We start from the raw sequence: 57,031 nt of genomic DNA on the forward strand, positions 1-57,031 counted from the left end.
ATCGTCGGCAAGACCACCCATGTCGAACATGGCCGCTGGCGGCTGCGTGGGGACGCGGGCTGAGCGATTGCGTCCATCCCCTTTCGAAAATCCGCCCTGCCGCGCAGCGATGGCGGACACGCCGTCACCCGAAGTAGCGACGAAACCAGCCCCGCTTTCGGGGAACGACCGGCGACTGGCCGGAAATGCGCAGCAGATATTGGCCCAGGATCGCCGCTTGCTGTTTGGTCATCAATATCCGGAACAGGTCGGGATCGTGCGCCTTTGCCGCTTCCGAAGATTGCACGCTTTCCAGCCGGAGCATGATGCGGTCGCCCGCGTCATGATGGTCCCAGCCGACCAGTGCCCCGAAACTCTCCATCATCCCGCCTCTCCCCCCACCCTCTTCGCGCGGCCGGTGCCGCCGGCGCGATAGGGGCTTTTACCAGAGCGGCGGCAAAATGTCGTGCAATGGCCGAAAAAGCCGCCAGTCCGCGGCCCCCGCAAAAACCCCTTTCCTACATTGCCCCGCCATGGTTCATCCTGTTCGATGACCCAATCCAAACCCCATGCTCGCCCCGCGCCGCCGCGTGATCCGGCCTTGCAAGGCCCGGCGCCGCAAAGCCTGATCGCCGCGTTGTCCGCCTTCACCCCCGCGCAGCTTCAGCGCCGGCGCAGCAGCGGCTGGACCCCCGACCGCCAGCGCAAGTTTATCGAGTCGCTCGCCGCAACGGCCTGCGTGACCGAAGCGGCGGCGAGCGTCGGGCTATCGGCGACGTCGGCCTATAACCTCCGCCGCCGCCCCGATGCCCATGCGTTCCGCCATGCGTGGGATGCCGCGATCGATTGCGGGATGCGGCGGCTGGTCGACGCCGCGCTGGCGCGCGCGGTCCACGGCGTGCCCGTCCCCATATTCTACCAGGGCGAACAGGTGGGCGAGCGGCGCGAATATCCCGAACGGCTCGCGATGTTCCTGATGCGCGCGCACGACCCCCGTCGTTTTGCCGCCGCCGGTTCGGGCGACGCGGGCCGCGGCGCCGCGCCCGCCGATGGCGATCCCGCCGAAGCCCGGCTGACCGATGCGCTCGCGCGGATCGGCGCGCCCACCGACGGCCCGCCGCCCGCCCCGCCGCTGCGCCTGCCCGGCCCCGCTGCCGACGATGGCGATGGCGATGGCGATGGCGATGTCGATGGCGACGGCGACGGCGCGGAACCAAGTGACTGATTTCATGGGCCCAGAGGTGACAAGTTTGACAAGTTAAGGCAAAGCGAGACAGATGACTGACACCGCTCCCACCGGCCCCGAACCCACAGGCCCCGATGCCGGTGCCACCTTCTATCACGGCACCCGCGCCGACCTGGCCGTCGGCGACCTGCTCGCCGCGGGTTGGACCAGCAATTACGACACCGACAAACCGCTCTCGTGGATCTATTTCTCCGCCGCGCTCGAATCGGCGATCTGGGGGTGCGAGCTTGCCGCGGGTGACGGGCGCGAGCGCATCTATATCGTCGCGCCGACCGGCGACTGGTTCGACGATCCCAATCTCACCGACAAGAAATTTCCCGGCAACCCGACGCGCAGCTACCGCAGCCGCGCGCCGCTGCGCATCGTCGGCGAAGTCGATAGCTGGACCCCGCACCCGCCCGAAGTGCTCGCCGCGATGAAGGACGGCCTCGCCCGGCTGAAGGCCGAGGGGAAGGATGTGATCATCGACTGACCTGGCGGGCGGGGCCGCGGCGCCGCCGGGATCAGCTGCCCTGGCGCTCGTCCTTGTAGAAGGGCCGGTCGCCGGCGATCGTCACCCGCTCCATCCGGCGCACCGCGGGGAAATAGTCGGACGCCGCATAATGCTGGCCGGCGCGATTGTCCCAAAAGGCGATCGATCCCGCCTCCCAGCGAAAGCGGCACTGATATTCGGGGATGGCCGCCTGCGCATAGAGATGCGCCAGCAGCCAATCGCTCTCCTTCTCGCTCAGCCCCTCGATATGGCTGGTGAAGGCGGTGTTGACATAGAGCGCCTGCTCGCCGGTTTCGGGGTGGGTGCGCACGACCGGGTGGCGCTGCGGCGGATATTGGTCGTGCAGTTCCTCCGGTCGCTTGCCCAGCCGGCGGGCAAAGACGCGCGCGATGTCGTGGACCGCGGTCAGGCCGCGGCACCATTCCTGCATCGCCGGCGACAGGCCGCGAAAGGCGGCGCCCATGTCGGCGAACAGCGTGTCGCCGCCGACCGGGGGAACCTCGACCGCGCGCAGGATCGACCCCAGCGACGGTTCGGCGCGCCAGGTGACGTCCGAATGCCACGCATTCTCCTGCCCCTTCGAATCGGGGCCGTGGGCGATGTGCAGCACTTCGGGATCGGGCTGGTCCTTCGGCGTCGCAGGGTGGATTTCCAGCGTCCCGAAGCGGCGGGCAAAGGCGATATGCTGCCGGACGGTGATGAACTGGTCGCGAAAGAAGATCACCTTGTGCGCCAGCAGCGCGGCGCGGATTTCGGCGATCGTCTCGTCATCCTGCTCGGCCGACAGGTCGATCCCGCCGATCTCGGCCCCGATCGACGGGGTCATCGGCATGACTTTCAGGCGGGCAAAACTGCGCGGCGACGCGGCGACGTTCATGGCATCTCTCTCCAACCGTTCCTGTTTTCGGCGGCGAATAGGCGCCTTCGCCGCCGCCGAGTCAAGGCAGGCGCTCCGGCCCGCGACGGAACCACAGGCGGCGTTCGCGGGTCTTGTAGGGCGGAAGACCTGCACTCCACCCGGCCGCTCCCCCGGCCTTTCCCCCCGACAGGTCAGGAGAGACGATATGAAAAAAGCAACGATGCTCACCCTCGCCCCCATCGCCGCGGCGACCGCGCTTGCGGGCTGCGCCTCGACCGGCAGCTATGGCTATGACGACGGCGGCTACGGCTATTACGACAACAGCTATCACGACCGCTACGGCCGCTACGACTGGAACAATCCCGATCCGCGCTACGGCGGCTACTACGCCGACAATTATTACCGCAACGACCGCCGCTACCGCGAACGCCGCATGTCCGACGGCGATCGCATCTATCGCGGCCGCGACGGCAAATATTATTGCCGCCGCTCCGACGGCACCACCGGGCTGATCGTCGGCGGCATCGCGGGCGGTGTCCTCGGCAACGTCATCGCGCCGGGCGATTCGAAGACGTTGGGCACGGTGATCGGTGCCATCGGCGGCGCGGTCGCGGGCAATGCGATCGACCGCGGCAGCAAGAAGGACGACGTGCGCTGCCGCTAAGCGTCTCCGCCGGGCCGGCCTGTGCCGGCCCGGCGCACCGCCTCAATTCTCGAGCGTGTGTTCGAGCGTGATCTCGCAGTTCAAAACTTTAGAGATCGGGCAATTGGCCTTGGCATCGGCGGCGATAGCCGCAAAACGGTCCGCCTCGATCCCCGGCACCCGCGCCGTCAGCGTCAGTGCCGATTTGGTCACCGTGAAGCCGTCACCATCCTTGTCGAGCGTCACATCGGCCTTGGTATCGATCTGTCCATCGCTGAACCCTGCCCGTGCCAGTGCGAAGGACAGCGCCATGGTAAAGCAGGACGCATGCGCCGCCGCGATCAGCTCTTCGGGATTGGTGCCGGGTCCGTCCTCGAAACGCGATGCAAAGCCATAGGGCTGTGCATCAAGCGCGCCGCGCGCCGTCCAGATATGCCCCTTGCCGTCCTTGCCGAACCCTTCGTACCGCGCCGAACCGCTGTTGACCGTCATCGCTTTGCTCCTTCTGATGGCTCTCTCTTTGCAGGAAGCCCGCAGCGCCGCGATGGTTCCGGATCAGCGGGCAACACCGGCCTTGTCGAGTTCGCTGCCCAGTCGGCCGGTCAGCCACAGCGCCCACATGCGAAAATCGGCGGCGAGGCTCCACAAGGGGTAGGTAAAGGTTGCCGGTCGATTCTTCTCGACCCCGAAATGCGCCGCCCAGGCAAAGGCATAACCCGCAACGGGAAGCGCGGCGCACAGCCACCAGCGCCCGGTCGCAAGCGCGGCTACCGCCAGCAGCACGACGAGCGACGTACCCACATAGTGGAGCGCCCGCGTGTGCGGCTTGCTATGCTCGCGCAGGTAGAAGGGCCAGAATTCGGCAAAACTGCGGTAGGTGTGCGCCATCGCAGCAGGATGCGCACGGTCGCGGCGCGGGTCAAGCCCGGCATCGCCTCTACCCCGTGCGGCTCAACCGGACGAGTGCAGCGTCGAGCGCCTGCAGAAATTGCGACCGGTCGGCCTTTGAAAAGGGCGGCGGCCCGCCGATCCCCGCGCCCATGCCGGCGCGGAGGTCGGCCATGATCGCGCGTGTCGCGATGGCCGGTCCGATCGAGGCTGTAGTGAAGGGCTTGCCATTCGGCGCCAACACGGTCGCCCCCGCCTTGAGTGCGCGGTCGGCGAGCAAGATATCGGCCGTGACGACGATGCTGCGCGCATCGGCCGCCGCCGCGATCCAGTCGTCGGCAGCATCGAAACCGTCGGACACGGTTATCCGCTCGATCAGCGGGTGGTCGGGGACACGCAGACGGCTGTTGCTGACGACCTTCACCGGGACCTCGTGGCGCCAGGCGACGCGGTAGATTTCGTCCTTCACCGGGCAGGCGTCGGCGTCGACCAGGATCGTCGGCATCCCGCTCATCCGGCAATCCCGTCCCACAACAGCTTCGCGCCCAGCAAGACCATCAACCCGTAGATGATCACATAGAAGCGCGCGCCGTCGATCCGCTTCAGCCAGCGCACCGTCAGCAGCGTCGCGACGATCGCCAGCGGCATCAGGAGCAGGGCCGCAACGATCACCTCGTGCGGGAAGGCGCCGAGCGCCAGATAGGCGGGAACCTTCATCCAGTTGACGATCGCGAACAGGATGGCGCTGGTCCCGATGAAGCTGAGGTGCGGCAGCTTGCGCGGCGTCACCCACATCTGGAACGGCGGACCTCCGGCATGTGCGATCTGGCTGGTGAACCCCATCAGCCCGCCGAACAGCGTCCCCACCCAGCCCGGCGAGCGCGACGCCGCGACGATGCGTCCGCCGCGCTCCACCCACAGGCGATAGAGACCGAAGGCGAGCGTGATCGCACCGAGCGCCGCCATCAACTGCGCCTCATCGACGCGGTCGGCATAATAATATCCGGCCGCAACGCCCGCCGCCGCACCGGGGAGCATCCAGCCGATGACCCAGCCGTCCCACGTCTTGCGAAACGACCACACGCTGATGACGTCCTGCACGATCAGGATCGGCAGCAACAAAGCCGCCGCGGTGGCCGGCGGCAGCACCAGTGCCGCCAGCGGCGTCGCGAGCGCGCCGACCCCGGCCAGCCCGCCCTTCGCCATGCCGAGCAGGATGACCGCGACGATCAGCACCGCGAGCGTCAGCGGATCGGCGAGGATGCTCATGCGGCCGACGGGTCGACCGGGTCGGGCAGCCGCCAGTCGATCGCCCCGCGCCCGTGCGCCTCCAGAAAGGCATTCGCCTGGCTGAACGGCCGCGACCCGAAAAAGCCGTTATGCGCCGACAAGGGCGACGGGTGCGGCGCGCGCAGGATCAGGTGCGGGCCGTCGGCGCCCAGTCCCGGCACGTTCGCCGCCTTGCGCTGCGCATGGCTGCCCCACAGGATGAAGACCTTGGGCGCGGGGTCGGCAGCGACCGCAGCGACTGCGGCGTCGGTGAACTTCTCCCACCCCTTGCCCTGATGCGATGCCGCCTGCCCGCTTTCGACCGTCAGCACATTGTTGAGCAGCAACACGCCTTGTTCGGCCCAATGCTTCAGATATCCGTGCCGCGCCGGCGGGATGCCGAGGTCGCTCGCCATTTCCTTGTAGATGTTGACGAGGCTGGGCGGCGTGCGAACGCCCGGCTGGACCGAAAAGCACAGCCCGTGCGCCTGTCCCGGCCCATGATAGGGATCCTGCCCAAGGATGACGACGCGGACGTCCTGCGGCGGCGTCGCATCAAGCGCGGCGAACCAGTCGCGGGGGCGGGGAAAGATTGTCTTCCCCTTCGCCCGCTGTTCGCCCAGAAAGGCCCTGAGCTGCGCCATATAGGGCTGGTCGAACTCGCCGCCGATGCGCGCGAGCCAGTCGGGATGCAATTTGACATCGGCCATGCGGGCGCTTGACCAGAGCCGCGCCGCCTTGTCCAGCGCCCATTCCGTCGCTAGGCGGTCTGCAACGGGCAAGGCGCCGGAGGAGTGGGCGAATGACGCAGGAACAGGATGGCGCGATCGGCGATGCCTTGACATTGCTCGAGGCCGTGGTGCGCTCCCGCCTCGCCGCGGGCGACGCCGGAACCTCCTACGTCGCCAGCCTCGCCGCCAAGGGGCGCGGAAAGATTGCGCAGAAGCTTGGCGAAGAAGCGACCGAAACGGTGATCGCGGCACTGACCGAAGATGATGCGGCGCTGACCGGCGAGGCCGCCGACCTCGTCTTTCACCTGACCGTCCTGCTGGCCGAGCGCGGCATCGGCTGGGATGCGGTTGCCGCCGAACTCGCCCGCCGCCACGGCATTTCGGGCCACGCCGAAAAGGCCGCGCGCGCGCCATAGCTGTAAGCCCCAAACGGTACGAGCCCAGGAGTCCCCATGCCCATCGACGCCACCCTGCCCTATGACGAGAATAATATCTTCGCGCGCATCCTGCGCGGCGACCTGCCGTCGAAACCCGTCTATGAAGACGAATTCGCCTTCGCCTTTCACGACATCAATCCGCAGGCGCCGCTCCACATCCTCGTGATCCCCAAGGGCGCCTATGTCAGTTGGGACGATTTCTCGGCGCGCGCCAGCGACACCGAAATCGCGGGCTTCATCCGCGCCGTCGGCAAAGTTGCGCGCGACCAGCAGCTCGTCGAACCCGGCTACCGCCTGCTCGCCAACATCGGCGGCCATGGCGGGCAGGAAGTGCCGCATCTCCACGTCCATATTTTCGGCGGCCAGTGGCTCGGCCCGATGCTCGCGCGCTGAGTTTTCCCATGCTGCTGTGACCCATGTCACAGCGGCGCGCCGCCCTCCGGCTAGGCGGGACCGGTACGCGGGGCATGCTGGACAGTTGCACCTGTTTCCAGCAGGATAATGACGGGTCCAGACGGGGAGACGACTCGATGATGACGGGATGGCGTGGGCCGGCGAACCGGCTGGCCGGCAAGATGCGATTCGCGCTCATCGTGCCCGTCGCGGTCGCGCTTGCGGCCGCTGGCGGCGACACCGTCCCGCAGGTCACGCTCGCTACGCCGGGCAGCGCCGGAAACGGCGACGGCACGATCAGCCGCTTCACCCTGCGCTTTTCCGAAGATATGGTCCCGCTGGGCGATCCGCGCGCCAAGGCACCCGCGACGAACGACTGCAAAGTGCCGTCGACCGGACGCTGGGTCGATACGCGCACCTGGGTTCTGGAATTTGCCAAATCGCTTCCCGGCGGCGTTAGCTGCCATGTCGAACTGCGGTCCGACCTGCGCACCGCGCGCGGCGTCAGCGTCGTCGGCAACGACCGGTTCGAGATCGACACCGGCGGTCCGTCGGCGCGCGCCGTCCTGTCGGGCGACCGCTATGACGGGATCGAGGAAGACCAGATATTCCTCGTCGCCACCAACGTCGCGGCCGATCGCGCCTCGGTGGGCCGCTATGGCTATTGCGCCGTCGATGGCATCGGAGAGAAGATTCCGCTCGACGTGTTGCCGCGCGAAACGACCACCGAAATCCTGACCGGCGTCGGCGACGGCGACTGGCGGCGACAGCAGTTCAGCTACGATGCCGGCCTGCCGCTGCGGCTGCCCGCAGCAGGCGCCGATCGCGAAGCGATGCTCGACCGGATCGTCCCGGTCAAATGCCGCCGTCCGCTGCCGCCCGGCCGCGAAATGGCGCTCGTCTGGGACGCCCGCATCACGCAGCTTGGTGCGCCGAGCCGAACCGCCGGCCGCGATCAGCGCTTCGACTATGATGTGCGCCCCGCCTTCACCGCCAAGATGGCATGCAGCCGCGTCAATCCGCAAGCCGGCTGCAACCCGATCAAGGATGTCGTGCTGAGCTTCGCCGCCCCGGTCGCACGCGCGGCCGCGCTCGCCGCGACGCTGAAGACCTCTGACTGCAAACAGCTGACGCCCAAAGCGAGCGACGACGACAAGAACGATGCCTGGCTGACGCAGGTGCGCTTTGCGGGGCCGCTGCCACAGAATGTCGACGCGACGATCGTGCTGCCCGCCGACATTCGCGATCAGAGCGGCCGTGCGCTGCAGAATCAGTCGAACTTTCCTCTGAAATTCCACATCGACCGCGCCCCGCCGCTGGTCAAGTTCGCGGCCGATTTCGGCATATTGGAGGCGAGCGAAGGCGGCGTCCTGTCGGTTACCGTGCGCGGCGTGGAAGCCTCGCTGGTCCAGCGCGGGCTCAAGATGCCCGCCGCGACCCTGCGCGTCGGCGATGACGACGCCGCGGTCGCGCGCTGGCTGAAGCGGGTCGAGGATGCCGGCAAGACCGACTTTCGTGATGAGAAGAACGCGAAGGGCGAGGATATCAGCGTCAATTATACCGGCACGACGTCGGTATTCGATGGCGCGCCCGCAGCCGGCGAGCGGCGCGACCTGCAACTGACCCCGCCGGGTGGTGGCAAGGAGTTCGAGGTCGTCGGTATCCCGCTCGCCGAAAAGGGCTTTCACGTCGTCGAAATCGCCAGCCCCGAACTCGGCGCCGCACTGCTAGGGCGCAAGGCGACCCGCTATGTCGCAACCGCTGCGCTCGTCACCAATATGGCAGTGCATTTCAAATGGGGCCGCGAATCCTCGCTCGCCTGGGTGACCGCGCTCGACACCGGCTTGCCCGTGGGCGGCGCCGATGTCCGGATCACCGACAGCTGCACCGGGCGCCTGCTCGCGCGCGGCACCGCCGACAAGGCCGGCCGGCTCGCCTTCCCCACCGGCCTGCCCGAGCCCGAAACCTATTCGAGCTGCGAAGAGGATGCCGACCCCGCGAACAGCGAAGGCCATGCGTTGATGGTGTCCGCGCGATCGGGCGACGATTACAGCTTCACGCTGACCGATTGGGGTGACGGCATCCGTCCCTATGATTTCGACCTGCCCTATGGCTGGTCCGAACGCGACGATCTGTTGCACACCCTGTTCGACCGCTCGCTGGTCAAGGCGGGCGAAACGGTGAACATGAAGCATGTTCTGCGCCGGCAGGTCGGCCAGGGCTTCGCCATCCCCGCGGCGATGACGGGCAAGCTGCGCCTCGTCCATCGCGGTTCGGACACCGAATTCGACATGCCTTTCGCGATCGACGCCAACGGCAGCGGCGAAAATGTCTGGAATGTGCCCGCATCGGCGCCGATGGGCGATTACGACCTCGTCTTCGTCACCAAGGACAAGAAGGGCGAGGAAAAGACGATCTGGTCGTCCGAATCGATCCGCGTCGACGAATATCGCCTGCCGACGATGAAGGCCGCTATCACCGGCCCCAAGGCCGCGTCGGTACGGCCGACGCAGGTGCCGCTGTCGCTGTTCGTCGGCTATTTGTCGGGCGGCCCGGCGGCCAATCTGCCGATCGAGATCCGCACCGATTTCACCCCGCGCTGGTCACCGCCCGAAGACTATCGCGACTGGGATTTCGACGGCAAGCCGGTGAAGGAGGGCATCGTCCAGCTCGACGACAGCGGGGACGAACCCGAACCCGACATGCCGCTCGCCCGCTCGACGCCGCTCATGCTCGATGCCAACGGCAGCGCGCAGACCAGCATCACCGTCGATCAGCCGATCGTCGAACCGACGCAGATGGCGGTCGAGATGGACTATGAGGATGCCAATGGCGAAACGCTGACCAGCCGCCGCGGCATCATGCTCTACCCCTCGGCGGTGCGCCTCGGGCTCAAGACCGACGGCTGGCTGATGCGCGACAACGACCTGCGGCTCAAATTCATCGCGCTCGATCTCGACGGCAAGCCGATCGCAGGGCAGCGCATCCAGGTGGCGCTCTACAATCGCGAGATACTGACCGCGCGGCGGCGCCTGATCGGCGGCTTCTATGCCTATGACAACCAGATGCGCACGACCCGGCTCGGCACCAGTTGCACCGCAACGACCGACAAGCTCGGTCGGGCAAGCTGTGCGATGGCGCCCGGCGTGTCGGGCGAGGTGACGGTGGTCGCAACCACGGTCGATGCCGATGGCAACGAAGCGCGCGCGGTCCGCTCGGTCTGGCTCGCGGGCGATGACGATTGGTGGTTCGGCGGCGACAATGGCGACCGCATGGACGTGATCGCCGAGAAGCCGCGCTATGCCGCTGGCGACACGGCGGTCTTCCAGGTCCGCATGCCCTTCCGCGAGGCCACTGGTCTCGTCACCGTCGAACGCGAAGGCGTGCTGTCGAGCTTCGTCGTGCCGCTGAAGGGCACCGACCCGGTGGTGAAGGTCAAGCTTCCCGCGACCTATGCACCCGACGTCTATGTTTCGGTGATGGCGGTGCGCGGCCGCGTAACCGGCGGCGAAAGCTGGTTCCGCAAGATGAAGCGCGCCGTCGGCTTCAAGATCGAGAATAGTGAAGGCGCGCCGCCGACCGCGCTCGTCGATCTCGCCAAGCCGAGCTACCGCCTCGGCATCGCGCGGATCAAGGTCGGCTGGGAAGGGCATCAGCTCGGCGTCAAGGTCAAGGCGGACAAGGAGAAATATGCGATCCGCGAAAATGCCAAGGTCGCGATCGAGGTGCGTACCCCGAACGGCAAACCCGCGGCGGGCGCCGACGTCGCCTTTGCCGCGGTCGACGAAGCGCTGCTCCAGCTTTCACCGAACAAGAGCTGGGAACTCCTCGATGCGATGATGGGCGAACGCCCGCTCGACGTGCTCACCTCGACCGCGCAGATGCAGGTCGTCGGCAAGCGCCACTATGGCCGCAAGGCGCTGGCGCCCGGCGGCGGCGGGGGCGGCGACCTCAGCGGCCTGACGCGCGAGGATTTCCGCCCCGTGCTGCTGTGGAAGGGCCATGTCGCGCTCGACAGCAAGGGCCGCGCCGTCGTCGACGTACCGCTTTCTGACAATCTTTCGGCCTTCCGCCTCGTCGCCATCGCGACCGACGGCGCCCAATATTTCGGCACCGGCGAAACGAGCGTCCGCACCGTTCAGGATCTGGGGGTCTTTGCCGGCCTGCCCGACCTTGTCCGCACCGGCGATACCTATGATGCGCGGTTCACGCTGCGCAACGGCACCGATCAATCGATGGAGGTGGTCGCCAATGCCACGCTGTCGCCAGCAATTGCGACCGCGCCGCCGCTCACCGTCACGATCCCGGCGGGCGGTGCGGTGCCGATCAGCTGGTCGATGACCGCGCCCGCCCAGCCCGGCGCGCTGCAATGGACGGTCGAAGCGGTGTCGAAAAATGGCAAGCAGCGCGACCGGCTCGTCTTCGACCAGCAGGTCGAACCCGCGGTGCCGATCGAAACCTGGGCCGCCAGCCTTGTTCGCGTCGGCCCGACCAGCAGCCTGCCGATCGGCGTGCCCGCGGGCGCGCTGCCCGGCGGCTATGTCGATGTCGCCCTGGCGGGAACGCTCGCACCGCCGCTCGCCGGAGTGCGCGATTATATGGCGATCTATCCCTATAATTGCTTCGAACAATCGACCTCGCGTGCGATCGCGCTCGGCGACCTCGGCCGCTGGCAGGCGCTGGCAGGCGCCCTGCCCACCTATCTCGATAAGGATGGGCTGCTGCGCTATTGGCCGAACGACCGGCTCGACGGTTCGGCCGAGCTTACCGCCTATGTCATGGCGGTGACCGCGGCGAATGGCTTTGCGATCCCCGAAGAGCCCAAGGCACGGATGATCAAGGCGCTGCAGGCGGTCGTTGAAGGACGGCTGACGCGCCGCGGCTACGGTCCCTATGATCTGCGCCCGGTCCGCATCGCCGCGCTGGCCGCGCTGGCCCGCAACAATGCCTCGAGCGCGCAGCTCGTCGCCGCGATCGACGTCAAGCCCGTCGATATGGCGACCGGTACGCTTGCCGACTGGCTCGTCGCGATCGAACGGACGCCGGGGGTCCGCGGCGCCGCCGCGCTGCGTACCGCCGCCGAAGCCGAACTGCGCAAGCGGCTCGTCTATGAAGGCACGCGGCTCGACCTCGTCGACGATGCGAAGGCGCCCTGGTGGATGATGACCAGCGGCGATGAAATGGCGATCAAGGCGCTCGAAGCCGTGCTCGGCCGCAAGGGCTGGGAAGAGGATGCGGGCAAGATGATGGTCGGTGTCGCACAGCGCCAGCGGCGCGGCCATTGGGATACGACGCCTGCCAATGCCTGGGGCGCCATTGCGGTGCGCCGCTTCGCCGAGCTCTATCCGGCAAGCGCAATCACCGGCGTGACCCGTATCGCGCTCGGCGGCGGCAGTGCGGCGCAGAGCTGGCCGCTTCCCGCCGACGCCGCGCCGCTCAGCTTGCCGCTGGTCAGCGGGACGATGAGCCTGAAGCAGGAAGGCACCGGCAATCCGTGGGCGACGGTCAGCGTGCGTGCGGCCGTCCCGCTCAAGGAGCCGCTCGACGCCGGCTACCGGATCAAGCGGTCGGTCAGCATCGTCAAGGCGGCGAACAAGGACCGGCTGGCCCGCGGCGACGTGATCAAGGTACGGATCGAAATCGTCGCAAGTGCGGGCCGCACCTGGGTCGTCGTCAACGATCCGGTCCCGCCCGGCGCGACGATCGTCGGCAATCTGGGCGGACAGTCCGAGATGCTCGGTGCCCAGGCGACGGGGTCGAACTGGCAGCCGAGCTATGTCGAGCGGGGCCGCGACAGCTGGCGCGGCTATTATGGCTGGATGCCCGCCGGCACCCATGCGGTGGAATATGTCCTGCGCCTCAACGGCTCGGGCCGCTTCACCCTGCCCCCAACGCGCGTCGAGGCGATGTATTCGCCCGCAATCCGCGGCCAATGGCCGAACGGTACGATGACGGTCGCGGCCGCGGCGCAGTGATGGGTCTGCGGCCCAACATGTTCCTCCCTGTCGCGCAGCGATGGGGCGGTGGCAGCGCGCAGCGCTGACGGAGGGGCTTTTGACGCACCCTTGCGGCCCCTCCACCATCCTTCGGATGGTCCCCCTCCCCATGCCCTTGGCACGGGGAGGATTTTTCAGGCGTTTCGATCGATGACGACAACCCCGAGCCGCCGCTGGTTCGATATGCTGGCGTGGGTGGCGCTCGCCGCGCTCGTCCTCGCCACCGCCGCGCATCTGGTCACGCGCCCGCCAGCGATGCCAGACTATGATGCGGTGCGCGCTGCATGGAAGCCGAGCGAAGCATGGCTTTACGACCGTGAGGGGCGATTGCTCGACAGCGAACGCGTCAATTTCGAGCGCCGCCGCCTTGCCTGGGTACCGCTGAAGGACATCAGCCCGGCGGTGCGCGACACGGTGATCGCGGCGGAGGACAAACGCTTCTGGTCGCATGGCGGGGTCGACTGGCTGGCGATGGCGAGTGCCGTACGCGCCCGCTGGACCGGCGGACGCTCGCGTGGGGCCTCGACGTTGCCGATGCAGCTTGCCGCCTTTCTGGCGCCCGAACTCGCGCAGCCCGGCCAGCGCGACTGGCTCGCCAAGCTGCGCCAGATGCGCGCGGGACAGGAACTCGCGGCGCATTGGACGCACGACCAGATGCTCGAAGCTTATCTGAACCTCGTCCCGCTGCGCGGCGAAATTCAGGGCATCGGTGCTGGTGCCGAAAATCTGTTCGGCAAGCGTCCGGCCGACATGAGCGGCACCGACGCCGCGTTGCTCGCGGGTCTGCTGCCCAATCCGGCGGCAAGCCCCGACGCGCTCGGTGCACGCGCCTGCCGCATCGCGCATGCCGCCGATTGCGGCGCGATCCGCGCCGCGGCAGGCGTGCTGACCTCGGGCGAGCGCGCCGCGCGCTACGACCCGGCGCTCGCGCCGCACCTCGCGGTGCGCCTGCTCGATAAACCCGGCAAGCGCGTCACCTCGACCATCGACCGCGACGTCCAGACCGCCGCGACCGTCGCGATGCGCCGCCAACTCGCCGGGCTCGGTCCCGATCGCGTCCGCGACGGCGCGGTCGTCGTCCTCGACAATGCCACCGGCGAGGTGCTCGCCTATGTCGGCGGCGTCGGCCTTAAGTCCACCGCGGCGCAGGTCGACGGCGCCAACGCGCGGCGGCAGGCGGGCTCGACCCTGAAGCCGCATCTCTATGCGCAGGTGATCGAGCATGGCTGGCTGACCGCCGCGTCGATCCTCGACGACAGCCCGGTTCAGCTCGACACCGCCTCGGGCCTCTATGTTCCCAAAAATTACGACCACAGCTTCAAGGGGCCGGTCAGCGTGCGCAGCGCGCTCGCCTCGTCGCTCAACGTCCCCGCCGTGCGCACGCTGGTCATCGACGATGTGCAGGAATTTCGCGACCGGCTCTGGGCGCTCGGCTATCACGGGCTGGTCGAGGACGGCGAATATTATGGCTTCAGCCTTGCCCTCGGCTCGGCGGAAGTCAGCCTTGTCGAACAGGCGAACGCCTTTCGCACCCTTGCCAATCTCGGCCGCTGGTCGCCCGTCCACTTTATCATGGGCGAACCGCGCGGCGAGGAACGCCAGATCGTCAACCCCGGTGCCGCCTTCATCGTCGGCGACATATTGGCCGACGCGTCGGCGCGCACCGATGCCTTCGGCGCCGACAGCGCGCTGCGCCTTCCCTTCTGGGCCGCGGCAAAGACCGGCACGTCGAAGGGGATGCGCGACAATTGGTGTATCGGCTTTTCGGATCGCTACACGGTGGCCGTCTGGGTCGGCAATCTCGAGGGCGATTCGATGCGCGCGGTGTCGGGCACGTCGGGCGCGGCGCCGGTCTGGCGCGACGTGATGCTCGCGCTCCACGCGGGCCGGCCGGGCAAACCGCTGGCGATGCCGAGCAATGTGGAGGCGCGGCGCATCAGCCTTCCCGGCACGCGCGAACCGCCGCGACGCGAATATTTTCTGCGCGGCACCGCGCAAAGCGAAATGGCGGCCGCCCCGGCCGCCGCGCGCCGCCCGCGCATCACCAGCCCGGTCAGCGGCAGCGTCTATGCGCTCGATCCCGATATTCCGATCGACCGGCAGCGCATGGCGGTGATCGTCAGCGGCGACGTCGCCGGTTACCGCCTGCTGCTCGACAAGGCGGTGCTCGGCGACGCCGATGCGGGCCAACAGCTTTTGCCGCGCCCCGGAAGCCATATCCTGACCCTCGTCGATCCCGGCGGACGGATGATCGACCGCGTCCGATTCACGGTGCGATAAGGCGGACTGTCACACCTCTGAAATTAAGTTGCGCTGCCGCGAGGAGCGGTTAGTCTGCCCCGCCAGGAGACGGGCCCGTCCGGGGCCCCAAAGGGGATATTTGCATGATATTTGGTCGCGTCAAACCGCTCGACGCCATCTTGGCCACGGCCGAGAAAAAGTCGCTGCACCGAACGCTCGGTGCCTTTCAGCTCACGATGCTCGGCATCGGCGCCATCATCGGGACGGGGATATTCGTCCTGACCGCAGAGGCGGCGCAGAAGGCCGGCCCCGGCATGATGTGGAGCTTCGTGATTGCGGGGCTGGTCTGCGTTGTGGCGGCGCTCTGCTATTCCGAACTCGCATCAATGGTGCCGGTTTCGGGTAGTGCCTACACCTACACTTATGCTGTCATGGGCGAATTGCTTGCCTGGACGGTCGGCTGGGCGCTGATCCTCGAATATGCGGTAGCCGCATCAGCCGTGTCCGTCGGTTGGTCGGGCTATTTCGTGGGGCTCTTATCCAATGCCGGCATAGAATTGCCCATGTCGCTGACAGTCGGCCCCTATGCCGGCGGGATCGTCAACCTCCCGGCGCTGGTTATCGCACTGCTCGTGACGTGGCTGCTGATGATCGGCACGACCGAAAGCGCGCGTGTCAACGCCGTCCTTGTCATCATCAAGGTAACGGCCCTCACGATGTTCATCATTCTCACTCTGCCGATGATGCAGGGGAAGAACTTCGAACCCTTCCTGCCCAATGGCTGGTTCGGTCAGGCTTCCGGGCTTGGCGCCGTGGGCGCAGCCGCTTCGATCTTCTTTGCCTATGTGGGCTTCGACGCCGTTTCGACCGCAGCCGAAGAAACAAAAAACCCGCAGCGCAATGTACCGATCGGCCTGATCGCTTCGCTTGCTATCTGTACGGTGTTCTATCTTGCGGTGGCAGCGGGCGCGATCGGCACCGTTGGCGCTCAGCCGGTTTCGGGCGTCGGAGGCGAAATTCTCGCTCCTGGGTCGAGCGAACTTGCCGCGCGCTGCGCATCGCTCGCCGCCGCCGGCTCCGAACCGCTTGTCTGCTCGCGCGAAGCTCTGGCTCATGTTCTGCGTGAGATCGGCCACCCGGCGCTGGGCAATGCCATCGGCCTCGCCGCTTTCCTTGCGCTGCCATCGGTCATTCTGATCATGCTGTTCGGGCAGACCCGGATCTTCTTCGTGATGGCACGCGACGGCCTTCTGCCTGAAAAGCTCGCCACTATTCACCCCAAGTGGAAAACCCCGCACGTCGTCACGATGATCACGGGGGTTGCCGTCGCCTTCTTCGCCGCCTTCCTGCCCGTCGGCAAGCTTGCCGATATTTCGAACTCCGGCACGTTGTTCGCCTTTTTCATGGTCGCCATCGCGGTCCTGATTCTGCGCGTAAAGGAACCCAACCGGCATCGGCCGTTCCGCACGCCTCTCGTGTGGATCGTGTCGCCGCTCGCCATTTTCGGCACGCTCGGTCTCTACATGAACCTGCCGTTCGACGCGAAGATGGTGCTCCCGGTCTGGGGTGGCGTCGGCTTGGTACTCTATTTCCTCTATGGCTATCGTCGCAGCCACGTCGGCCGCGGGATCGTCGAGGTGCATGAGGACGACGCCGATGCGCCGCCGCCGCCGGTGCCCCCGGCGCCGTCGTTCGACTGACGCGGCATCGACAGGCTAACGGGAAAGGGGGCTTCGGCCCCCTTTCTTTTGCCCGACTTAATAGGGGCTTTTCGGCGCGGTCCCCGGACGCGTGAACAGCTTGCCGCGCTCGGCCCAGAAGACCAGCGCCAGCCCGGCGATGCCCGACACCAGAAAGGCATAGGCAAGCGGCAGGGTCGTACCGTTATAAAGCTGCCCGATCAGCGCGCCCATCACCGCGGCCAAGAGCGTCTTGCAGAAGCTCTGATAGGAGGAGGCGACGCCGGCCATATGGCCGAAATCCTCCATCGCGATCGATCCGAAATTGCTGCCGATGAAGCCGATCAGACCCACGTTGACCATCATCAGCGCGGTGAACATCCACAGCGTCTCGGCGCCGCTCAGCGCAACGACGATCTGCACCGTCGCGGTCGCCATGAAGGCAAAGACCGCGCTCTGCGACACGCGCCGCGCGCCGAAGCGCTCGACAATCGCCGCATTCGAGAAATTGGCGATCGCGATACCGGCGGCAACGCAGGCAAAGACGAGCGGAAACCAACTTTGCGCGCCGAACACCTCGGCGATGATCTGCTCGCTGCTGTTGAGATAGCCATAAAGCGCGCCCTGCATCATCGCCGACGCGATCATATAGCCCGCCGCCCGGCGGTGCCGCGTCACCGTCGCCCAGCCCGCGATCATCGTGCGCGCATCGAGCGGCCGGATATCGTCCGGATCGAGCGTTTCGGGCAGGCGGCGCAGCCAGAGCAGCATCACGACGCCCATCACCGCCAGCACGATAAAAATCGCGCGCCAGTTCGCGACCGCCGTGATGCCGGCGCCCATCGTCGGCGCGATCGCGGGGACGATCATGAACACCAGAAAGATCATCGACAGCCGCTTCGCCATCGCGTCGCCCGAAAAGAGGTCGCGAATGACCGCGACGACGATCACGCCGAGCGCTGCGCTGATCATGCCGTGCCCGAAGCGCAGCGCGAGCAGCAGCGGGAAGCTGTTCGCCAGCCCGCAGCCGATCGAAAAGGCGACATAGGCGAACAGGGCGGGCACAAGCACACCCTTGCGGCCGAAGCGATCGGACAGCGGCCCGTAGAACAGCGAACCGATGCCGATGCCGAGCAAATAGGTCGAAATCACATATTGCCGGTCGTTCGCGACCGCGACCCCCAGCCCCTCGCCAATCGCGGGGAGCGCGGGCAGCATCGAATCGATGGCGAGCGCATTGAGCGCCATGACCATCGCCATCATGAACACCATTTCCCGGTCGCCGGGCATGCGGGACCGCGGGGCGGATTCGGTCATTTTGTGCATTGCGAAAGGCCTATGCGCCTCCGACACGGTTTTGGATAGCCCCGCGCCGCCGAAAAGCTATGCAATGCAGCAACATCGGCGCAGTCGGCGGTCTATGACGCCCCATCTGCCCACAAAAAAAGGGCCGCTCCAACAGAGCGGCCCCTCTCATTTCCGATATCCGGACGATCAGGCCTGACGGGTGCCCGTCATCGCCATCGAACCGAACGGGCCGGCCTTGATCGTGCCGGTCAGCGTGTCGCCGTCGATCGTCGCTTCGCATTCGAGCGTCATCGGCATCGGCACCTTCATGTTCATCGTCCACGTCAGCTTGTTGCCGTCGACCTTGCCATTCTCGACATCGAGCGAGCCCATCGCGCCGGCATTCTGGCCGGTGAAGCTGTCGCCATTGCTGTTCACGGTGAAAACCGACTTCTGGTCGCCCATCGGCGACTTGGTAACGCAGTCATAATTGCCATCGACCTGAGACATCGAAACTCTCCTACTGAAACTAATGTTAGTTAGCGGGCTTCGCTGTTTCCACGGGCAGGCCCAATCCGTCAAGCTGCGGTTTCACCACCGCGGCATCGCCGACGACAACATAGACGAGGTCGCCGGTGCTCAGCTCCTTGCGGGCTGCGGCATCAAGCTCCTCGGCCGTCATCGCCTCATATTTCGCCGGCAGCGTTTCATAATAATTGTCGGGCCGGTGATATTTGGCAATCGCACGCAAGCCGCCGAGCACGTCGCCCGATGTCTCGAAGCTGCCCGGCAGTTCGCGTACGCTGCCGTTCGTCGTGCGTTCCAGCTCTTCGGCGGTTACGCCCTTGTCGCCGATGAACGCGGTCAATTCCTTCTGGAATTCACGGATCGAGTCGCCGGTGCGGTCGGCCTGCACCGGCGCCACCGCCACCCAGGTCACGCGGTCGGCTTCGCCCGAAACGCGCGAGCGCACGCCATAGGACCAGCCCTTGGTCTCGCGCAGGTTCATGTTGAAGCGCGAAAGGAAGCTGCCGCCGAAAATATCGTTCGCCTGGCGCAGAACCTCTAGATCGTCGCCGCCTTTCACGTCGAGCACCTTGCCCGCGATGATGATCGACTGCGGCGACTTGGGCCGATCGACGAGCAGGATGCGCGGCTGCGGCTTGGGAATCGCGATCTCGAAATGCTTTTCGGGCTTCGCGGTCTTCGGCGCCTTCCAGTCGCCGAAAGCTGCGTCGAGCTGCTTCGTGACGTCTTTCAGTGTCGTGTCACCGACGACGAAGATGCGGGCATTGTCGGGGCGAATCCACGTCTGATGGAATGCCGCGAGCTGGTCGCGCGTCGCGGCTTTGACGGCCGCTTCGTTGCCGAGGCCCGACGGCGGGATGCCATAGGGATGATCGGCGCCGTAAAGCACCGGCATCAGTACGCGGCTGGCGATCGCATTGGGATTGTTGAGTTCGGCGTTCAGGCGGTTGAGCTGCTGCGCGCGCACCCGCTCCAGTTCCTTGCCGTCAAAGGCCGGGTTACGGATATAATCGGCGAGCAGGCCCAGCGACGCGCTGAGGTTCGGCTTGAGCGCGAACAGGCTGAACACCGTTTCGTCGGCGTTCGCCGAGCCGTCGATCTGGGCGCCGAGGCGTTCCTTTGCTTCGGCGAAGGCGATCGAATCCTTGCTCGTCGTGCCTTCGTCCATCAGGCTGAGCATCAACGACTGGGTGCCGAGCGCATTATGCGGATCGGCGGCATAGCCGGCATCGAAGCTCACCGCGACCTGCACCGTTGGCACCGCGGTCCGGCGCGCGAAGACGACTTCCATTCCGTTCTTCAGCTTGGCGCGTTCGATCGCCGGAAATTCGAGCGCCTTGAGGTCCGTCACCGCAGGAAGCTGCGAACGATCGGCGATCGAGGTCGCCGTCCCGACACCCGTGTCGGGGCCGACATCGCCCAGCGCCGCATTCCAGTAACGGTCGGGCGATACCGCCGCCACCGGCTTGCCGTCGGTGAAGGCGCCGCCGCGATTTTCACCGCCTTCGGTGCGCTCGCCGGGCGAGTAGGTCAGCGAGAAGGCCGGACGCGACATCCATTTGTCGGCCACCGCCTTCGCCTGCTCGGGGGTCACCTTGGCCAGCCGGTCGAGCTCGGTCTTGTAATAGGCGGGATCGTTCGAATAGAGCGCGCCCTCTGCCAGCGTCACCGCCTTGCCGCCGAAGCCGCCGACCGATTCCAGCCCCGAAATCGTGCCGCCGAGATAGCTGGCCGCGGCGCGCTGCAATTCGTCCGCAGTCGGGCCGGTCGCCAGGAAATCGGCGATCTGTGCGTCGAGCTTTTCGCCGACGACCTTCGGATCGACGCCCGGCTTCACGTCGGCCTGCACGATCAGGAAGCCCGCATCCTCCAGCGTTTGTGCGAACGCCGCGACGCTGACCGCGACCGGGTCCTTGCGGACGAGCGCATTGTCGAGCCGCGACGACGACAGCCCGCCGAGCACCGCGGTCGCCATTTGCAGCGGCACCGATTCGGGGTCGTTGAGGCCGGGGATCGCCCACATGCGATAGATGCGCGTGGTCGGGATGAGATCCTTGACCTCCTTGGCGAGCGGCGCGGGGAGCGTCGGAACTGCGGTTTGCGGTGCCTTCACTTCGGGGCCGCGCGGAATGTCGCCGAACCATTCGGCGACCTTGGTCTTTGCAGTGGCAAGGTCGATGTCGCCCGCCAGCACGAGCACGGCATTGTTCGGGCCGTAATTGTCGCTGAACCACTTCTTCACATCGGCAAGGCTCGCCGTGTTGAGGTCGGCCATCGAACCGATAGTGCTGTGATGATAGGGGTGCCCCTTCGGGAAGAGGTTTTCGAAGATTTCGTACCGCAGCAGGCCATAGGGATTATTGTCGCCCTGGCGTTTTTCGTTCTGGACGACGCCGCGCTGGTTATCGAGCTTTTCCTGCGTCACCGCGCCGAGCAGATGGCCCATGCGGTCGCTTTCGAGGAACAGCGCGCGGTCGAGCGCGCCGGTCGGCACCGTTTCGAAATAGTTGGTGCGGTCGGTATTGGTCGTGCCGTTGAAATCGGTCGCGCCGACCTGTTGCAGCGGTTCGAAGAAGTCGCCCGGCGAATTTTCCGAACCGTTGAACATCAGATGTTCGAACAGATGCGCAAAACCCGTCTTGCCCGCGGGTTCGTGCTTCGATCCGACGCGATACCAGACCGACACCGCGACGACCGGCGCCTTGTGATCTTCGTGCACGATCACGCGCAGTCCGTTGTCGAGCGTGAAGCTCTGGTACGGAATATCGACCGCCTTCACCAGTTCGGAAATCGGCGCGGGCTGCGCCTCCTTGGCTTTGGCAAGGGCGGGGCCGGCCGCGACGAGCGACGTCGATACGGCCAGGGCGACGGCAAAGCGATGGAAGCGGGTCATGGATATCCTCTTGAAACCGGGGGCACGAAACGCGCCGGTGACGAGCATGCCGGACGGCACTGTATCAACGGTTTAGGACAGCTCTGCTGCGCTTTCAAGGCCGATAGAATCGCGCTCCGCTCGCGCGAAGCGCCGCCGGATCGAAAAGCACCGGCTTCAACCGATGCGCGACGAACAGAGGCGCCTGGTCGTTGTAATGCGGACTTTCCGGTCGCGTCGTCGCGGCACCGAAGGGCTGCACCGATTCCGAATGGACGCGTCCCGCCTTGTCCCACGTAACGAACATGATGAAGCTATCGCCGTGCCGCACCTTCAGCCGGCCGTCGGGTTCGACGTCCCACAGGGTCGAAGCGCGCACCGTATCGTTGCCGCCGTCGAGCGGCAGGTCGACCCGGTGGACGCCTTCGCCATGGCGCAGCCGCAGCACGGTCCCCAGCGCGGGGTCGAGCGTCCCGAAATATGTCTGAAGATGCGCAGCGCTGTCGCGCAACACCGTCATCGGATCGGGGTCGGCCTTGCGCTGATAGTGGCTGCCATTCGCAGGACGCAGCACGAGCAGCGCGAGCGCATCGCCCTGCCCTTTGCCGTCCAGGTTCCAGTCCCACGCGCGCAGAAGATCTTGCGCCGCCGCGATCTGCGTATCGCCCTTGGCATCGAGAGCGAGCAGCCGGTCGATCCAGACCTTGGCATAGCCGCTCTTCGCATAGGCGGTGTCATATTTGATCGTCTTCAGCCGCGCGGCGTCGATCGGTCCTGGCGCCCCGAACAGGTCGATCAGGCGCACCGCGCGATTGGTCATGTCGTCCTCGATCCCCATCAGCGGCGAAAAGGCGGCCGGATCGAGTTCGCTGCCCGGCCCCGCCGCGACCCACGGCGTGTTATTGGCGTTCATCACAAAACCCGAGCGCGGATTGACCAGCGCTGGCACCCGTTCGAACGGCAGCGACTTCGTCCAAACGTCGGCCGATGTGTCCCCGGGCAGCACCCCGCGCCAGTTGAAACCCGCCGGGCGGTCAGGGAACATCGCGTTGTAGAACAGGCCGATATTGCCCTTGGCATCGGCATAGATGAAGTTGGTCGCCGGAACCCCCTGCCCCGCCATCGCCGCGCGCCATTCGGCGAAATCCTTCGCCTTGTTCAGCCGGTAATATTGGGTGACCATCGCCGACTGGTCCATGCCGGCATAGCGAATGGCAAAGGCACCCTTGGCATTCTTGATCACCGGGCCCTGGACCGAGCGCCACACCGTCTGCGGCACCGGCAGCACGAAGGGACCATATTTGACGCGCAGCCACACGCGCCGCTTTTCCAGCGGCAGCCATTTGCCGTCGAAGCGATATTTCTCGCCGCTGTCGTCGAGCACCAGCTTGTACACGTCGATCAGGTCGGGCCGGTTCACCGTGTTGGTCCAGCCCAGATATTTATTGTGGCCAAGGAAGGGGTAAGGCGAACCGGGAAAGTTGGCGCCCGCGAAATCCCACCCTTCGCCCGAATGGACGACCAGTTCGTACCAGGCGACCCCGCCGGTCCACGGCTGATGCGAATTGGAAACGAGCCGCGTCGCGCCGTCGGGGGCCCGGCCCGGCGCCACCGCCATGCCGTTCGACCCATTATGGTCGGGATCGCGGCCGACCGGCGTCAGCTCGCGCGGGACGAGCTTGCCGGCGGCATCGAGCGCCGGACCGCCTTCGCGGAACAGCGGCTTGCCTTCGGTCAGACGCCCCAGCACCGAATCGAGCCCGAAGAAGAAGGGCGAGCGCAGCACGAAACCGGCGACCACATCCTCGCCGGTCACCGGGAACAGCCCCGACAGGCGCACCTCGTCGGGGTGCTTGTCGGCATAATGGTTGAGCCCCGCAGCATAGGCGGTGAACAGCGCGCGCACGTCGGCGGGCAGGCGCGGCCAGTCGCGTGCCGCGGTCTTGCGGATATCCAGCAGTTCCGCGACATAATCGATCTTGGCGCCATCGGCACCGAGCAGCGCGCCGGTGCGCCCGCGCGTCATCGCGATCACCTCTTGCAGCGTCGCAAAATCATCCTCCGAATGGGCGTAGGCGACGCCATAGGCGACGTCGGCATCGGTCTTGCCGAAGATATGCGGCACCCCGAACTTGTCGCGCGCGATCTGCACATCGGTCGGCCGGAACGCCGGTGCGGGCGAAGCCTCGGCGGTCAACGGGTCCCACGCCGCAAGACCCACCGCCACCGCGACGAGCAGGAGGACGAGGCCAAGGAAAAATTTACGCATCCGCTTTCCCGCTCCATATACTATGGCGACTGGGCGACCTCATGGCGGAAAATTTGCGGCGCGAAAAGCCATGCTCTTGTGTTGCAAATGGGCAACACTATCTCTGGTGACGAGAAAGGGGCTTATCCACATGAACCTCGAAAAATTTACCGATCGCGCCAAGGGCTTTTTGCAGGCGGCGCAGACGATCGCGATCCGCATGAATCATCAGCGGATCAGTCCCGAGCATATCGCCAAGGCGCTGCTCGAAGACAATGAAGGCATGGCCGCGGGCCTGATCCAGCGCGCGGGCGGCGATGTGCCGCGCGCAGTCGCCGGCATCGACGCGCTGCTCGCCAAGGTTCCCGCCGTGTCGGGATCGGGCGCGCAGGCGACGCCGGGGCTCGACAATGACGCGGTGCGCCTGCTCGATCAGGCCGAACAGGTCGCGACCAAGGCGGGCGACGGCTATGTCACCGTCGAACGGCTGCTGCTCGCGATGGTGCTCGCCTCCTCGACTCCGGTCGGAAAGGCGTTTGCCGACGCGGGCGTGAAGGCCGACGCGCTCAACGCTGTCATCAACGAACTGCGCCGCGGCCGCACCGCCGACAGCGCGGGCGCCGAAGACAGTTTCGAAGCGCTCAAGAAATATGCGCGCGACCTCACCGAAGTCGCGCGGTCGGGCAAGCTCGACCCCGTGATCGGCCGCGACGAGGAAATCCGCCGCACCGTGCAGATCCTCGCGCGCCGCACCAAGAACAACCCCGTGCTGATCGGCGAACCCGGCGTCGGCAAAACCGCCATCGCCGAGGGCCTGGCGCTGCGCATCGCCAATGGCGACGTGCCCGACAGCCTGAAGGACCGCCGCCTCCTCGCGCTCGACATGGGCGCGCTGATCGCGGGTGCCAAATATCGCGGCGAATTCGAGGAGCGGCTCAAAGGCGTGCTCGACGAGGTGAAGTCCGCCGAGGGCGAGATCATCCTGTTCATCGACGAGATGCACACGCTCGTCGGGGCGGGCAAGGGCGACGGCGCGATGGACGCGTCCAACCTCTTGAAGCCGGCGCTCGCGCGCGGCGAACTTCACTGCATCGGCGCGACGACGCTCGACGAATATCGCAAATATGTCGAGAAGGATCCCGCGCTTCAGCGGCGCTTCCAGCCGGTCTTCGTGGGTGAACCGACGGTCGAGGATTCGATCTCTATCCTGCGCGGGCTCAAGGAAAAATACGAGCTACACCACGGCGTGCGCATCACCGACGGCGCGATCGTCGCCGCAGCGACGCTGTCGAACCGCTATATCTCCGACCGCTTCCTGCCCGACAAGGCGATCGACCTGATGGACGAGGCGGCGAGCCGCATCCGCATGGAGGTCGAATCGAAGCCCGAGGAGATCGAAAATCTCGACCGCCGCATCATCCAGATGAAGATCGAGGAAGCGGCGCTGACCAAGGAGACCGATGCGGCATCGAAAGACCGGCTCGCCGCGTTGCAGGCCGAACTTGCCAATCTCGAACAGCAGTCGGCCGAACTGACGCAGAAATGGCAGGCCGAAAAGGACAAGATCCACGCCGAGGCGAAGATCAAGGAAGAACTCGACGCCGCACGCTCGGCGCTCGAACAGGCGCAGCGTGCGGGCGACCTCGGCCGCGCAGGCGAGCTCAGCTACGGCACGATCCCCGCGCTCGAAAAGCGGCTCGAGGAGGCAGAGGCCGCCGCGGGCAATGCGATGCTGCGCGAGGAAGTCACCGCCGACGATATCGCCGCGGTGGTCAGCCGCTGGACCGGCATCCCGGTCGACCGGATGATGGAAGGCGAGCGCGAGAAATTGCTCGGGATGGAAGAGACGCTCGGCAAGCGCGTCATCGGCCAGGACGAAGCCGTGCACGCCGTCTCGACCGCGGTCCGCCGCGCCCGCGCGGGGCTACAGGATCCGAACCGGCCCTTGGGCTCGTTCCTCTTCCTCGGCCCCACGGGAGTCGGCAAGACCGAACTCACCAAGGCGCTCGCACGGTTCCTGTTCGACGACGACAATGCGATGGTCCGCATCGACATGTCCGAATTCATGGAAAAGCACGCCGTGTCGCGCCTGATCGGCGCGCCTCCGGGCTATGTCGGCTATGAGGAAGGCGGGGTGCTGACCGAGGCCGTGCGCCGCCGTCCCTATCAGGTGGTCCTCTTCGACGAGGTCGAAAAGGCGCATGGCGACGTGTTCAACATCCTCTTGCAGGTGCTCGACGACGGGCGGCTGACCGATGGGCAGGGGCGCACGGTCGACTTCACCAACACGCTGATCATCCTGACCTCGAACCTCGGCAGCCAGGCGATCGCGGCGCTCCCCGACGATGCGCCGGTCGAACAGGCCGAACCTGCGGTCATGGAAGTGGTGCGCGCGCATTTCCGGCCCGAGTTCCTGAACCGGCTCGACGAGATCGTGCTGTTCCACCGCCTCGCGCAGCAGCATATGGGCGGCATCGTCGACATTCAGGTCGCACGCGTCCAGAAACTTCTCGCCGACCGCAAGGTCACGCTCGACCTCACCGACGCCGCGCGCGCGTGGCTAGGCCGGGTCGGCTACGACCCCGTCTACGGCGCGCGGCCGCTGAAGCGCGCGGTGCAGAAATATCTGCAGGATCCGCTCGCCGACCTGATCTTGAAGGGCGAGGTCAAGGACGGATCGACGGTCAAAGTGGACGAAGGCGACGGCGGCCTTGTCCTCACGCCGGCATAAGTCGGGTCGACCCAGCGACCTGCGAATCGATCAATTGCTGTGGTTGACGGGCGCGCGCGTCATCGCTTCGGCGGTGTCGCGCGCGTCCTGATTACCCTGCGCCCACAATTGCTTCCATTCCTCATTGGTGTGGCAAACTCGCGCCTTTTTTACCCAAGATCCGATTTCCTCAATCTTGCGGCACTTGATGTAATAGGGATGGGTCGATGCCATACCCTGGTTGAACGCCTTGATTTCGGCGTTGGTCATCGTCGAAGCCGGGCGATCGGGAGGTTTGCGGTCGGTGTACGCATCAGCCGCCCCCGGCGCGGATGCGACTGCCATCATTATCGCAACGGTGGTCGTGAAAATCGGCATTGTACCAACCCCTGTCCCGGCGCAGCGCGCTATTTTGGCTTGATCTCGGTCATCAGGCTATCCTTCGGCTCGACCGAATTGCTCCAACCTCGGGCAAGCATTTCCATCGAATCGCGTGCATCCTGATTGCCCCGATCGGTAATCACCCGCCACTGCGCATTCGTATTGCAGATGCGGTTCTTTTTCACCAGAGATCCGGGTTCAGCGATGCGCCTACATCGGATATACTCCGGATCATTTGCTGAGCGGCCCTCATTATATGCGTCAATCTCGGCACCACTCATGTCCGAAGGTGCTCGCGCAAGATTGGTCGGTTCGCTGGCGCTGGCCGCACTTGCCGCACTTAATGCTGCAACCAAAGTAATCCATCCTCGCATCGCCATTTCTCCCACAATAACGGCTCGTATGGGCACTAGCGTCAGTTGGAGGTGCTGCCCTTGCTTGTCATAGCTTCGGCCGTATCGCGCGCATCCTGGTTGCCGCGCGCAATCACGTCCTTCCATTCGGCATTGGTGTGACAAACGCGGTTCTTCTTGACCAGCGAACCGAGCTCCAACGTCTTGCGGCACTTGATGTAATAAGGATGCGTCTGCGCCAAGCCCTTGTTATAGGCTTCGATTTCCGTCGGAGTCATCAACGACGGCTTCTTCGGGGGCGGCGCACGGTCGGCCAATTCCTCGGCCGCAGCTGGCGCCGCTAGCAGGCCTGCCGCCACTGCCCAAGTCATGATCCTAAACATCCAAAAATCTCCTCGGCCCTTCAAATTTAGGCATTTATCCCCAGACCATATGATGCACGTCTCTCATTCCCAAGCGAAATGTGTTCCTCCACCGCTATAGCTCATCTCGGTACGGCATAGCCTGACGAATCGGCCGATGCGAAATATCGCACCAGCAAGTCACGCTCGGCCAGACTGAGATGCGGGTTCCATACGTCGAAGATCAGCACAGCGCGCAGTTCATCACTATCGTTCCAAGCCTCGTGCTCGATGGTGTCGTCAAAGGCGAAGGCGCGGCCCTCCTCCCAACTGCGCGTCTCACCTCCCACCCGAAAGCCGCATCCAGGCGGCACGATCAGCGGCAGATGGACAATTGCACGTGTGTTGGTGACGCCTGTGTGGGGCGGGATGCGTGTGCGCGGCTTGAGCATCGAGAAAAAAGCGCTCGGCGCTCGGCCCGGGATACGAGCGCCGGGAACGGCTGCTAGCGCGGCAGCGGTTGCCGGACAGCGGTCGAGCACCACTTGGTTCGCGGCGCCATATTCCCACAAGAAGCAGGCGCCCCAGTCAAGTCGATTGTCGAGGGGGGTCCAGATCGAATCGGGGGTTCCGGCATCCATTCGCACGTAAGGACGCAACGCATCTCCCGGGTCGTCGAGCAGTGAGAGTAGTTCGCTCCGAATGGCGTCGGTATGTGCCTCAATTTCAGTGAACCAAGGAAAATGCCGCCGATCAAAAAATTCATCGGCGGGCAAAAATGGGTAATAGATGCCCGCACATTCGTTTCGATAGATTCTGCGCCGGCCAAGAGTGCTTTCGACGAATGCCTTTCCACGCCGCGTGTCGGTTTCATCGAGTATATCACCCATTGAAGCCATAGCGCCGGAGGCCGCCGCAAACATTGTGTCGGTCGCCTGCGCCACGAAGGCTTGTCCGTGCGCCAGGAGCGGCACGAGCGGATCGGGCACAGGATCGAGTTGCGCCGCAAGCGCGAGCGCCGCGCTCCACGCTTCCAGCGCCGCACCGCGCTCCGCTCGTGATTCATGTCGTTCGGCCTTGCGGATCCATGCGATCAGATCGCGGCGGTCAATCGCTAGAGCCGCTGCAAGTGCATCAAGTTCACGCTCTTCCTCTCCCAGCGCCCGCCATGCCGACGCGAGGTTTCTCTGGAGCGCACCGGACCGAGGATCGGAGGCGATCGCCCGGCCGAAGTGCGCCGCCGCCGCCGCCGGATCGTTGGCCTGCAAAGCCGCAATACCAAGACGATTGGCTTCCACGGCGGGCGCGGGCGGTTGTGTACTGGCCATGACCGATGCTTGCCATCGACTGCAGCAATCGGCAAGGTCGAACGATGTTGCATCCCGCTTCTACCGCCGCCTTACGTGATCCCGAATGGCTCGCGCATCGGTACGATTCCAATCACGACGCGTTTCATTTCCGCCGCGTGCCGCGCGGCCTCCGCCGGGAGGTCCCCTTTCTTACAGACATGCATTTGGGCGAGGAAGCAGCACCGCTCGTCCTGTCCCGCACTGCGTCTCGTCAGAGCGTAGAGCCGGCGCCCGTTCATTTCCTCTTTCATTCGGCCTATTGTGCCTCCACCATGCTGGTCCAGGCGATTGACCAGCCGGGCATTGCGTCCGGATTGTCCGAACCCGTGCTGCTCAATGACATGGTCGGGTGGCGGCGGCGCGGCGCCGCGCCGCGCGATCACGCGCGGGTTATGGACGATGCGCTCGCGATGCTCGCACGGCCCTTGACCGCTGGTGAAGCCGTAATCATCAAGCCTTCCAACATTTTCAATCCGCTCGCGCGCGGCGCGCTAACCCTGCGTCCGGGGGCACACGCCATTCTGCTATATGCGCCGCTGCGCGTCTTTCTTCTGTCGGTCGCGCGGAAGGGTTTATGGTGCCGGCTGTGGTGCAGGGAATTGTTTGAAGGCTATCTGGCAGACGACTTCCTGCAATTCGGTTTCGATGCGCGCGACTATTTCCGCCAGTCCGACCTACAAATTGCCGCCATGGGGTGGCTTGCCCAGCAGCGGGCTTTCGCGACCCTCATAGCTTGGGCGCCCGGCCGGATCGCTTCACTCGACAGCGAGGCACTGACCCGCGACCCCGTTCGGGCGGTTGCCGGGGCAATGGACCATTATGGCCTTACCGCTGACCGAGAGGTCTTGGCAGATCATCCAGCGCTGGCACGCAATAGCAAGTCGGGGGCGCCGTTTGCGGCCGGTGAGCGTCAGCGCGATCTCGCTGCCGCCGAAGCGGCGTACGGAGACGAAATCAATCAAGTCCTCGGATGGGCAGAAGCTGTCGCCGATCAGGCCGGTATCCCGCTAGTCCTCCCAGGGACGCTACCTATACACTGATGCACTACTGCGATCGGGCACCAGTAGTTGGGTTAACCATGCCGTCATAGGCACAGCTTGCGGAGAAGGTTGCGCGCCAGGCCCGAGGCACGGTCTTGGCGGCCGCCCTAAATAAGGTCGGCGGAAGCTGCCGCTCCTTATGGCTCTGACTGTTAAAGAAAAAGGGGCGAGCATTGCTGCCCGCCCCCAATTTCCTTCCAAGCAGAGAGTTCTTTAGAACTTAAGCTTGGCCGAGATCGCATAGCGGCGACCCAGCGCGTCGTAAGTCGACGGGAAGGTGTTGCCGCTGTTGTAGGTCGTCGAACCGATGGTGTTGCCAACGATCGGCGGCTTCTTGTCGAGCAGATTCTGGACCGTCATGGTGATGACCAGATTGTCGCTGACGTTGAAGCGGGTGGCGAGATCGAAATAATGTGCCGCCTTGATGTGACGGAACTTCGGATCGACCACGCAGCCACCATCGTCGGTCGTCGTCGGGTTCGGACAGTCGCCCGGAGCCGCCTGTGCTGCAGCGATGTCCGCCGCGAGCTGCGCCGGCTCGAAGTCGACCGAGTCCATCCAGCGCCACAGCAGCGAGACATCGACCTTGTCGAAGCCCAGCGTAAAGCGCTGCGAGAACTGGAATTCCGGCTGAATCGAACCCGTGAACGAGCAGTTCACGCTGTAGTAACCGACGCATTCGCGGTTGAGCGAAGTCGGATCGGCTACGTTGGCGTTATACTTCGAGCTGTGCGTCCAGTTGCCGACGAACGACCAGCTGAGGTTCGCGAAGCCGACATCGGTGTTGTAGTTCATCAACAGGTCGACACCGTCGGTGAACAGACGGCCGAGGTTGTTGGTCAGACCGAACAGGCCGGGGGTCGTCGACGGGTCACCGTCAAGGCCGCCGGTGATCGGGTTACGACGGATCGAGGTACAAGCCGGATCGGTTGCGCTCGAAGCCGACAGACCATCGAAGCAAGCGTTGATGATATCGCCCGGCAGCGGCGTGCCAAGCACGTCGTTGACCTTGATGTTGTAATAGTCGACCGACATGTTGAAGCGCGGCAGGAAGTCCGGCTGCCAGACAAGGCCCAGCGTCCAGGTATCTGCCTTTTCAGGCTTCAGGTTCAGGTTACCGCCCACCGTGATGTTGGCCTGCGCCGCCGTCGGGTTAGTGATCGAACCGATCGTACCGGCAGGAGCACCCTGCGCGATACAGACCGCGCGCAGATTGGCGTCGGCCACCGGAGCGCCACCGGCGCAGGGGTCGATGCCGAGGTTGGTCAGACCAACCGTCTGCGGCGTGAACAGTTCGCCGATGTTCGGAGCGCGAACCGCGCGGCTGTAATTACCGCGAAGTTTCAGACCCGCACCCGGTTCCCAGCTGCCGCCAGCCTTCCACGTGGTAGCATTGTATCCACCAGCGCCGCGGATGCTGTAATCCGAATAGCGGATGCCCGCTTCGAGGGTCAGGCTCTCGAAGAAAGGCTTGTCCTCGATCAGCGGGGCCACAATTTCGGCATAGGCTTCATAGACATCGTAAGCGCCGTCGATGTCGGGAGCCGCACCGCCAGCGCCACCGAGTTCACCCGCCGTCTTGGCGAGGAGATCCGAAGACTGCTGCGCGGTGTATTTGCGATATTCGCCACCGATCGCGAAGCCGATCGGCTGGACCGCACCCGGCGACGAGAAGCCAAGATCACCCGAAATGATGCCGCGGACCTGCGCAAGCGAAGTGCGGTTCGTCGAGGTGCTCTTTTCCGAGAGGTACCGCGCGGCTTCCGGCGTGATCGACCCTTCGGGGCCGAACAGATTGACCGGAACGCAATCAGCATTGCCGCTCTGACAGGTCACACCATCATCGGACAGCGACGCTTCGCGGAAACGCGACTGCAGCGTGTAGCCGTTGATGCTCTGGATATTTTCCGACTCGCCATAGGCGCCCTCGAGGCTCCAATCGAGCGTGTCGGTGATGCCGCCGCGCGCACCGACGCGATAATCGAAGAAGGTCGTCTGATAGTTGCTGATACGCGGGCCCACTTCGGGCGTACGACGGTTCAGCGTGACGGTGACTTCGCGGTAGTTGGGATCGCTCCGGCCAGTAGCCGTAGCTGCCGCTGCGCACTCGGCCGGCGTAAAGCGCGGCGTATAAGCAGCTTGGCCCGAAATCGGATCCCCGTTTGCATCGACGCCATTGACCACCGGAGCGACGTTGAACGCACAGAACTGGTTGCGCAGCGCCGCAGGCAGATTCGGGTTGTTCAGATTGATCGCAACCGAGCCACCGAACGAACCCGACGGTGCAATGATCGTCGACACGGTGTTCTTCGAGAACATGCCCCGGGTGTACACTTCCACCGCATCGGACACTTCATAATTGGCCTGGCCATAGATGTTGAAGCGCTCGAACGGCGTCTGGAAGATGTTGAACGGGTTGAAGTTGTAGGTTTGGAACGTGCCGACCGCCTGGCCAGCACCATTGACCTGACGAACGCCGCCGTTGGCAGCACCGCCGGGCGTCAGAGCGAGAACCGGCAGCGTCGCCGGGTTCGTTGCGCTGACGGGCTGGGTCGGGTCAAAGTTCGGATTCGGCACGGTGCCCGTCTGCGTATACTGCGCGAGGACGTTCGGTACGCCGCCGGTAAGCGGACGCGTGCCCGAGAAGCGCGAGGGGACAGACGTACCCGAACCGATGAACGTGTCCGAATAGCTGTCGAGCGTGTTGTCCGAGAAACCGCGCGCACCCTGATAGACAGGGTCGGCCTGCTGATAGCCGATGCTCAGCACCGCATTACCGCGGCCATCGTCGAAGTTCGCACCGATCGTCGCGTCAACACGGAAGATGTTGCCGTCGCCCTTTTCAGTGATCTGTTCCGACGCGGTCATTTCAAAGCCGGCAAAATCGCGCTTGGTGACGAAGTTGACGACGCCGGTGATGGCATCTGCGCCATAGGTGGTCACCGCCGCACCGGTCAGCGCGTCGACGCGTTCGATCAGGGCAAGCGGAATGTTGTTGAGGTCGACACGGCCGTTCACGTCCGACGGCGCAACGCGGTTGCCGTTGAGCAGGACGATGTTACGGGTCGAGCCGAGACCGCGAAGATCGACGTAGGACGCACCGCCGTTGCCGTTGTTCACCGCCGAACCGATATTCGGAACGACGCCGGGCAATTCGCGAAGAACTTCCTCAGCGACGTTCGACTGCTTCAGTTCGATCGCGTCCGAAGTGGTGACGTTGACGGGCGTCGACTGTTCGAGGTTGGGGTTGCGGATCAGGGTGCCGGTAACGACGATCTCCGAACCCGGCGCAGCGGCGCCTTCCTCGGCGTCCTGCGCAAAGGCAGGAACCGAAGCAAGGGCAACGCCGATAACGATCGGCGCAGCGCCAAGCTTCAGCTTGGAATAGTGGGTTTTCTTCACAGTGCAGTCCCTTGCTACTGGTGGTGGTTATACCCGGGCCCCTATTTTCGCAGCGCAAAGCCGCCGAACAGACACCCCGATAGCGTGCGGGATGATCGCTCATTCATGGTGAGTAAAGGGAATTCCCCCCGAGGGACGCGGTTTCACAAGCGATTGTGACGAATTTGCAACAACACAAATGAGCGCTCACACACTTCGAATAATCAACGGCCCTAGCGCGTAATTAAATTGCGCCTCCAGCCGAAACGCCTCGATTATCGCGCCATCGGTCCCGCGAGCGTGCCCGGGTCGAGCCGCGCGTCGCGCCATTTGAGCCCCCAATGCATATGCGGCCCTGTTGCCCGTCCCGTCGCGCCCACCGTACCGAGCTGTTGCCCTTGCGTCACACGGTCGCCGGCCTTCACAGCGAGGCGCTGGCAGTGCAGAAAAGCGCTGGTCAGCCCCATGCCGTGGTCGACGATCAGCAAATTGCCCTCCAGCGTGAAGGGCGCATCGGCCGCGAGCACGACGACCCCGTCGGCGGGCGCGAAAAAGGGCGTGCCTGCGGGCACGGCGATATCGGTGCCGCTGTGATAGCTGCCCGGCTTGCCCTGATAGACGCGCTGTGAACCGAAAAAGCCCGACAGCCGCCCCGTCGCCGGCCAGCGAAATTGCTGCCGCCAGCCGTCCGATTCGACATGGCTCGCGCGCGCCGCGGCGATTTGCGCCAGTTCGGCGGGGCGGCGGCGTTCGAACTCGGCATCGCTCGATGCACTGCCGCGATAGGGCGCGTTGATATTTTCGATCCGCCAATTCCCCGCCGCAATGCTCAGCGTCCGCGTGACCGTGCGCCCGTCGGAAAGGGTCGCTACCAGTTGCTGGCTCGCCGGCGCATCGCGATCGAAGGCGATCAGGAAAGCGCCATCGCCTGCGACCGGAACGGGTGCGCCGTCGAGCGTCAACGTGCGCGTTCCGCCCGGCACCTGGCCGATCAGCGTCCCGCCCTGGATCATGCTGCCGCGAAAGGCGAAATCGGCGGGACCGGGAAGCGGCTTCGGGACCGGCGGTGCGTTCGGCACCGAAGGCGCCACGGCCGCGGGCGCCGCTGCTGCCTTGGGCGCCGGGGGACTGTCGGCCACGGCGGGTACGCAACCTGCGGCCGCAATGGCCAAGGTCAGCGAAGCAATCGCTCGGGGCGCTGCCCCGCGCGCGATCATGCGCCGCGCGCCGCGTCCAGTGCGGCCTGCACCGAAATCGCCGCGGTCGCATAGGGCTCCTGCCGCGCGACCGACCAATAGCGCAGCTCGTCGAGCCCGATCGGCACCCCGCTTACCGCGCACAGCACATGGTCGCCCGGCGACAGGATACGAAATCCGTTCGGGCCATATTGCAGGCGGGCAAGGCGGTTGCGGCTGGCGATCAACATGGCGGGGTCCATCAAATTATCCAAGATATCGGGGTCAATATAGCGACCTGCGCGATTTCGGCCACCCCTGCGACGCTCAGAACAGCTCGCCCTGTCCCCGCCCCGGCGCGGCGGGAGGCTTACGCGCGGGCTTTGGGGTCGGCGCTGCGGAGGGTGCAGGGGGTGACGGCACATCGCCGTCCGCCACCGTCACCGGCACCTCGCCATCGGCGAAGGCAAGCCGCAGATGGCCCGCGCCCCGCGCGCGCACGGCGCTCGGCACGATCGCCCCCTCGGCATCGCGCACCATCGCATAGCCGCGAGCGAGCAGCGCGCGCGGATCGAGCGAGGTCAGCAGCCGTGCAAGCCCCGCCAGCTTGGCGCGATCGCGGTCCCAGGCGCGCGCCAGCAGCGCCGGACGCAGCGCCGCGCCGCGCGTCGCCAACCGCTCGCCGGCGATCGCAAGCCGGTGGCGCTGGCTGCGATCGAGCCGGTCGGCGGCGTCGTCGAGCCGTTGGCGCTGGGGGGCGTAGAGCGCCTCGCGCTTCGGCAGGTGCCGCGCGAGCGCAGTCAATCGCTCGCCCGCGAGCGTGCGGTGGCGCGTCGCCGCGCCCGTCATCCGGCTGCGCCACGTTGCAAGCTGCGCGATCAGTTCGGCGCGCACCGGCACCGCCATTTCGGCGGCGGCGGTCGGCGTCGGCGCGCGCACGTCGGCGGCGTAATCGGCCAGCGTCACATCGGTCTCATGGCCGACCGCGCTGATCGTCGGGATGCGGCAATCGGCGATCGCGCGCACCACAATCTCTTCGTTGAACGCCCATAAATCCTCGATCGAACCGCCGCCGCGCGCGACGATGACAAGGTCGGGGCGCGGCACCGGTCCGCCGGGCGCGAGCACATCGAAACCGCGCACCGCGTTCGCAACCTGCGCCGCCGCGCCTTCGCCCTGCACCAGCACCGGCCACAGGATCACCCGCGTCGGACAGCGATCGGCGAGGCGATGGAGAATGTCGCGGATCACCGCCCCGGTCGGCGAGGTGACGACGCCGATGACGCGCGGCAGATAGGGTAAGGGCCGCTTGCGTTCGCGGTCGAACAGCCCTTCGGCGCCAAGCCGCGCCTTCAGCTTTTCGAACAACAGCATCAACGCGCCTTCGCCCGCGACCTCCAAGCTTTCGACGACGAGCTGATATTTGGAGCGGCCGGGATAGGTGGTGAGCTTGCCCGTCGCGATCACCTCGATGCCATCTTCGGGCCGGAAGGCAAGGCGCGCCGCCTGCCCCTTCCACATCACCATGTCGATCAGCGCGTTGTCGTCCTTGAGCGCGGCGTAGAAATGCCCCGATGCCGCACGCTTCGCGCCCGACAGCTCTCCGCGTACGCGGACGCGCGCAAAGCCGTCCTCGACCGTCCGCTTGATCGCCGCCGACAATTGCGTGACCGACAGTGCGGGTGCATTGTCGCCCGCCGTCGCCTCGGCTAACAGCCGCGCTTCGGTGCCATCGTCGGACGGAAAAGGGACGCTCATGAATATCCTGCTGGTCGGATCTGGGGGGCGCGAACATGCGCTGAGCTGGCAACTGGCACAATCGCCGAGTTGCGCCAAGCTCTATGCGGCACCCGGAAACCCCGGGATCGAAGTCTATGCCGAATGTGTGCCGATCGCCGCCGACGATGTCGACGGGCTCGTCGCCTTCGTGCGCACCCATGCGATCGATTTCGTCGTCGTCGGCCCCGAAGCACCGCTCGTCGCCGGATTGGGCGACCGGCTGCGCGCGATCGACATTCCGGTCTTCGGCCCGTCCGCCGCGGCCGCGCAGCTCGAAGGATCGAAGGGCTTTACCAAAGATCTGTGTGCGCGCGCCGCGATTCCGACCGCCGGCTATGTGCGCTGCGCCAGCGCCGAAGCCGCACTGGCCGCGCTCGCCGATTTCGCCATCCCCGTCGTCATCAAGGCCGACGGGCTCGCCGCGGGCAAGGGCGTGATCATCGCCGAGACGCGCGCAGAGGCCGAAGCCGCGATCGCCAACATGTTCGCGGGCGCCTTTGGCGGCGCGGGGGCAGAGGTGGTGATCGAGGAATTCATGACCGGCGAGGAGGCAAGCTTCTTCGCGCTGTCCGACGGCACCAATGTCATCGCCTTCGGCAGCGCGCAGGATCACAAGCGCGTCGGCGACGGCGACACCGGCCCCAACACCGGCGGCATGGGCGCCTACAGCCCGGCCCCGGTATTGACCAAAACGCTCGAGGCCGAGGTGATGGACCGCATCATCCGTCCCACCGTCGCCGCGCTCGCTGCCGAAGGCACGCCCTATGTCGGGGTGCTGTTCGCCGGGCTGATGCTGACCGGTGAAGGGCCGAAGCTGATCGAATATAATTGCCGTTTCGGCGATCCCGAATGTCAGGTGCTGATGATGCGTCTGACCGGCGATTTTGCCGCGCTGCTTCATGCCGCCGCAACCGGGCGGCTGGCCGACGTGCCCGCGCCGACCTTTACCGGCGGCTATGCGCTGACCGTCGTGATGGCGGCGAACGGCTATCCGGGCACCCCCGACAAGGGCGGCGCAATCCGCAACATCGCCGCGGCCGAAGCGGGCGGCGTGCGCGTCTTCCATGCCGGGACCGCGCGCGCCGACGGCGCGATCGTCGCCGCGGGGGGACGCGTGCTCAACGTCACCGCGACGGGCAAGAGCGTCACCGAGGCGCAGACGCGCGCCTATGCCGCGGTCGACAAGCTCGATTTCCCGAGCGGCTTCTGCCGCCGCGACATCGGCTGGCGCGAGGTCACCCGCGAGGCGCGCTGAGCGGTGCTGGACGCGCCGTCCACGTCGGCTTAGGCTGACAGTGAAACAGGGAGATCATCATGACGTGGCTTCAGGAAAATTGGATCATCGCGGTCGTCGGACTGGTCGTCGCGGCCGTCCTGCTGTGGTGGCTATTCGGCCGCAAGCGCCCCGAAGAAGCAGCGCCGCCCGCAGCGATGCCGGCCGAGCCGAAAAAGCCGCTCGAAGCGGCGAAGCCCGACATCGTCAAGGCCGAACCAGCGCGCTTCAAACCAAAGGAAGCCGCGCCCGCATCGCCGCCCCCGCCGCCCGCTGCGCCGCCGACAGCCTCCGACATTCCGGCGGAGCCCACCGTCCCGCCTGCCCCCGCGCCCGCTGCGCAAGCGCCCGAGCCCGAACCGGCCGCGCCTCCACCGGTCGCCCCTGCCCCGCCGGCAGAAGCCGCTCCCGCCCCTGCCGCCGCCAAAGCCGACAATCTGCAATTGCTGAAAGGCGTCGGGCCGAAAATGGCGACGCTGCTCGGCGGTCTGGGCGTGACCAGCTTTGCGCAGATCGCCGCCTGGACCGACGCCGATATCGCCGCGATCGATCCGCAACTCGGCGCATTTCAGGGCCGCATCGCCCGCGACAATATCGTCGACCAGGCCGGCTATCTGGCGAAGGGCGACAAGGCGGGGTTCGAGGCGAAATATGGTGCCCTTGGCGGCGAGCTATAAGGCGCAAAGCCGCCCTATAGCTCAGGCCCGGGCAACCGCCCCGGCGTGACCGGCAATCGCGTCGGCCAGCGTATCGACCAATCCCAGCGGCAAATCATGCCCCATGCCGGGGATGGTTAGCAGCCGGGCGCCCGGAATATTGTCTGCGGTATCGCGGCCGCCCGCCAGCGGTACCAGCGGATCGCCCTCGCCATGGATCACCAGCGTCGGCGCGCCGATCGACTTCAGCATCGGCCGCCGGTCGCCATCGGCGACGATCGCCGCCATCTGGCGCGCGACGCCCTGCGGATACCAGCCACGTTCGAAATCGCTGCGCACGCGCCGCTGCAACCGCTCCTCGTCGGGCGGGTAGCCGGGGCTGCCGATCACCTTGGCGGCGCGCACCGAATAGGCGATCAGATCTTCGGGATCGCCGCTCATCGGCCGGCTGGTCAGCACCTGCATCGCTTCCTTTTGCGCGCGTGGCAGGCGGGGATTGCCGGTCGTCGACATCACCGACGTCAGCGACAGCACGCGATCCGGATAGCGCGCGGCGATATGCTGCGAGATCATCCCGCCCATCGACACGCCGACGATATGCGCCCGCGCGATGCCCAGATGGTCGAGCAGCGCCACGCCGTCGGCGGCCATGTCGGCGAGCGTGTAAGCGCTCCGCACCGGCAGGCGCAGCAGCGACTTCACGAACATCCATTTGAGATGGGGGACACCGGCCGCGTCGAAGCGCGTCGACAGGCCGACGTCGCGATTGTCGTACCGGATGGTCCGAAAGCCGCGCGCATTCAGCGCATCGACAAATTCGTCGGGCCACAGCGTCAGCTGTCCGCCCAGCCCCATCACCAGCAGAATCACCGGCGCATCGCGTGGCCCCTTGTCTTCGAAGGTGATGCTGATCCCGTTTACCGCTGCCTGCTCTGTCGTCATGCCGTCGCCGCTCCCCGATGGTCAAACCGCCACTGTGCCGCTGCGCGCGGCGCGGTCAAGAGGGCGCCCGTCGGCGAAAGCGAAACCGGGCCGGCTTCGTCGGAACCGCGCCACGCCGGATGCGCCAGCCGGCGCGCGCGCGCGACAGAAGGACGCGCCGCGCCGCATGCGCGCAAAACGGCAGCGCAAAGATCACCAGCGACAGGCCGATGATCCATCGTCCGGTGTGCGCCGTGTCGTGACACGCGTCCACGCAGTCGGACGCCGCCACCCCGGCGCCGAAATGAATCAGCAATGTCTTCAAGGTCGAAACTGGTCCCCACGACGCGCCTCTCCGCGCGTCACCGGATCCTTTACAGGATCAGCGTTAAGCGAGCGTTGCGGCTCCCACTGCCGCTATTTACCGCGATTCGGGGCGCCCCCTATACGTCGGAAGCGCCAAAGACCAGCGAATTGCTGCGCCGCGCAGGACGAAACCCGACGCGGCCCCCGCGACAGCGGCGACCGAGGTTGCGACGCCGAGCCAGGTCAGGACCAGAAACAGCCCGGAGGCGAGCGCCGCCGCGGTGACATAGATTTCGGGCCGCATGATGATCGACGGCACCCCGGCCAATATATCGCGGATCGTCCCGCCGACGCAGCCGGTGATGACGCCCATCATCAGCGCGGGAACCGGCGCCACGCCCCAGGCGAGGGCCTTGGCCGTCCCGAACACCGCATAAGCGGCGAGCCCGACCGCATCGGCCCATTCCAGAAGCTGCCCCTGCCACCAGCGTTCGGGAGTCACCCACACGACCAGCGCAATCGCGATGCACACCGCGCCGATCGCGCCGTCCTGAACCCAGAAGACCGGCGCGCCGATCAGCAGGTCGCGCACGCTACCCCCGCCGACCCCGGTGACGAGCGCAAAGAAGCTCGCCGTCACCAGCGTCTGGCGCAGGCGCACCGCCATCAACGCGCCCGACAGCGCGAAGACCGCGATGCCGGTCAGATCGAGAAGGCGAACGAGCGTCTGGGTGTCCATGGATCGGCGATGCTTCTTCGTCCCGCAGGCCGGCACCGGTGCCGGCAACCGCTTCGTCATGCGATCATCGGCGGCGCGGCGCAACGGAAATGGGGCGACGTCGCCGCCGCCCCATGCCCTACCCCAGTGGACGGGTAACTCAGATGTGGATCGGCTTTCCGGTCACCGCCATCGCGGCTTCCTTGATTGCCTCGCTGTGCGTCGGGTGCGCGTGACAGGTGTAGGCGATGTCTTCGGACGTCGCGCCGAATTCCATCGCCTGCGCCGCCTGCGCGATCATCGTGCCCGCCGGCACTGCGATGATCCAGACGCCCAGAACGCGGTCGCTCTTGGCATCGGCGATCACCTTCACAAAGCCGTCGGGTTCGTGGTTGGTCTTCGCACGGCTGTTCGCGAGCATCGGGAATTTGCCGACCTTGACGTCGCCCTTTTCCCCACCAGCCTTCTCGACAGCCTGCTCTTCGGTCAGGCCGACGCCGGCGATTTCGGGCCAAGTGTAGACCACCGACGGGATGACGTCGTGGTTCACGATGCCGGTCAGCCCCGCGATATTTTCAGCGCAGGCGATGCCTTCATCCTCGGCCTTGTGCGCGAGCATCGGGCCGGGAACCACGTCGCCGATCGCCCAGATGCCGTCGACGGCGGTGCGGAAATCATGATCGGTCTCGATCTGACCGCGCTGGTTCGTGGTCAGCCCCGCCTTGTCGAGCGCGAGGCCGTCGGTGTTCGGACGGCGACCGATCGAAACGAGGACGACATCGGCTTCGAGCGTTTCGGCGTCGCCTCCCGCGGCGGGCTCGAGCGTCAGCACGGCCTTCTTGCCCTTCACTTCGGCCCCGGTGACCTTGGTCTTCAGCTTGAAATCCATGCCCTGCTTCTTGAAGATCTTGTTCGCTTCCTTGCGAACGTCGCCGTCCATCCCGGGCAGGATCTGGTCGAGAAACTCGACCACGGTGACTTTCGCGCCAAGCCGGCGCCAGACGCTGCCGAGTTCGAGCCCGATCACGCCGCCGCCGATCACGACCATATGACCGGGTACCTTCGCAAGTTCGAGCGCGCCGGTCGAATCGACGATCACGCCCTTGTCGTTGTCGACTTCGACGCCCGGAAGCGGAGTCACCGACGATCCGGTGGCGATGATGATGTTCTTGGCGCGATAGGCCTTGCCCGCAACCTCGACGCTGTCCTTGCCGGTGAACTGCGCATAGCCCTTCAGCCAGTCGACCTTGTTCTTCTTGAACAGGAATTCGATGCCGCCGGTCAGGCCCTTGACCGCATCCTTGCGCTGGCCGTGCATCGCGCCAAGGTCGAGTTCGGGCGCCACCTTGATGCCCATCGCCGCCATCGCGCCGCCCGCCGCCGCCTCGAAATATTCCGACGCGTGCAGCATCGCCTTCGACGGGATGCAGCCGACGTTGAGGCAGGTGCCGCCCAGCGTTTCGCGCCCTTCGGCGCACGCGGTCTTGAGCCCGAGCTGCGCCGCGCGGATCGCCGCCACATAACCGCCGGGACCGGCACCGATGACAAGGACGTCGTAGTCGTAATCAGCCATTTGTTGTTCCTTTACCCCTCGGGGGATGGGGAGAAATCTCTTAGAGGTCGATCAAAAGCCGCGTCGGATCCTCGATCGCTTCCTTGATCGTTTTCAGGAAGGTCACCGCCTCGCGGCCATCGATCAGGCGGTGGTCATAGCTCAGCGCCAGATACATCATCGGACGGATCACGACCTGACCATTGATCGCGACCGGACGATCCTCGATGCGGTGGAGGCCCAGCACGGCCGATTGCGGCGGGTTGATGATCGGGGTCGACATCAGCGAGCCGAACACGCCGCCGTTCGAGATGGTGAAGGTGCCCCCGGTCATATCGTCCATCGTCAGCGTGCCTTCCTTGGCGCGCTTGCCGAAATCGCCGATCGTCTTTTCGATGCCGGCGAAGGACAGGCTTTCGGCGTTGCGGATCACCGGCACGACAAGCCCGCTCGGACCGCTGACCGCGACCGAGATGTCCATATAATTGTTATAGACGATCTCGTCGCCGTCGATACGGCCGTTGACCGCGGGAATGTCCTTGAGCGCAAGGCAGGCGGCCTTGGTAAAGAAGCCCATGAAGCCCAGGCGCACGCCATGCTTCTTTTCAAACAGATCCTTATAGCGGCCGCGCGCCTCGATCACCGCCGTCATGTCGACGTCGTTGAACGTGGTGAGCATCGCCGCCGTATCCTGCGCCGATTTCAGGCGGCGGGCGATCGTCTGCCGCAGGCGGGTCATCTTGACCCGCTCTTCCTGACGGCCCGGCGCACCCGTTGCAGCGGGCGCGGCGGCAGGTGCCGGGGCAGCCGCGGGCGCGGGTGCCACATCGGGAGCGGCTTCGGCGGCCGCGAGCACATCTTCCTTGGTCAGGCGGCCGTCCTTGCCGGTGCCCTTGATCTTGCTCGGATCGAGGCCGTGCTCGAGGACGAGGCGGCGCACCGCGGGCGACAGGGTGACGACGGCATCCTCGCCGCCGGTCGCTGCGGGAGCGGGCGCCGCCGCTTCGGCCTTCGCCGCGGGCGCAGGCGCGGGAGCGGCGGCCTTGCCGTCGCCGGCCTCGATCGTCGCGATCACCGCGCCGACATTGACGGTATCGCCGACGGCGACGACCTGTTGCCCCATCACGCCGGCGACGGGCGACGGCACTTCGACCGCGACCTTGTCGGTTTCGAGGCTGGCAATCGGCTCGTCGAGCGCGACGGCTTCGCCGGGCTGCTTCAGCCACTCGCCGATCGTCGCTTCGGTCACGCTTTCACCCAGCGTCGGGACTTTGACTTCGGTGCTCATTGATGCAGTTCCTTAGGGCTTAAGCTCTGGCTCAGGCTTTATTCTTGTTGCGACGGATTTCGGCGCGGACATTGAGGCCCAGCGCGTCGGCGACGAGCGCCGCCTGTTCGGTCTGGTGGCGGCTCATCAGGCCGGTGGCGGGCGAAGCCGCGGCAGCCCGGCCGGCGTAACGGGCGCGCATGCCCTTGTGGCCAGCGTCGATCAGCGATTCCTCGATCAGCGGCTCGACGAAGAACCAGGCGCCGTTGTTGCGCGGCTCTTCCTGCGCCCAAACGACCTCTTCCAGATTCTTCATCTTCTTCAGGCGGATGGCCAGCGCCTCGCCGGGGAAGGGATAAATCTGTTCGATGCGGATCACCGTCGTGTCGTCGAGCCCGGCGGCGTCGCGCGCCTCCATCAGGTCGTAACCGACCTTGCCCGAACACAGGACGACACGCTTGACCTTCGCATCTTCCGGCGGGGTGCGGTCCGACATGATGCGGCGGAAATGCGCTTCGCCGATGAAGTCCGAGCGCTGCGACACGGCCAGCTTGTGGCGAAGCAGCGACTTGGGCGTCATGATGATGAGCGGCTTGCGGAAGGGGCGCAGCATCTGGCGGCGCAGGACGTGGAAATAGTTCGACGGGGTCGAAATATTGCACACCTGGATGTTGTCGCCGGCGCAAAGCTGAAGGAAGCGTTCGAGACGCGCCGAGCTATGCTCGGGGCCCTGCCCTTCATAGCCGTGCGGCAGCAGCAGCACGAGGCCGTTGGCGCGCAGCCATTTGGCTTCGCCCGCCGCGATGAACTGGTCGATCATGATCTGCGCGCCGTTGGCGAAGTCGCCGAACTGCGCTTCCCACAGCACGAGGCTCTTCGGATCGGCCATCGCATAGCCATATTCGAAGCCGAGCACGCCATATTCGGACAGCGGGCTGTCGAGCACCTCGAACCGGCCGTGCGGCACGGTGGTCAGCGGGATATATTTATGCTCGTCCTTCTGGTCGACCCAGACGGCGTGACGCTGGCTGAACGTGCCGCGGCCCGAATCCTGTCCCGAGAGGCGCACCTGATAGCCTTCGCTGAGCAGCGTGCCGAAGGCGAGGCTTTCGGCGGTTGCCCAATCGAACACCTCGGCATCGTCCTTGTTCGCGAACATCGCGGCGCGAGCGTCGATCACGCGGCGCAGCGTCTTGTGCACCTCCAGATCGTCAGGGATCGTCGTCATCGTGCGGCCGATGGCGTCGAACAGCTTTTCCGATACGCCCGTCGAAATGTTGCGCCGGGCATTTTCGGGGTCGGCGGGCGCGTGCAGCCCCGACCAGCGGCCGGCGAACCAGTCGGCCTTGTTCGACTTGTAGGTCTTCGATGCTTCGAATTCATCTTCGAGCCGCGCGACGAACTCGGCGCGGTGCGCTTCGGCATCGCCAGCCGAAACGACGCCCTCTGCCTCCAGCCGCGTGGCATAGAGGTCCGACACTGGCGGATGCTTGCGGATGATCGCGTACATCAGCGGCTGGGTAAAGCTCGGCTCGTCGCCTTCATTGTGGCCGAAGCGGCGATAGCACCACATGTCGATGACGATGTCGCGCTTGAACTGCTGGCGGAAGTCGATCGCCAGCTTGCACGCGAAGGTCACGGCTTCGGGATCGTCGCCGTTGACGTGCAGGATCGGCGCCATCACGCCCTTTGCCACGTCGGACGGATAGGGCGACGAGCGTGCGAACTGCGGGCTGGTCGTGAAGCCGATCTGGTTGTTGACGATGAAGTGAATGCAGCCGCCAGTATTGTAGCCGCGAATGCCCGAAAAGCCCAGGCATTCCCACACGATCCCCTGCCCCGCAAAGGCGGCGTCGCCGTGGATCAGCACCGGCAGCACCTGGCTATGTTCGGCCAGATCGTCGCGCATCACCTGCTGCGCGCGCACCTTGCCCAGCACGACGGGGTCGACCGCTTCGAGGTGCGACGGGTTCGGGACCAGCGACATATGGACCGACACGCCGTCGAACTCGCGGTCGGTCGACGTGCCGAGGTGATATTTGACGTCGCCCGAACCGCCGACATCCTCGGGGTTCGCGGTGCCGCCCTGAAATTCGTGGAAGATGACCTTGTACGGCTTGGCCAGCACATTGGCGAGGACGTTCAGGCGGCCGCGATGGGCCATGCCATAGACGATTTCCTTCACCCCATATTGGCCGCCATATTTGATGATCGCCTCGAGTGCAGGGATCATCGATTCGCCGCCGTCGAGCCCGAAACGCTTCGTGCCGACATATTTGCGCGCGAGGAATTTCTCCCATTCCTCGGCCTCGATCACCTTGTTGAGGATCGCCTTCTTGCCGTTGGCGGTGAAGTCGATCGACTTGTCGGCGCCTTCCATCCGCTCCTGGAGGAAGCGGCGCTCCTCGACATCGGCGATGTGCATATATTCAAGGCCGACGTGCCCGCAGTAATTGGCCTGCAGGATCGACACCACCTCGCGAATCGTCGCCTTCTCGAGCCCCAGCGTGCCACCGAGGAAAATCGGTCGGTCCTGGTCCGCCCCGATGAAGCCGTGATATTCGGGCGTCAGATCGGCCGGCAATTCGCGGTGGGTCAGGCCCAGCGGATCGAGCGTCGCCGCAAGGTGCCCGCGCACGCGATAGGTGCGGATCAGCATCATCGCGCGGATCGAATCGTCGGCCGCCCGTTCGACCTCGGCGTTCGAGAGCGGGGCCCCCGCCTTCGCCGCGGCCGCCTTGACCGCGACCTGCATCTGCTGCGGGTCGAGCGCGGCGGTCAGATCATCGCTGTCGATCAGCGGCCAGTTCTTCGGCGCCCAGCTCGGGCCGGCCTGGACTTCATCGACGTCGAAGCTTTGTCGTTCGAGGTTCATCTGCGATTCCACGGGGAGGAAGGGATGGGATATTCGGGGAAGGGAAGCCCGCCGGCATCAGGCGCCGGCGGGCCGTCCGATCAGACGCGTGCCTTCAGCACTTCGGCAAGCGTCGTGCCGAGTTCCGACGGGCTGGCCGACACGGTGATGCCGGCGGCTTCCATCGCCGCAATCTTGCTTTCGGCATCGCCCTTGCCGCCCGACACGATGGCGCCGGCGTGGCCCATGCGGCGGCCCGGAGGCGCGGTGCGGCCCGCGATGAAACCGACCATCGGCTTCTTGCGGCCGCGCTTGGCTTCGTCGATCAGGAACTGCGCCGCCTGCTCCTCGGCGTCGCCGCCGATTTCGCCGATCATGATGATCGACTTGGTCGCTTCGTCGGCGAGGAAGAGTTCAAGGACATCGATAAAGTTGGTGCCGTTGACGGGGTCGCCGCCGATGCCGACCGCGGTGGTCTGGCCGAGTCCGGCGTTGGTGGTCTGGAACACCGCCTCATAGGTCAAAGTGCCCGAGCGCGAGACGACGCCGACGCTGCCCTTTTTGAAGATGCTGCCCGGCATGATGCCGATCTTGCATTCGTCGGGGGTCAGCACGCCGGGGCAGTTCGGGCCGATCAGCCGCGACTTCGAACCCGACAGCGCGCGCTTTACCTTAACCATGTCGAGCACCGGAATGCCTTCGGTAATCGCGACGATCAGCTCGATCTCGGCATCGATCGCCTCGAGGATCGAATCGGCCGCGAACGGCGGCGGCACATAGATGACCGACGCGGTCGCGCCGGTCGTTGCCTTCGCTTCGGCGACGGTGTCGAACATCGGCAGGCCGATATGCGTCGTGCCGCCCTTGCCCGGCGTCACGCCGCCGACCATCTGCGTGCCATAGGCAAGCGCCTGTTCGGTGTGGAAGGTGCCGGTGGCACCGGTCATCCCTTGCGTGATGACCTTGGTATTCTTGTCGATGAGGATGCTCATTCGGCTTTCTCCGATTTTGGTAACCACATGATGGTCAAACTATTTTCGCTTCTGCTTAGCAGGGACACAGTTCCGTTCGCCGTATTCCACTCGGTGATCCCGCCAGATGTCGTTGGCTCGCTGCCAATCAAAGTCGTCAACTCCGCGATCACATTTTCTGCCGCTCTTTCTGAGACTTTGGCGAAGTCGAACTGGCAACTCGGCTCGGCAATGGAATTTGGTAATCCGACAATCGCCTCATCGCTCTTTTTCCGAAAAGTATATGAACCAGTCATTTGGCCCATCATGGCTGGTGTCGTATCGGCCCAGCCATCCTTTTTGAGCGCGGCCATCACAGCAGAAGGGTTTTCCAGCAAGGTTTCGCATAACAACGCGGTCGTCAGAAAACGCTGGCTGACATGCTCTTTTGACATTGCCGGACTTGCGATGAGGCAAGCAAGCAGCGCGAAGGAAGAAAGCCGCCTCACGCCAGCGACGGATCCAGAGTCTTGCACGCGTCGAGCAGTTCCTTGACCGCATCGACCGACACCTGCAGGCCCGCCTTGTCGGCATCGTCGAGTTCGATCTCGACGATCTTTTCGACGCCGCCCGCACCGATCATCACCGGCACGCCGACATAGAGGCCGTCGACGCCGTACTGGCCGTCGACATAGGCGGCGCAGGGCAGGATGCGCTTCTGGTCGCCGAGGTAAGCTTCGGCCATCGCGATGCCCGACGCCGCGGGCGCGTAGAACGCCGAACCGGTCCCGAGCAGCGCGACGATTTCGCCGCCGCCGCCGCGGGTGCGCTTGACGATCGCGTCGATCTTGTCCTGGCTCGACAGGCCCATCTTGACGAGGTCGGGAACGGGGATGCCGTTGACCGTCGAATAGCGGACGACGGGAACCATCGTGTCGCCGTGGCCGCCAAGGACGAAGGTGTTCACATCCTTCACCGACACGTCGAATTCGTCGGCGATGAAGTGGCTGAAGCGCGCCGAGTCGAGCACGCCCGCCATGCCGACGACTTTGTTGTGCGGCAGACCCGAGAATTCGCGCAGCGCCCAGACCATTGCGTCGAGCGGGTTGGTGATGCAGATGACGAACGCGTCGGGGGCGTTCGCCTTGATGCCTTCGCCAACGGCCTTCATGACCTTCAAATTGATGCCGAGCAAATCGTCGCGGCTCATGCCCGGCTTGCGGGCGACGCCGGCGGTGACGATGATGACGTCGGCGCCTGCAATGTCGGCATAATCATTCGAGCCGGTGATCTTTGCGTCGAAGCCGGCGATCGGGCCGACCTGCGACAGGTCGAGCGCCTTACCCTGCGGCACGCCTTCGACGACGTCGAACAGGACGACGTCGCCCAGTTCCTTCTGCGCGGCGAGCAGCGCCAGCGTCCCGCCGATATTCCCGGCTCCGATCAAAGCGATCTTCTTGCGTCCCATGGCGCGCGGCACTCCCTTCCTGGCAAAGCCCGGCAGTGATTTCCAGACCGGCGGGGCCACGGGCCAAAGCCGCCTGCCGATCCCAAAGACTCGCGACGCCCTACGCCGATTCCGTCAACGAAACAACCGCGAAAAGGACGAAAAACCGCGTTTTTATGCAAATAGTTCGCAATAGCGTTATTGCAAGATCAGGCCTGATTCAGAACCGAAGCGCGAGCGATCCTAAGCGATTCATACCGGCCGCGTGAACATCGCTTGCGCCGGTCGGCCACAGGCGTAAGACAGGCGGTGGCGATCTTGGGGCGTCGCCAGGCGGGGCCGTGCGCCCTGCGCCTGCAAAAGGATCGACGCCACCATGACCAAGAGAGCTTTTATCCCTGCGCTGTCCTGCGCCATCCTCCTGACCACCGCCGCAACGCCGCCCGCCCATGCCGGCGAAAAGACATGGAATGACGCGGGATCGATCACGCGCGACGCCCTGGTGATCGCCGCGTTCGGGGTTCCGCTTGCCCAGAGTGACTGGGACGGCACGCTGCAAGCCGGCGGCAGCCTCGTCGCTGCCGCGGGCGTGACCGCCGGTCTGAAGCAGGTCTTTCCCGAGCGACGCCCCGACGGCAGCGACAACAAGGGCTTCCCCTCGGGCCATACGTCGGTATCCTTTGCGGCGGCGGCGACGCTGCAGAACCGTTACGGCTGGAAAGTGGGGCTTCCCGCGCAGGCGCTTGCCGCCTTCGTCGGATTGAGCCGGGTCGAAGCCCGAAAACATCATGTCCATGACGTGCTGGTCGGCGCCGCGATCGGCGAGGCATCGGGCTTTCTGATCACGCGCCGCGCGAGCGACCGGGTCCAGGTCTTTCCATGGGCCGATGCCGGGGGCGGGGGCGTCGCGATGACGATGCGCTTCTGAACGATCGGTACGGTGCAGCCACAGCCGCCGCTTAACGCTTCGTTACGCCGATGTTGATAGCGCGGGCGGGTGACGCGCGCGATCATCAGCTTCGATACCGAATTGTCCGCCGGGCTTCATCGCCGCGGCGCGAGCGCGCGCGCCAATTTCGAAAGCTCGGTCCTCGGGCGCTGCCGCGACGGCGATTTCGGCGTCCATTTCCAGATGGACATGCTCGACCGTTTCGGCCTGAAGGGCGTCTATTTCGTCGACCCCATGCCCGCGCTCGTCCACGGCCCCGCAATCATCGATGCGATCGTCGGCCCGATCCTGGCGCGCGGGCATGAAGTGCAACTGCACCTCCACACCGAATGGCTGGAGTTTGCGCGGTTCAATCCGGTCGGGAAACTACGCGGGCGCAATATCGGCGATTTCCCTTTCGCGGCGCAAAAGAAACTGATCGCGCTCGCCCGCGACATATTGACGAGTGCCGGGGCGCCCCGACCGACCGCCTTCCGCGCCGGTAATTTCGGCGCCAACGACGACACGCTGCGCGTCCTCGCCGCGCTGGGCTTCCGCTTCGATAGCAGCTTCAACGCCGCCTGGCAGGGACTGGGATGCGACATCACGCTCGATCCGGCCAATCTGGGCATGCGTGTCCATCATGGCATTTGCGAAGTGCCGGTTAGCGGCCTGCGCGACCGCGCAAGCAGCTTCCGCCCCGCGCAGCTATGCGCCATGTCCGAAGAGGAAATGCGCGACGCGCTCGATCATTCGGCGGCGAGCGGCGCGATCCAGTTTTCGGCCTTCAGCCACAGTTTCGAATTGCTCAGCCGCGACCGTCAGGTTCCGAACGGGCTCGCAATCGCGCGGATGGAGGCGCTGTGCCGGGCAGTCGCCGACGATCCGCGAGTCAGCAGCGGGGGCTTTGCAACCCTGCCCGCGCCGCCGACCCGCCCCGGCCGCATCCCGGCCGCCGCCCCCAAGCCGCTCCGCACGCTGCGGCGCGTCGCAGAGCAGACGGTTGGACATATCGCGCACGAAATCCGCTATGTCCGCGATGTTGTCGCCATGACGATCAACTCGTCGCGGTGGGGCAAGGTGCTATGCGGTGTCATCCTGGCCGTGGCCTAGCGCCAGATATTCGTCGGACTGCATTTCGGCGAGGCGGCTCGCGGTGCGCTCGAACTCGAAGGCGCCATAGCCGGCCACATAGAGCGCATCGGGCTCGGCCGCAGCGCTGGCGAGCAGCTTGACCTTATATTCGTAGAGCGCGTCGATCAGCGTCACGAAGCGCGCGGCCTCGTTGCGGTTCTCGGGCCCCATCCGCGGGATGCCGACGATGATTACCGTGTGAAAATGCCGCGCGACGGCCAGATAGTCCGATGCGCCGCGCGCCTCCGCGCACAGGCGCTTGAACGAAAAGACCGCCACGCCCTTCAGCGCCTTGGGTACATGTAGCGTCCGCCCGCCGCCGACGTCCAGATCGAGCGAGGGCACATGCGCGCGGTCCTCGGGCGGATAATCGGTCAGGCGAAAGAAGGCCGCCGACAGCGCCTCGGTCGCCGCCGCGTCGGCTGGCACGAACCAGCGCTTGCCGTCGCCGAGCCGGTGGCGCCGGTAATCGGTCGGGCCGTTAAGGCCCATCACATCGAGCCGTTCCTCGATCAGTGCGATAAAGGGCAGGAAATGCTCGCGGTTGAGGCCGTCCTTGTAGAGATCCGCGGGCGGACGGTTCGACGTCGCGACCACCGTCACCCCATGCGCGATCAACGCGGTAAACAGGCGCGAGAGGATCATCGCATCGGCGCTATTGTTCACCACCATTTCGTCGAAGGCGAGGCAGCGGACATTTTCGACCAGAGAGGCCGCAACCTGCGGGATCGGATCGCCGCTCTCGCTCTTGCGCACCTCGCGCATCCGCGCGTGGACGTCGAGCATGAAGGCGTGGAAATGGACGCGCCTTTTGCGCTGGATGGCCAGATGGTCGTAAAACAGGTCCATCAGCATCGACTTGCCGCGGCCGACGGCGCCCCACAGATAGACGCCGCGCGGCGCGTCGGGTTTGCGCCCGGCGATCCGCCACAAGATGCTGCCGCGCGGCGGCGCCGCCTGCAGATCGGATTGCAGCGCGGCGAGGCGTGCTGCCGCCGCCCGCTGTTCGGCGTCGGGCTTCAGCTCGCCCGCAGCGACCAGCGCGTCATAGGCGGCAAGCAATCCTGTCACTTGCGGCTTGCCTTGCGGATCGTCCCCGCAAAGCTCAGCACGATATGCTCGTCACCCGGCCCCTGAACGACCAGCCCCCGCAGGAAGATCAGCCGCCCCGTCTCGCGCACTTGCTCGACCACCGCATCGAGCGGTTCGTCGAGACGGCCGCCGCCGACGAACTGCGTCGACAAATCGAGCGTCACCGAATGGCCCGCCTCGAGCGATCCGAACTGGTGCGAAGCGGCGAACAGTGCGATGTCGACCAGCGCCAGCGTTACTGCGCCATGGACATTGTCGCCCAGATTGCTGTGTTTGCGCGTCGGCAGCATCCGCACGCGAGCGCGCGGCCGACCGTCCTCGGTCGGGCTTTCGAGGCGCACCGACAGCGGTTCGATAAAGGCGTTGAACCGGCTCGCGTCCTTGAGGTTCCAGCTGATCCAGCCGCCCTCCAGCGCCTCGGCACTGAAATGATCCGCGCGCTTGGGGTCCTCTATTCCGTCGTTCACACCTGCCGCTCGGCCTCGAGCTTCTTGATCTCGGCGATCGCGCGTGCGGGGCTCAGCCCCTTGGGGCACGCGTTGGCGCAGTTCATGATCGTGTGGCAGCGATAGAGGCGGAACGGATCTTCGAGATCGTCGAGCCGTTCGCCGGTATATTCGTCGCGGCTGTCGGCGAGCCAGCGATAGGCCTGAAGCAGGATCGCGGGCCCAAGGAACTTGTCGCTGTTCCACCAGTAGCTGGGGCAGCTCGTCGAACAGCAGGCGCACAGGATGCACTCGTAAAGGCCGTCGAGCTTCTCGCGCTCTTCAGGCGACTGGAGCCGCTCCTTGCCGCTGGGCGTCGTCGACTTGGTCTTCAGCCACGGCTCGATCGAGGCATATTGCGCATAGAAATGGGTGAAATCGGGGACGAGGTCCTTGATGACCTCCATATGCGGCAGCGGCGTGATCTGGATATCGCCCTTCAGATCCTCGATCGCGGTGGTGCAGGCGAGGCCGTTCTTGCCGTTCATGTTCATCGAACAGCTGCCGCAAATGCCTTCGCGGCACGAACGGCGGAAGGTCAGCGTCGAATCCTGCTCGCTCTTCATCTTGATGAGGGCATCGAGCACCATCGGGCCGCATTTGTCGGTGTCGATCTCGAACGTGTCGAAATGCGGGTTCTGGCCGCTGTCGGGATTGTAGCGATAGACCTTGAATTTTTTGACGTTGCTCGCGCCCTCGGCCTTGTGGACCGTGCCGCCCTTCTGGACGCGGCTGTTCTTGGGCAGACGAAATTCGGCCATATCGCGGGCTCCCTATGCAATCGCGGGCTGCGTAGCCCCATTGAACCGCCGCGACAAGGGGGTGTGCGGCGGCGCACGCGCGAAAGCGGTGGCAGCACGCCCTGCGAGCGGCTAGGCCCGATGGCGATGAGCGACGCCGCCGCCTCCTTTCGCCTTGCCGTCTATGATCTCGACCGCACCGTGCTGCGGACGCCGACGTTCACGCTCTTCCTTCTGTGGGCGGCCGCGCGCAGCGCGCCATGGCGCCTTCTGCTGGCGCCCGTTTTCCTCGGGCTGCTCGCGGGGCATGCGCTCGGCCTCTACAGCCGCGATGCGTTGAAGCCTGCGGCGATCGCATTGATGCTCGGGCGGCGGGTGCCGGCGGAGCGAATGGCGCATCTGGCTGCGGACTTTGCCGCCTGGCGCGTTCCCGCCGACGTTCAACCCGGGGCCAGAGCGGCGATCGCCCGCGACCGCGCCGCCGGCTACCATCTGCTGCTGGCAACCGCGGCCCCCGAATTCTACGCCGCCGCCCTGGCCGAGGCGATGGGCTTCGATGCCTGCATCGCCACCCGGCATCGGCGCGCCGCCGACGGAAGCTGGCTCGCGGCGCTCGACGGCACCAATTGCTATGGGCCGGAAAAGGCGCGCCGCGTCGCCGAATGGCTTGCCGCCGACCCGCAACGCGCCGCGCACCATATGCGCGCCTATTCGGATCATGCGAGCGACGCACCGCTGTTCGCGCTCGCCGACGAAGCCTTTGCGATCGGGCGTGGCGGCCGCATTGCCAAAGCGGCACGCGACAACGGCTGGACGCTGACGGATTTCGGGACGGGCTAGCGCCCCTCGACGAAGGCCTCCAGCGCCGCGGCGCCGCGCGCAACCGACGTCTCGCCCCTCCGGTGGTCCATCGTGTAGGCGAACAACCGATCCTGCTCGGCGCGGTGCAGCGCCGCACTTTCGCGCCAGTGCGGAATCCGCTCGGCAAGCTCAGCGGGGCCGTACAAGACCTCCCCGTTGCGCCAGAATTCATAGCGCTCGGCCACGCCGTCGGCGGGCTTGCCGTTCGGATCGAGAAAATAACAGGCGCCGCGGTGCAGCAGAAACTCGTAAACCTGGCTGCTCACATCGCCGATGTAGACGTCGGCCGCCATCGTGTAGCTCATGTCGAAGAGATTGGGGCCGTCGACGTCGATCAGGATATTGTCGGCGGCGCGGAAGCGGTCGGCGATGTCCGGCCGGAGCTTGGCGGTCCGATATTCGAGCGAATAGTGCAGCCGCTTGCGGAACAGCATCACATGCGGCGCGACGATCAGATTATAGTCGCGATGCGCGAGGAAAAAATCCATCACCGCCTCGCCCATGCCATACCAGGACGACAGGTGCGGATCGAAGTGCGGATTATAGAGAAAGACCGGGCGATCATTGTCGAAGAAGCGCTTGCGCACCGCCGGATCGATCGTGTCGAACTTGGGATAACCGATGACGCGGCACTGGTCGGCGGTGGTGATGCCGTGACGCACCATCTCGTCGACCAGCTTCGGTCCGCTGAGCAGCATGAGGTCGAACTGCGCGAGTTCGGGATGATAGGCGACATTCCGGTCGCCCGACCCGTGCGGCACATAGGCAAAGCGCGGCCCCGCCGCCCCCAATCGGCGCCGGACGCGCAGACAGGTGCGTTCGGTCGATACCACCAGATCGACGCCGCGGAACAGATCGAGATGCCGGTAAAGACGCGCGACGCGCAGCACCGGCGCCACCTTGTTGATCGGCGCCAGCAGCCGCTGCTCCGCCGCCGGCAGGTCGAGCATCCGCCATTCGATACGGTCGTGCGCCGCCGCCGGAATGATCTCTGCCACCTTGTGCCGGATCGCCTCGACGCCGCAGGCGACGACGACCTGAACCGTCGGCGCATGCAGCGCGAGTTCGCCCGCTATGCCTGCGATATGCGCCGCCTGATGCGCCGCATCATGGTTGAACAGGAACAAGATACGCTTCGTCATGACGGCATCCGGCTTTCGCGAAGGATCAGGAAGCTGGCGCCGAACAGCAGCAGCAAGGTCACGGTTTCGGCCAGCACCTTGGACCAAGCGGCGCCGATCGCGCCCATCGTCGGCAGCATCAGATAAATGGCGGCGATCAGCGTGGCGGTGCCCGCCAGCCTGATGCCGATGATCAGGCGCGATCGTCCGGCCGCCATCAGCATCGGTTCGCAGCTGACCGTCGCCATTTGCAGGCAGGCCGCGAGGCCGAGCACGAGCAGGAACGGATAGGCGCCCAGAAACGCCGGGCCCGACATGAGCAGCAGCAGCGGCTTGCCGAGCAGCACGATCGCCGGCGCGAGCAAAAGAAACAGGCCGAGCGCGATCAGCGTCAACCGGACATAGAGCGACGCCACGCCGCGCAGCCCCTGTTTGACGTAGATATTCGTCATCTCGGTGTAACTGGCGAGGCCGATGAAGCCGGCCATGATCGTGATCGACTGGGTCAACTGATGTGCAAGGCGATAGATGCCCGCTTCGGTCGCGCCCGCGAACGAACCGACCAGCAAGACCGGCAGTTGCTGCGCCACCGTATAGGCCATGGTTCCGAAATTGGATGCGACCATCAATTCGGGAAGCCCCTTGTTCTCGCGCCACACGCGCCACCAATGCCGGCCGTCGGGTCGGCCATAAGCGCGGCGGCACGACCGGTTGGCGAGCCACCAGAAGACGAGCGTGCTCGCCATCTCCGAACCCGCCCACACGATCAGGAACATCTCGAGCGACGGGTGCGTGAAAAAGGCGACAACGGCACCCAACGTCTTCAGCGTGGGCACCACCGCTTCGGCGAGGAAGGTTTGCGAAAATTCGGAATGGAGCCGCAATATCCCGCGCGGCACATTGCGGATCGACAGCATGAACAGCACGACATAGGCGAACGCCGTCCAGACGAGTTCGGCCGGCATGCCCAGCAACCCTCGCCCCAGCCAGAGGATCATCGCCGCCGCGCCAATGCCGAGCAGCGCCATCGCCAGATCGACCGCGGTGCAAAAGCGGATGAGGCGCGCCAGGGCCGGATGATCGCCGCTGTGGATATGTTCCTGGCCATATTTGACCAGCACCTGCCAGATGTTGAAATTGAGGATCGCCTGCAGCACCAGCGTCGAACTGAGAATCAGGGCAAAGGAGCCATAGGCAGCCGGCCCCAGGCCGCGCGTGACGATCGCAAGGTAGAAGAGGCTGAGGATTGCGCCATAACCCTTGCCCCCGAGAATCCAGCTCAGGTGGGTCATGATGCGCCGGAAAGGCCCCTGGTCGCCCGTGTCGGCAGCCGGCGCGCCGAGGCGCCGCACCGCCGCAATACCCTTATCGATCCAGGTCCGATAGAAGAGTGGCCGGCGGTCGGCCGGGGGCGGAGCGGGTTCCATGCGCGCGGCCTATATCGCCTTTGGCGTCGTTTTCCATCCATTTGCACAGCCAAATCGACGGAAAACGACTTCCCTTTCGCTCTGCTGATCTAGTAACGCGGGACAGGACAGAGGCGTTCGGGAATGGAAACGGGAGTGCGCGTGGGTCTGTCCGCACAGATCGAAGGGGGGGCCGCAGGCGGTGCGCCTTGCAGCGAGCCCCCGTGGCTGAGCATCCTGATCCCCGTCTATAATGTCGAGCCTTATCTGCGCGATTGCCTGGCGTCGCTGTTGCCGCAGCTCCCGCCGGTTGGGGTGGAGGTGATCCTGCTCGACGACGCTTCGACCGATGGCTCGCTCGGGCTGTGTAGCGAGATCTGCCCGCAGTCGCACCCGCAAGTCCGGCTGATGCGCCATCCCAGCAACGCCGGATTGAGCGCGGCGCGCAATACGATGCTCGACGCGGCGCGGGGCGATTATATCTGGTTCGTCGATTCCGACGATGAAGTCATGCCGGGCGCGATCGCCAGGCTCCGGGCTATTATCGACCGCGATGCGCCCGATCTTGTCCTTTGCGATTACGAGCGCGGCGGCCGGCATCTGAGCAGTTTCGCCGGCCCGTCCGGTCGGCCCAGCGCCGATCGGGAGGCATTGCTGCAAGGCGTTTTTGCGCGGCGGCGGCTGCATAGCTGGAGCAAGATCGCGCGCCGGTCGCTCTGGGGCGACGACCTGCGCTTCCCCGCCGGACGATGCTTCGAAGATATCGCGACGACGCCGTGGCTGCTGCTTCGTGCCCGGACCCATTATCACGCAGCCGAGGCCTGGGTGCGCTATCGCGACCGTCCCGACAGCATCATGGGGGCGCTGCGCCGGTCGCGGGGACGCTTCGACGATTGCCGGAACGACGATCTGGCAATGAGCCTGGCCGGCTTCGACGCAGCGACGCGCGAGGCGCTCCCCGCCATGAGCGACGTCACCCGCCACCATATCGCGCATTTCTGGGCGAAGGAGTTCACCAAAAT

General features: G+C 65.5%; 50 protein-coding genes (2 of these 50 running past the window's edge). 17 read left to right on the plus strand and 33 right to left on the minus strand.

Annotated features, from left to right (window positions below; translation table 11 throughout):
- Nucleotides 1–63, plus strand: partial view of a 2'-5' RNA ligase family protein gene (locus EBMC1_RS17730; protein WP_003041026.1) — the end only. It extends 450 nt beyond the left edge of the window; only the last 63 of its 513 coding nucleotides appear in the window; its start codon lies off the left edge, out of view; the stop codon is at nt 61–63.
- Nucleotides 64–124: 61 nt separating this feature from the next.
- Here the strand turns inward: EBMC1_RS17730 and EBMC1_RS04045 are convergent, their stop codons facing one another.
- Nucleotides 125–364 (minus strand): hypothetical protein, encoded by a 240-nt coding sequence (locus EBMC1_RS04045; RefSeq protein WP_040589445.1) that lies wholly within the window; start codon nt 362–364, stop codon nt 125–127.
- 165 nt (nt 365–529) lie between these two features.
- Here EBMC1_RS04045 and EBMC1_RS04050 point away from each other — a divergent pair, with 165 nt between their 5' ends.
- Complete coding sequence (locus tag EBMC1_RS04050; protein WP_003041033.1) at nt 530–1,204, plus strand: hypothetical protein; 675 nt, start codon at nt 530–532, stop codon at nt 1,202–1,204.
- A gap of 52 nt (nt 1,205–1,256) precedes the next feature.
- The gene (gene arr, locus EBMC1_RS04055) at nt 1,257–1,697 is read left to right on the plus strand and encodes an NAD(+)--rifampin ADP-ribosyltransferase (RefSeq protein ID WP_003041035.1); all 441 of its coding nucleotides are present in this window, start codon (nt 1,257–1,259) and stop codon (nt 1,695–1,697) included.
- A gap of 31 nt (nt 1,698–1,728) precedes the next feature.
- Here the strand turns inward: arr and EBMC1_RS04060 are convergent, their stop codons facing one another.
- Nucleotides 1,729–2,595 (minus strand): TauD/TfdA dioxygenase family protein, encoded by an 867-nt coding sequence (locus EBMC1_RS04060; protein WP_003041038.1) that lies wholly within the window; start codon nt 2,593–2,595, stop codon nt 1,729–1,731.
- 187 nt (nt 2,596–2,782) lie between these two features.
- Here EBMC1_RS04060 and EBMC1_RS04065 point away from each other — a divergent pair, with 187 nt between their 5' ends.
- Complete coding sequence (locus tag EBMC1_RS04065) at nt 2,783–3,241, plus strand: glycine zipper 2TM domain-containing protein (RefSeq protein ID WP_003041043.1); 459 nt, start codon at nt 2,783–2,785, stop codon at nt 3,239–3,241.
- 42 nt (nt 3,242–3,283) lie between these two features.
- Here the strand turns inward: EBMC1_RS04065 and EBMC1_RS04070 are convergent, their stop codons facing one another.
- The 5 genes from EBMC1_RS04070 to ung all read right to left on the minus strand — a co-directional run bounded on the left by EBMC1_RS04070 (nt 3,284) and on the right by ung (nt 6,087).
- A complete protein-coding gene (locus tag EBMC1_RS04070) occupies nt 3,284–3,712 on the minus strand; it encodes an OsmC family protein (protein WP_003041046.1) in 429 nt (142 codons plus the stop codon).
- Nucleotides 3,713–3,775: 63 nt separating this feature from the next.
- On the minus strand, nt 3,776–4,108 hold the full coding sequence (locus EBMC1_RS04075; protein WP_003041049.1) for a DUF962 domain-containing protein: 333 nt from the start codon (nt 4,106–4,108) through the stop codon (nt 3,776–3,778).
- A 49-nt stretch (nt 4,109–4,157) separates the two neighbouring features.
- Nucleotides 4,158–4,613, minus strand: coding sequence for a YaiI/YqxD family protein (locus tag EBMC1_RS04080; protein WP_040589588.1), 456 nt, complete (start codon nt 4,611–4,613; stop codon nt 4,158–4,160).
- 5 nt (nt 4,614–4,618) lie between these two features.
- Nucleotides 4,619–5,377, minus strand: coding sequence for a sulfite exporter TauE/SafE family protein (locus EBMC1_RS04085; protein WP_003041054.1), 759 nt, complete (start codon nt 5,375–5,377; stop codon nt 4,619–4,621).
- Nucleotides 5,374–6,087 carry a uracil-DNA glycosylase gene (gene ung / locus EBMC1_RS04090; RefSeq protein ID WP_003041057.1) on the minus strand — a complete coding sequence of 238 codons (714 nt, stop codon included), beginning with the start codon at nt 6,085–6,087 and terminating at the stop codon, nt 5,374–5,376. Before ung ends, EBMC1_RS04085 begins: the two co-directional genes overlap by 4 nt.
- 92 nt (nt 6,088–6,179) lie before the next feature.
- Here ung and EBMC1_RS04095 point away from each other — a divergent pair, with 92 nt between their 5' ends.
- The 5 genes from EBMC1_RS04095 to EBMC1_RS04115 all read left to right on the plus strand — a co-directional run bounded on the left by EBMC1_RS04095 (nt 6,180) and on the right by EBMC1_RS04115 (nt 16,875).
- A complete protein-coding gene (locus EBMC1_RS04095) occupies nt 6,180–6,524 on the plus strand; it encodes a phosphoribosyl-ATP diphosphatase (protein ID WP_003041060.1) in 345 nt (114 codons plus the stop codon).
- Nucleotides 6,525–6,560: 36 nt separating this feature from the next.
- Complete coding sequence (locus EBMC1_RS04100; RefSeq protein WP_003041063.1) at nt 6,561–6,938, plus strand: histidine triad nucleotide-binding protein; 378 nt, start codon at nt 6,561–6,563, stop codon at nt 6,936–6,938.
- A 137-nt stretch (nt 6,939–7,075) separates the two neighbouring features.
- A complete protein-coding gene (locus EBMC1_RS04105; protein ID WP_003041067.1) occupies nt 7,076–12,913 on the plus strand; it encodes an alpha-2-macroglobulin family protein in 5,838 nt (1,945 codons plus the stop codon).
- Between the two features lie 171 nt (nt 12,914–13,084).
- On the plus strand, nt 13,085–15,214 hold the full coding sequence (gene pbpC, locus EBMC1_RS04110; protein WP_003041069.1) for a penicillin-binding protein 1C: 2,130 nt from the start codon (nt 13,085–13,087) through the stop codon (nt 15,212–15,214).
- Nucleotides 15,215–15,318: 104 nt separating this feature from the next.
- Nucleotides 15,319–16,875, plus strand: coding sequence for an amino acid permease (locus EBMC1_RS04115; RefSeq protein WP_003041071.1), 1,557 nt, complete (start codon nt 15,319–15,321; stop codon nt 16,873–16,875).
- Nucleotides 16,876–16,932: 57 nt separating this feature from the next.
- On the opposite strand, the gene EBMC1_RS04120 is transcribed toward EBMC1_RS04115, so the two are convergent.
- From EBMC1_RS04120 to EBMC1_RS04135, 4 genes are all read right to left on the minus strand, one after another.
- On the minus strand, nt 16,933–18,144 hold the full coding sequence (locus EBMC1_RS04120) for a multidrug effflux MFS transporter (protein WP_231292860.1): 1,212 nt from the start codon (nt 18,142–18,144) through the stop codon (nt 16,933–16,935).
- Nucleotides 18,145–18,348: 204 nt separating this feature from the next.
- The gene (locus EBMC1_RS04125) at nt 18,349–18,651 is read right to left on the minus strand and encodes a hypothetical protein (protein ID WP_003041076.1); all 303 of its coding nucleotides are present in this window, start codon (nt 18,649–18,651) and stop codon (nt 18,349–18,351) included.
- A gap of 25 nt (nt 18,652–18,676) precedes the next feature.
- Entirely contained in the window at nt 18,677–21,562 is a 2,886-nt protein-coding gene (locus EBMC1_RS04130; RefSeq protein ID WP_003041078.1) for a M16 family metallopeptidase, read from the minus strand.
- A gap of 94 nt (nt 21,563–21,656) precedes the next feature.
- Complete coding sequence (locus EBMC1_RS04135) at nt 21,657–23,810, minus strand: acylase (protein WP_003041080.1); 2,154 nt, start codon at nt 23,808–23,810, stop codon at nt 21,657–21,659.
- Between the two features lie 130 nt (nt 23,811–23,940).
- Between EBMC1_RS04135 and clpB the strand changes: the two genes are divergently transcribed.
- Nucleotides 23,941–26,520, plus strand: a complete 2,580-nt coding sequence (gene clpB, locus EBMC1_RS04140) for an ATP-dependent chaperone ClpB (RefSeq protein WP_003041082.1) — start codon at nt 23,941–23,943, stop codon at nt 26,518–26,520.
- 30 nt (nt 26,521–26,550) lie between these two features.
- Here clpB and EBMC1_RS04145 read toward each other — a convergent pair whose 3' ends face one another.
- The 4 genes from EBMC1_RS04145 to EBMC1_RS04160 form a co-directional block, all read right to left on the minus strand.
- Nucleotides 26,551–26,769: a hypothetical protein gene (locus tag EBMC1_RS04145; RefSeq protein ID WP_196795394.1), complete on the minus strand. Its 219-nt coding sequence runs from the start codon at nt 26,767–26,769 to the stop codon at nt 26,551–26,553.
- Between the two features lie 137 nt (nt 26,770–26,906).
- A complete protein-coding gene (locus tag EBMC1_RS04150; RefSeq protein ID WP_231292861.1) occupies nt 26,907–27,290 on the minus strand; it encodes a hypothetical protein in 384 nt (127 codons plus the stop codon).
- Between the two features lie 5 nt (nt 27,291–27,295).
- Entirely contained in the window at nt 27,296–27,616 is a 321-nt protein-coding gene (locus EBMC1_RS04155; RefSeq protein WP_040589446.1) for a hypothetical protein, read from the minus strand.
- A 101-nt stretch (nt 27,617–27,717) separates the two neighbouring features.
- Entirely contained in the window at nt 27,718–28,902 is a 1,185-nt protein-coding gene (locus EBMC1_RS04160; protein ID WP_003041091.1) for an aspartyl/asparaginyl beta-hydroxylase domain-containing protein, read from the minus strand.
- 44 nt (nt 28,903–28,946) lie between these two features.
- Between EBMC1_RS04160 and EBMC1_RS04165 the strand changes: the two genes are divergently transcribed.
- Nucleotides 28,947–29,963: a hypothetical protein gene (locus tag EBMC1_RS04165; RefSeq protein ID WP_040589447.1), complete on the plus strand. Its 1,017-nt coding sequence runs from the start codon at nt 28,947–28,949 to the stop codon at nt 29,961–29,963.
- A 213-nt stretch (nt 29,964–30,176) separates the two neighbouring features.
- Here EBMC1_RS04165 and EBMC1_RS04170 read toward each other — a convergent pair whose 3' ends face one another.
- The 4 genes from EBMC1_RS04170 to xseA form a co-directional block, all read right to left on the minus strand.
- A complete protein-coding gene (locus EBMC1_RS04170; RefSeq protein WP_003041096.1) occupies nt 30,177–33,365 on the minus strand; it encodes a TonB-dependent receptor domain-containing protein in 3,189 nt (1,062 codons plus the stop codon).
- Nucleotides 33,366–33,619: 254 nt separating this feature from the next.
- Nucleotides 33,620–34,561: a M23 family metallopeptidase gene (locus tag EBMC1_RS04175; protein WP_003041099.1), complete on the minus strand. Its 942-nt coding sequence runs from the start codon at nt 34,559–34,561 to the stop codon at nt 33,620–33,622.
- Entirely contained in the window at nt 34,558–34,770 is a 213-nt protein-coding gene (locus EBMC1_RS04180; RefSeq protein WP_003041102.1) for a DUF2093 domain-containing protein, read from the minus strand. The genes EBMC1_RS04175 and EBMC1_RS04180 overlap by 4 nt, the downstream gene beginning before the upstream one ends.
- Before the next feature lie 76 nt (nt 34,771–34,846).
- Nucleotides 34,847–36,277 (minus strand): exodeoxyribonuclease VII large subunit, encoded by a 1,431-nt coding sequence (xseA, locus tag EBMC1_RS04185; protein WP_003041104.1) that lies wholly within the window; start codon nt 36,275–36,277, stop codon nt 34,847–34,849.
- Here xseA and purD point away from each other — a divergent pair.
- On the plus strand, nt 36,276–37,553 hold the full coding sequence (gene purD, locus EBMC1_RS04190) for a phosphoribosylamine--glycine ligase (protein WP_003041107.1): 1,278 nt from the start codon (nt 36,276–36,278) through the stop codon (nt 37,551–37,553). The genes xseA and purD overlap by 2 nt on opposite strands.
- A gap of 59 nt (nt 37,554–37,612) precedes the next feature.
- On the plus strand, nt 37,613–38,248 hold the full coding sequence (locus EBMC1_RS04195; RefSeq protein WP_003041110.1) for a hypothetical protein: 636 nt from the start codon (nt 37,613–37,615) through the stop codon (nt 38,246–38,248).
- Nucleotides 38,249–38,269: 21 nt separating this feature from the next.
- Here the strand turns inward: EBMC1_RS04195 and EBMC1_RS04200 are convergent, their stop codons facing one another.
- The 9 genes from EBMC1_RS04200 to mdh form a co-directional block, all read right to left on the minus strand.
- Entirely contained in the window at nt 38,270–39,169 is a 900-nt protein-coding gene (locus tag EBMC1_RS04200; RefSeq protein ID WP_003041113.1) for an alpha/beta fold hydrolase, read from the minus strand.
- A gap of 55 nt (nt 39,170–39,224) precedes the next feature.
- Nucleotides 39,225–39,473: a hypothetical protein gene (locus EBMC1_RS04205; RefSeq protein ID WP_003041116.1), complete on the minus strand. Its 249-nt coding sequence runs from the start codon at nt 39,471–39,473 to the stop codon at nt 39,225–39,227.
- 96 nt (nt 39,474–39,569) lie between these two features.
- Nucleotides 39,570–40,193, minus strand: coding sequence for a trimeric intracellular cation channel family protein (locus EBMC1_RS04210; RefSeq protein ID WP_003041119.1), 624 nt, complete (start codon nt 40,191–40,193; stop codon nt 39,570–39,572).
- Between the two features lie 139 nt (nt 40,194–40,332).
- Nucleotides 40,333–41,745 (minus strand): dihydrolipoyl dehydrogenase, encoded by a 1,413-nt coding sequence (gene lpdA / locus EBMC1_RS04215; RefSeq protein WP_003041122.1) that lies wholly within the window; start codon nt 41,743–41,745, stop codon nt 40,333–40,335.
- 40 nt (nt 41,746–41,785) lie between these two features.
- Complete coding sequence (odhB, locus tag EBMC1_RS04220; protein ID WP_003041125.1) at nt 41,786–43,012, minus strand: 2-oxoglutarate dehydrogenase complex dihydrolipoyllysine-residue succinyltransferase; 1,227 nt, start codon at nt 43,010–43,012, stop codon at nt 41,786–41,788.
- 31 nt (nt 43,013–43,043) lie between these two features.
- Nucleotides 43,044–45,866 carry a 2-oxoglutarate dehydrogenase E1 component gene (locus tag EBMC1_RS04225; protein ID WP_003041128.1) on the minus strand — a complete coding sequence of 941 codons (2,823 nt, stop codon included), beginning with the start codon at nt 45,864–45,866 and terminating at the stop codon, nt 43,044–43,046.
- 80 nt (nt 45,867–45,946) lie between these two features.
- Nucleotides 45,947–46,837: a succinate--CoA ligase subunit alpha gene (sucD, locus tag EBMC1_RS04230; RefSeq protein WP_003041131.1), complete on the minus strand. Its 891-nt coding sequence runs from the start codon at nt 46,835–46,837 to the stop codon at nt 45,947–45,949.
- Nucleotides 46,834–47,250, minus strand: coding sequence for a hypothetical protein (locus EBMC1_RS04235; protein WP_003041133.1), 417 nt, complete (start codon nt 47,248–47,250; stop codon nt 46,834–46,836). The genes sucD and EBMC1_RS04235 overlap by 4 nt, the downstream gene beginning before the upstream one ends.
- A 50-nt stretch (nt 47,251–47,300) precedes the next feature.
- A complete protein-coding gene (mdh, locus tag EBMC1_RS04240; protein WP_003041135.1) occupies nt 47,301–48,263 on the minus strand; it encodes a malate dehydrogenase in 963 nt (320 codons plus the stop codon).
- A 355-nt stretch (nt 48,264–48,618) separates the two neighbouring features.
- Here mdh and EBMC1_RS04245 point away from each other — a divergent pair, with 355 nt between their 5' ends.
- Together EBMC1_RS04245 and EBMC1_RS04250 are read left to right on the plus strand one after the other, a co-directional pair.
- Complete coding sequence (locus EBMC1_RS04245) at nt 48,619–49,170, plus strand: phosphatase PAP2 family protein (protein ID WP_003041139.1); 552 nt, start codon at nt 48,619–48,621, stop codon at nt 49,168–49,170.
- A gap of 69 nt (nt 49,171–49,239) precedes the next feature.
- Nucleotides 49,240–50,283 carry a polysaccharide deacetylase family protein gene (locus EBMC1_RS04250; protein ID WP_003041141.1) on the plus strand — a complete coding sequence of 348 codons (1,044 nt, stop codon included), beginning with the start codon at nt 49,240–49,242 and terminating at the stop codon, nt 50,281–50,283.
- Here EBMC1_RS04250 and zapE read toward each other — a convergent pair.
- The 3 genes from zapE to EBMC1_RS04265 are packed head-to-tail and all read right to left on the minus strand — an operon-like array spanning nt 50,254 to nt 52,642.
- Complete coding sequence (zapE, locus tag EBMC1_RS04255) at nt 50,254–51,375, minus strand: cell division protein ZapE (protein ID WP_003041143.1); 1,122 nt, start codon at nt 51,373–51,375, stop codon at nt 50,254–50,256. The genes EBMC1_RS04250 and zapE overlap by 30 nt on opposite strands.
- Nucleotides 51,372–51,863, minus strand: coding sequence for a PaaI family thioesterase (locus EBMC1_RS04260; RefSeq protein WP_003041146.1), 492 nt, complete (start codon nt 51,861–51,863; stop codon nt 51,372–51,374). Before EBMC1_RS04260 ends, zapE begins: the two co-directional genes overlap by 4 nt.
- On the minus strand, nt 51,860–52,642 hold the full coding sequence (locus EBMC1_RS04265; protein WP_003041149.1) for a succinate dehydrogenase iron-sulfur subunit: 783 nt from the start codon (nt 52,640–52,642) through the stop codon (nt 51,860–51,862). Before EBMC1_RS04265 ends, EBMC1_RS04260 begins: the two co-directional genes overlap by 4 nt.
- A gap of 126 nt (nt 52,643–52,768) precedes the next feature.
- On the opposite strand from EBMC1_RS04265, the gene EBMC1_RS04270 reads away from it, so the two are divergent.
- Nucleotides 52,769–53,461 carry an HAD-IB family hydrolase gene (locus tag EBMC1_RS04270; protein ID WP_040589596.1) on the plus strand — a complete coding sequence of 231 codons (693 nt, stop codon included), beginning with the start codon at nt 52,769–52,771 and terminating at the stop codon, nt 53,459–53,461.
- Here the strand turns inward: EBMC1_RS04270 and EBMC1_RS04275 are convergent.
- On the minus strand, nt 53,458–54,624 hold the full coding sequence (locus tag EBMC1_RS04275) for a hypothetical protein (RefSeq protein WP_003041154.1): 1,167 nt from the start codon (nt 54,622–54,624) through the stop codon (nt 53,458–53,460). The two genes, EBMC1_RS04270 and EBMC1_RS04275, sit on opposite strands and share 4 nt — an antisense overlap.
- The gene (locus EBMC1_RS04280) at nt 54,621–56,030 is read right to left on the minus strand and encodes a lipopolysaccharide biosynthesis protein (RefSeq protein WP_003041155.1); all 1,410 of its coding nucleotides are present in this window, start codon (nt 56,028–56,030) and stop codon (nt 54,621–54,623) included. The genes EBMC1_RS04275 and EBMC1_RS04280 overlap by 4 nt, the downstream gene beginning before the upstream one ends.
- A 141-nt stretch (nt 56,031–56,171) precedes the next feature.
- Here EBMC1_RS04280 and EBMC1_RS17735 point away from each other — a divergent pair, with 141 nt between their 5' ends.
- Nucleotides 56,172–57,031 carry the 5' portion of a glycosyltransferase family 2 protein gene (locus EBMC1_RS17735; RefSeq protein ID WP_196795395.1) on the plus strand. 208 nt of this gene lie beyond the right edge of the window, so the window shows 860 of its 1,068 coding nt (coding positions 1–860); the start codon lies at nt 56,172–56,174; its stop codon lies beyond the right edge, outside the window.

This window comes from Sphingopyxis sp. MC1 (genome assembly GCF_000371385.1).
Taxonomy (GTDB): domain Bacteria; phylum Pseudomonadota; class Alphaproteobacteria; order Sphingomonadales; family Sphingomonadaceae; genus Sphingopyxis; species Sphingopyxis terrae.

What these genes read in the sequence shown, in the direction of transcription:
- EBMC1_RS04045 (WP_040589445.1), bottom strand. Translation starts at nt 364, where the DNA reads ATGATGGAGAGTTTCGGGGCACTGGTCGGCTGGGACCATCATGACGCG.
- EBMC1_RS04050 (WP_003041033.1), top strand. Translation starts at nt 530, where the DNA reads ATGACCCAATCCAAACCCCATGCTCGCCCCGCGCCGCCGCGTGATCCG.
- arr (WP_003041035.1), top strand. Translation starts at nt 1,257, where the DNA reads ATGACTGACACCGCTCCCACCGGCCCCGAACCCACAGGCCCCGATGCC.
- EBMC1_RS04060 (WP_003041038.1), bottom strand. Translation starts at nt 2,595, where the DNA reads ATGAACGTCGCCGCGTCGCCGCGCAGTTTTGCCCGCCTGAAAGTCATG.
- EBMC1_RS04065 (WP_003041043.1), top strand. Translation starts at nt 2,783, where the DNA reads ATGAAAAAAGCAACGATGCTCACCCTCGCCCCCATCGCCGCGGCGACC.
- EBMC1_RS04070 (WP_003041046.1), bottom strand. Translation starts at nt 3,712, where the DNA reads ATGACGGTCAACAGCGGTTCGGCGCGGTACGAAGGGTTCGGCAAGGAC.
- EBMC1_RS04075 (WP_003041049.1), bottom strand. Translation starts at nt 4,108, where the DNA reads ATGGCGCACACCTACCGCAGTTTTGCCGAATTCTGGCCCTTCTACCTG.
- EBMC1_RS04080 (WP_040589588.1), bottom strand. Translation starts at nt 4,613, where the DNA reads ATGCCGACGATCCTGGTCGACGCCGACGCCTGCCCGGTGAAGGACGAA.
- EBMC1_RS04085 (WP_003041054.1), bottom strand. Translation starts at nt 5,377, where the DNA reads ATGAGCATCCTCGCCGATCCGCTGACGCTCGCGGTGCTGATCGTCGCG.
- ung (WP_003041057.1), bottom strand. Translation starts at nt 6,087, where the DNA reads ATGGCCGATGTCAAATTGCATCCCGACTGGCTCGCGCGCATCGGCGGC.
- EBMC1_RS04095 (WP_003041060.1), top strand. Translation starts at nt 6,180, where the DNA reads ATGACGCAGGAACAGGATGGCGCGATCGGCGATGCCTTGACATTGCTC.
- EBMC1_RS04100 (WP_003041063.1), top strand. Translation starts at nt 6,561, where the DNA reads ATGCCCATCGACGCCACCCTGCCCTATGACGAGAATAATATCTTCGCG.
- EBMC1_RS04105 (WP_003041067.1), top strand. Translation starts at nt 7,076, where the DNA reads ATGATGACGGGATGGCGTGGGCCGGCGAACCGGCTGGCCGGCAAGATG.
- pbpC (WP_003041069.1), top strand. Translation starts at nt 13,085, where the DNA reads ATGACGACAACCCCGAGCCGCCGCTGGTTCGATATGCTGGCGTGGGTG.
- EBMC1_RS04115 (WP_003041071.1), top strand. Translation starts at nt 15,319, where the DNA reads ATGATATTTGGTCGCGTCAAACCGCTCGACGCCATCTTGGCCACGGCC.
- EBMC1_RS04120 (WP_231292860.1), bottom strand. Translation starts at nt 18,144, where the DNA reads ATGCCCGGCGACCGGGAAATGGTGTTCATGATGGCGATGGTCATGGCG.
- EBMC1_RS04125 (WP_003041076.1), bottom strand. Translation starts at nt 18,651, where the DNA reads ATGTCTCAGGTCGATGGCAATTATGACTGCGTTACCAAGTCGCCGATG.
- EBMC1_RS04130 (WP_003041078.1), bottom strand. Translation starts at nt 21,562, where the DNA reads ATGACCCGCTTCCATCGCTTTGCCGTCGCCCTGGCCGTATCGACGTCG.
- EBMC1_RS04135 (WP_003041080.1), bottom strand. Translation starts at nt 23,810, where the DNA reads ATGCGTAAATTTTTCCTTGGCCTCGTCCTCCTGCTCGTCGCGGTGGCG.
- clpB (WP_003041082.1), top strand. Translation starts at nt 23,941, where the DNA reads ATGAACCTCGAAAAATTTACCGATCGCGCCAAGGGCTTTTTGCAGGCG.
- EBMC1_RS04145 (WP_196795394.1), bottom strand. Translation starts at nt 26,769, where the DNA reads ATGACCAACGCCGAAATCAAGGCGTTCAACCAGGGTATGGCATCGACC.
- EBMC1_RS04155 (WP_040589446.1), bottom strand. Translation starts at nt 27,616, where the DNA reads ATGTTTAGGATCATGACTTGGGCAGTGGCGGCAGGCCTGCTAGCGGCG.
- EBMC1_RS04160 (WP_003041091.1), bottom strand. Translation starts at nt 28,902, where the DNA reads ATGGCCAGTACACAACCGCCCGCGCCCGCCGTGGAAGCCAATCGTCTT.
- EBMC1_RS04165 (WP_040589447.1), top strand. Translation starts at nt 28,947, where the DNA reads ATGTTGCATCCCGCTTCTACCGCCGCCTTACGTGATCCCGAATGGCTC.
- EBMC1_RS04175 (WP_003041099.1), bottom strand. Translation starts at nt 34,561, where the DNA reads ATGATCGCGCGCGGGGCAGCGCCCCGAGCGATTGCTTCGCTGACCTTG.
- EBMC1_RS04180 (WP_003041102.1), bottom strand. Translation starts at nt 34,770, where the DNA reads ATGTTGATCGCCAGCCGCAACCGCCTTGCCCGCCTGCAATATGGCCCG.
- purD (WP_003041107.1), top strand. Translation starts at nt 36,276, where the DNA reads ATGAATATCCTGCTGGTCGGATCTGGGGGGCGCGAACATGCGCTGAGC.
- xseA (WP_003041104.1), bottom strand. Translation starts at nt 36,277, where the DNA reads ATGAGCGTCCCTTTTCCGTCCGACGATGGCACCGAAGCGCGGCTGTTA.
- EBMC1_RS04195 (WP_003041110.1), top strand. Translation starts at nt 37,613, where the DNA reads ATGACGTGGCTTCAGGAAAATTGGATCATCGCGGTCGTCGGACTGGTC.
- EBMC1_RS04200 (WP_003041113.1), bottom strand. Translation starts at nt 39,169, where the DNA reads ATGACGACAGAGCAGGCAGCGGTAAACGGGATCAGCATCACCTTCGAA.
- EBMC1_RS04210 (WP_003041119.1), bottom strand. Translation starts at nt 40,193, where the DNA reads ATGGACACCCAGACGCTCGTTCGCCTTCTCGATCTGACCGGCATCGCG.
- lpdA (WP_003041122.1), bottom strand. Translation starts at nt 41,745, where the DNA reads ATGGCTGATTACGACTACGACGTCCTTGTCATCGGTGCCGGTCCCGGC.
- odhB (WP_003041125.1), bottom strand. Translation starts at nt 43,012, where the DNA reads ATGAGCACCGAAGTCAAAGTCCCGACGCTGGGTGAAAGCGTGACCGAA.
- EBMC1_RS04225 (WP_003041128.1), bottom strand. Translation starts at nt 45,866, where the DNA reads ATGAACCTCGAACGACAAAGCTTCGACGTCGATGAAGTCCAGGCCGGC.
- sucD (WP_003041131.1), bottom strand. Translation starts at nt 46,837, where the DNA reads ATGAGCATCCTCATCGACAAGAATACCAAGGTCATCACGCAAGGGATG.
- EBMC1_RS04235 (WP_003041133.1), bottom strand. Translation starts at nt 47,250, where the DNA reads ATGTCAAAAGAGCATGTCAGCCAGCGTTTTCTGACGACCGCGTTGTTA.
- mdh (WP_003041135.1), bottom strand. Translation starts at nt 48,263, where the DNA reads ATGGGACGCAAGAAGATCGCTTTGATCGGAGCCGGGAATATCGGCGGG.
- EBMC1_RS04245 (WP_003041139.1), top strand. Translation starts at nt 48,619, where the DNA reads ATGACCAAGAGAGCTTTTATCCCTGCGCTGTCCTGCGCCATCCTCCTG.
- EBMC1_RS04265 (WP_003041149.1), bottom strand. Translation starts at nt 52,642, where the DNA reads ATGGCCGAATTTCGTCTGCCCAAGAACAGCCGCGTCCAGAAGGGCGGC.
- EBMC1_RS04270 (WP_040589596.1), top strand. Translation starts at nt 52,769, where the DNA reads ATGAGCGACGCCGCCGCCTCCTTTCGCCTTGCCGTCTATGATCTCGAC.
- EBMC1_RS04275 (WP_003041154.1), bottom strand. Translation starts at nt 54,624, where the DNA reads ATGACGAAGCGTATCTTGTTCCTGTTCAACCATGATGCGGCGCATCAG.
- EBMC1_RS04280 (WP_003041155.1), bottom strand. Translation starts at nt 56,030, where the DNA reads ATGGAACCCGCTCCGCCCCCGGCCGACCGCCGGCCACTCTTCTATCGG.